The 41,514-nt window shown below is 73.2% G+C and carries 35 protein-coding genes and 1 pseudogene; 21 read left to right on the forward strand and 15 right to left on the reverse strand.

Annotated elements, in window-relative coordinates:
* Positions 1-127: 127 nt before the first annotated feature.
* Positions 128-2,107, reverse strand: a complete 1,980-nt coding sequence (locus tag ACIQ8B_RS31100) for an RICIN domain-containing protein (protein ID WP_403551450.1) — start codon at positions 2,105-2,107, stop codon at positions 128-130.
* A 504-nt stretch (positions 2,108-2,611) separates the two neighbouring features.
* Here ACIQ8B_RS31100 and ACIQ8B_RS31105 point away from each other — a divergent pair.
* The 3 genes and pseudogenes from ACIQ8B_RS31105 (at position 2,612) to ACIQ8B_RS31115 (ending at position 4,184) form a co-directional block, all read left to right on the forward strand.
* Positions 2,612-2,914: a hypothetical protein gene (locus ACIQ8B_RS31105; protein ID WP_403551452.1), complete on the forward strand. Its 303-nt coding sequence runs from the start codon at positions 2,612-2,614 to the stop codon at positions 2,912-2,914.
* An 18-nt stretch (positions 2,915-2,932) separates the two neighbouring features.
* Positions 2,933-3,205, forward strand: a pseudogene (locus ACIQ8B_RS31110) (hypothetical protein); the annotation flags it as partial.
* Between the two features lie 118 nt (positions 3,206-3,323).
* The gene (locus ACIQ8B_RS31115) at positions 3,324-4,184 is read left to right on the forward strand and encodes an endo-alpha-N-acetylgalactosaminidase family protein (RefSeq protein WP_403551454.1); all 861 of its coding nucleotides are present in this window, start codon (positions 3,324-3,326) and stop codon (positions 4,182-4,184) included.
* Here the strand turns inward: ACIQ8B_RS31115 and ACIQ8B_RS31120 are convergent.
* The 3 genes from ACIQ8B_RS31120 to ACIQ8B_RS31130 all read right to left on the reverse strand — a co-directional run bounded on the left by ACIQ8B_RS31120 (position 4,145) and on the right by ACIQ8B_RS31130 (position 8,210).
* The gene (locus tag ACIQ8B_RS31120; protein WP_403551456.1) at positions 4,145-4,486 is read right to left on the reverse strand and encodes a hypothetical protein; all 342 of its coding nucleotides are present in this window, start codon (positions 4,484-4,486) and stop codon (positions 4,145-4,147) included. The two genes, ACIQ8B_RS31115 and ACIQ8B_RS31120, sit on opposite strands and share 40 nt — an antisense overlap.
* 118 nt (positions 4,487-4,604) lie before the next feature.
* On the reverse strand, positions 4,605-6,431 hold the full coding sequence (locus tag ACIQ8B_RS31125) for a glycoside hydrolase family 3 protein (protein WP_403551458.1): 1,827 nt from the start codon (positions 6,429-6,431) through the stop codon (positions 4,605-4,607).
* A 105-nt stretch (positions 6,432-6,536) separates the two neighbouring features.
* Entirely contained in the window at positions 6,537-8,210 is a 1,674-nt protein-coding gene (locus ACIQ8B_RS31130) for a glycosyl hydrolase family 95 catalytic domain-containing protein (protein WP_403551460.1), read from the reverse strand.
* A gap of 251 nt (positions 8,211-8,461) precedes the next feature.
* On the opposite strand from ACIQ8B_RS31130, the gene ACIQ8B_RS31135 reads away from it, so the two are divergent.
* Positions 8,462-9,154, forward strand: coding sequence for a FadR/GntR family transcriptional regulator (locus tag ACIQ8B_RS31135; protein WP_106416132.1), 693 nt, complete (start codon positions 8,462-8,464; stop codon positions 9,152-9,154).
* A 93-nt stretch (positions 9,155-9,247) separates the two neighbouring features.
* On the opposite strand, the gene ACIQ8B_RS31140 is transcribed toward ACIQ8B_RS31135, so the two are convergent.
* Genes ACIQ8B_RS31140 through ACIQ8B_RS31180 form a run of 9 tightly spaced genes read right to left on the reverse strand, consistent with a single transcriptional unit; the run spans position 9,248 to position 17,357 of the window.
* Complete coding sequence (locus ACIQ8B_RS31140) at positions 9,248-10,162, reverse strand: amidohydrolase family protein (protein ID WP_403551462.1); 915 nt, start codon at positions 10,160-10,162, stop codon at positions 9,248-9,250.
* Positions 10,150-10,461: an L-rhamnose mutarotase gene (locus tag ACIQ8B_RS31145; RefSeq protein WP_106411240.1), complete on the reverse strand. Its 312-nt coding sequence runs from the start codon at positions 10,459-10,461 to the stop codon at positions 10,150-10,152. Before ACIQ8B_RS31145 ends, ACIQ8B_RS31140 begins: the two co-directional genes overlap by 13 nt.
* Positions 10,458-11,108 (reverse strand): lactate utilization protein C, encoded by a 651-nt coding sequence (locus ACIQ8B_RS31150; RefSeq protein WP_403551464.1) that lies wholly within the window; start codon positions 11,106-11,108, stop codon positions 10,458-10,460. Before ACIQ8B_RS31150 ends, ACIQ8B_RS31145 begins: the two co-directional genes overlap by 4 nt.
* Positions 11,105-12,619, reverse strand: a complete 1,515-nt coding sequence (locus tag ACIQ8B_RS31155; protein ID WP_403551466.1) for a LutB/LldF family L-lactate oxidation iron-sulfur protein — start codon at positions 12,617-12,619, stop codon at positions 11,105-11,107. Before ACIQ8B_RS31155 ends, ACIQ8B_RS31150 begins: the two co-directional genes overlap by 4 nt.
* Entirely contained in the window at positions 12,616-13,356 is a 741-nt protein-coding gene (locus tag ACIQ8B_RS31160; protein WP_403551468.1) for a (Fe-S)-binding protein, read from the reverse strand. The genes ACIQ8B_RS31155 and ACIQ8B_RS31160 overlap by 4 nt, the downstream gene beginning before the upstream one ends.
* A complete protein-coding gene (locus ACIQ8B_RS31165; protein ID WP_403551470.1) occupies positions 13,356-14,354 on the reverse strand; it encodes an aldo/keto reductase in 999 nt (332 codons plus the stop codon). The genes ACIQ8B_RS31160 and ACIQ8B_RS31165 overlap by 1 nt, the downstream gene beginning before the upstream one ends.
* The gene (locus ACIQ8B_RS31170; RefSeq protein ID WP_290011475.1) at positions 14,351-15,112 is read right to left on the reverse strand and encodes an SDR family NAD(P)-dependent oxidoreductase; all 762 of its coding nucleotides are present in this window, start codon (positions 15,110-15,112) and stop codon (positions 14,351-14,353) included. The genes ACIQ8B_RS31165 and ACIQ8B_RS31170 overlap by 4 nt, the downstream gene beginning before the upstream one ends.
* Positions 15,109-16,494 (reverse strand): L-fuconate dehydratase, encoded by a 1,386-nt coding sequence (locus tag ACIQ8B_RS31175; protein ID WP_403551472.1) that lies wholly within the window; start codon positions 16,492-16,494, stop codon positions 15,109-15,111. The genes ACIQ8B_RS31170 and ACIQ8B_RS31175 overlap by 4 nt, the downstream gene beginning before the upstream one ends.
* Positions 16,495-16,505: 11 nt before the next feature.
* Positions 16,506-17,357, reverse strand: coding sequence for a fumarylacetoacetate hydrolase family protein (locus ACIQ8B_RS31180; protein WP_290011472.1), 852 nt, complete (start codon positions 17,355-17,357; stop codon positions 16,506-16,508).
* A gap of 448 nt (positions 17,358-17,805) precedes the next feature.
* On the opposite strand from ACIQ8B_RS31180, the gene ACIQ8B_RS31185 reads away from it, so the two are divergent.
* The 3 genes from ACIQ8B_RS31185 (at position 17,806) to ACIQ8B_RS31195 (ending at position 21,533) form a co-directional block, all read left to right on the forward strand.
* Positions 17,806-18,852 carry a sugar ABC transporter substrate-binding protein gene (locus ACIQ8B_RS31185; protein ID WP_403551475.1) on the forward strand — a complete coding sequence of 349 codons (1,047 nt, stop codon included), beginning with the start codon at positions 17,806-17,808 and terminating at the stop codon, positions 18,850-18,852.
* Between the two features lie 109 nt (positions 18,853-18,961).
* On the forward strand, positions 18,962-20,518 hold the full coding sequence (locus tag ACIQ8B_RS31190) for a sugar ABC transporter ATP-binding protein (protein WP_403551477.1): 1,557 nt from the start codon (positions 18,962-18,964) through the stop codon (positions 20,516-20,518).
* Positions 20,502-21,533 carry an ABC transporter permease gene (locus ACIQ8B_RS31195; protein WP_106411230.1) on the forward strand — a complete coding sequence of 344 codons (1,032 nt, stop codon included), beginning with the start codon at positions 20,502-20,504 and terminating at the stop codon, positions 21,531-21,533. Before ACIQ8B_RS31190 ends, ACIQ8B_RS31195 begins: the two co-directional genes overlap by 17 nt.
* A 464-nt stretch (positions 21,534-21,997) precedes the next feature.
* Here the strand turns inward: ACIQ8B_RS31195 and ACIQ8B_RS31200 are convergent, their stop codons facing one another.
* Together ACIQ8B_RS31200 and ACIQ8B_RS31205 are read right to left on the reverse strand one after the other, a co-directional pair.
* Positions 21,998-22,381 carry a helix-turn-helix transcriptional regulator gene (locus ACIQ8B_RS31200; protein ID WP_290002815.1) on the reverse strand — a complete coding sequence of 128 codons (384 nt, stop codon included), beginning with the start codon at positions 22,379-22,381 and terminating at the stop codon, positions 21,998-22,000.
* 916 nt (positions 22,382-23,297) lie between these two features.
* Positions 23,298-24,497 carry a hypothetical protein gene (locus ACIQ8B_RS31205; RefSeq protein WP_403551480.1) on the reverse strand — a complete coding sequence of 400 codons (1,200 nt, stop codon included), beginning with the start codon at positions 24,495-24,497 and terminating at the stop codon, positions 23,298-23,300.
* 84 nt (positions 24,498-24,581) lie between these two features.
* Here ACIQ8B_RS31205 and ACIQ8B_RS31210 point away from each other — a divergent pair, with 84 nt between their 5' ends.
* The 14 genes from ACIQ8B_RS31210 (at position 24,582) to ACIQ8B_RS31275 (ending at position 41,417) form a co-directional block, all read left to right on the forward strand.
* Entirely contained in the window at positions 24,582-25,559 is a 978-nt protein-coding gene (locus tag ACIQ8B_RS31210) for an ABC transporter substrate-binding protein (protein ID WP_366252249.1), read from the forward strand.
* Between the two features lie 92 nt (positions 25,560-25,651).
* The gene (locus ACIQ8B_RS31215; protein WP_403551482.1) at positions 25,652-26,797 is read left to right on the forward strand and encodes a FecCD family ABC transporter permease; all 1,146 of its coding nucleotides are present in this window, start codon (positions 25,652-25,654) and stop codon (positions 26,795-26,797) included.
* The gene (locus tag ACIQ8B_RS31220) at positions 26,794-27,801 is read left to right on the forward strand and encodes an iron ABC transporter permease (protein ID WP_290002821.1); all 1,008 of its coding nucleotides are present in this window, start codon (positions 26,794-26,796) and stop codon (positions 27,799-27,801) included. Before ACIQ8B_RS31215 ends, ACIQ8B_RS31220 begins: the two co-directional genes overlap by 4 nt.
* A gap of 20 nt (positions 27,802-27,821) precedes the next feature.
* Complete coding sequence (locus ACIQ8B_RS31225; RefSeq protein ID WP_290002822.1) at positions 27,822-28,643, forward strand: ABC transporter ATP-binding protein; 822 nt, start codon at positions 27,822-27,824, stop codon at positions 28,641-28,643.
* A 56-nt stretch (positions 28,644-28,699) separates the two neighbouring features.
* The gene (amiA, locus tag ACIQ8B_RS31230; RefSeq protein ID WP_290002825.1) at positions 28,700-28,813 is read left to right on the forward strand and encodes a streptamidine family RiPP; all 114 of its coding nucleotides are present in this window, start codon (positions 28,700-28,702) and stop codon (positions 28,811-28,813) included.
* Between the two features lie 92 nt (positions 28,814-28,905).
* Positions 28,906-29,760: a hypothetical protein gene (locus ACIQ8B_RS31235; protein ID WP_290002828.1), complete on the forward strand. Its 855-nt coding sequence runs from the start codon at positions 28,906-28,908 to the stop codon at positions 29,758-29,760.
* The gene (locus ACIQ8B_RS31240; protein WP_403551486.1) at positions 29,757-31,238 is read left to right on the forward strand and encodes a CocE/NonD family hydrolase; all 1,482 of its coding nucleotides are present in this window, start codon (positions 29,757-29,759) and stop codon (positions 31,236-31,238) included. The genes ACIQ8B_RS31235 and ACIQ8B_RS31240 overlap by 4 nt, the downstream gene beginning before the upstream one ends.
* Positions 31,235-32,614, forward strand: a complete 1,380-nt coding sequence (locus tag ACIQ8B_RS31245; RefSeq protein WP_403551488.1) for a YcaO-like family protein — start codon at positions 31,235-31,237, stop codon at positions 32,612-32,614. Before ACIQ8B_RS31240 ends, ACIQ8B_RS31245 begins: the two co-directional genes overlap by 4 nt.
* A gap of 8 nt (positions 32,615-32,622) precedes the next feature.
* A complete protein-coding gene (locus ACIQ8B_RS31250) occupies positions 32,623-33,756 on the forward strand; it encodes a SagB/ThcOx family dehydrogenase (protein ID WP_403551490.1) in 1,134 nt (377 codons plus the stop codon).
* Positions 33,753-35,492 carry an ABC transporter ATP-binding protein/permease gene (locus ACIQ8B_RS31255; RefSeq protein ID WP_403551492.1) on the forward strand — a complete coding sequence of 580 codons (1,740 nt, stop codon included), beginning with the start codon at positions 33,753-33,755 and terminating at the stop codon, positions 35,490-35,492. Before ACIQ8B_RS31250 ends, ACIQ8B_RS31255 begins: the two co-directional genes overlap by 4 nt.
* Complete coding sequence (locus ACIQ8B_RS31260; RefSeq protein WP_403551495.1) at positions 35,489-37,282, forward strand: ABC transporter ATP-binding protein; 1,794 nt, start codon at positions 35,489-35,491, stop codon at positions 37,280-37,282. The genes ACIQ8B_RS31255 and ACIQ8B_RS31260 overlap by 4 nt, the downstream gene beginning before the upstream one ends.
* Before the next feature lie 84 nt (positions 37,283-37,366).
* Complete coding sequence (locus tag ACIQ8B_RS31265) at positions 37,367-38,863, forward strand: Y4yA family PLP-dependent enzyme (protein WP_403551497.1); 1,497 nt, start codon at positions 37,367-37,369, stop codon at positions 38,861-38,863.
* Positions 38,860-40,197, forward strand: a complete 1,338-nt coding sequence (locus ACIQ8B_RS31270) for a pyridoxal-phosphate dependent enzyme (protein ID WP_403551499.1) — start codon at positions 38,860-38,862, stop codon at positions 40,195-40,197. The genes ACIQ8B_RS31265 and ACIQ8B_RS31270 overlap by 4 nt, the downstream gene beginning before the upstream one ends.
* Positions 40,194-41,417: an aminotransferase class V-fold PLP-dependent enzyme gene (locus tag ACIQ8B_RS31275; RefSeq protein ID WP_403551501.1), complete on the forward strand. Its 1,224-nt coding sequence runs from the start codon at positions 40,194-40,196 to the stop codon at positions 41,415-41,417. Before ACIQ8B_RS31270 ends, ACIQ8B_RS31275 begins: the two co-directional genes overlap by 4 nt.
* Positions 41,418-41,514: the final 97 nt, after the last annotated feature.

The following is a 41,514-nucleotide window of genomic DNA, read 5'->3' on the forward strand; positions in this document are numbered from 1 at the left end:
ATCTGGTGTGGTCCGGCGGCCCACGCGGGCCGCTTGGGACGAGTCGTGCGGTGTCGGGTGTCGGGTGACACCGCCGGGGACGGCGCAATACCGCCGCCCCCGCCTGTGTCACAGCGCCCCTGCCGGTTCAGGGCTGCGGGACGAAGGTCCACGTCTGGATCGCGCCGGACGCGGCCGGCCGCTGGGAGAGCAGCCCCCCGTCGGCACCGGAGGCCAGGGTCAGCAGCAGGCCGCTGGACTTGGAGGTCAAGGTGTAACCGCCGTTCTTCCAGGTGGCGGTCCACCGCTGGTTCGCCGCCCCGCTGCACGGCCACTGGATGATGGCCGCCCCGGCCTGCTCGGAGTTGTCACGGACGTCCGCGCACAGACCCGAGTGCACGTTCCGCAGGGTGTAGGAGCCGTCCGCGGTGCGGGTGACCGTCCACTTCTGGTTGTTGCCGCCGTGCCACTTCCAGCCGTGCAACTGGGTGCCCCGCTCGGTGGAGTTGGCGGGCACGTCGATGGCCTGGCCGCCCGCGGAGATCTGGTGCACGCCGTTCGACGGCCCCGTGGGAGCGGTGCAGGCCGTCGTCGACTGGTGGGCGCCACGGTCGGGGACGCAGCCGGCCGTGACCGGGTTGCCGAAGTAGTCGCGGGCGCCGGGGGCGGCCAGGGGCCGGCCGTTGGCGAGCGCGGACGAACCGGTCCCGAGCCGGTAACCGTCCGCGTCGGCACGGGAGGTCGCGGTGCCCGGTGCGACGAGCTTCGGGTCGGCGGTCACCTTGTTCGGGTCGGCCGGCTCGCCGGCCGGGTGGTCGCCGTAGAAGACGTTCGAGTCGAAGGCCAGGCTGCCCGCGTTGATGTAGGAGGCCTCGGACGCGGCCACGTGGAAGATGTTGTTACTGAACACCGCGTTCGCGGCGCCCGACCCGTTGGCGTTGTTGATGATGTCGACCGGGCGGGAGAGGTAGAAGGTGTTGTTGTAGATCTGTGTGTTGCTGGTCTTGGCGCAGACCATGTCGAAGAGCTGTCCGCCGTCGTTCTGGCTGATGTTGTACCGCACGACGTTGTCGGCGGTGGTGGAGCCGGCGCCGTTGCACAGGAGGATGAAGCCACCCTCGTTGTCGTGGCTGTAGTTGTACTGGTAGACGGTGCCGATGTTGGCCTCGTCGATGTCCAGGCCCTGGCCGTCGCACTCGCTCTTGCCGCCGCTGACCTCGTTGAACTGGTACAGGGCACGGTTGGTGTTCCAGCCCCAGATGCCGGCCGCGCAATGGGCCGGTTCACGCTCGCGGAAGCCGTCGACCCTGTTGTGCTCGACGAGCGCGCCCTCGGTGTGGTGCGGCACGATCGCGTCACCGCCGATGTCGGTCACGGTGTTGCCGCGGATCACGACCCGGGTCTGCGGCGTCCAGGTGCCGCAGGTGGTGCCGCAGTTGGGGTTGTTCAGCTCCGGCCGGGTCATCCAGCGCGTCCAGAAGTGGATGCCGTAGCGGTCGACGGTCCGGACCGTGTTGTCCTCGACGACCACGTCGTCGAACCTGGTCGGCGTCGTGTGGCCGAGGACCTCGAAGAAGATGCCCGCGCTCGCGTCGTCGTCCTTCTTGGTCTGGTTGCCGTTCACGTCGTGCACGTCCAGCCCGCGGATCCGGTAGTACGTTCCCGTTCCGGAGTCGGTGCGGGTGATGTGGACGCCGCGCCGGGTCGCCGCGGTGTTCCCCTTGTTGGAGATGTCGAGGTCGGCGATCTCCCAGTACTCCTGGTCCGCGAGCCGGACCACGTCCGTCACCTGGCCGGCGCCCGCCAGCTTCGGCTTGGCGCCGTTGCCGTAGGCGCCGATCCGGATGGGGCTGCCGGGGGATCCCGAGCCCTTGGGGAAGAGCTGCTGCCCGGTGCAGGCGGAGCCGCGCTTGAGGAGGATCGCGTCACCGGGCTGGAACGTACGGGCGTTGACCGTGGACAGGGCGTTCCAGGGCCTGGCCTGGCTGCCGTCGCCGCCGGCGGCGGCACCGCAGTCCACGTGGAAGGTCTGGGCCTGCGCCGCCGCCTGGGCGGAGGGCGTGGCCCACACCGAGGTGAGGGGGAGTGACAGGACGGACAGGAGAAGAGTCAGTCTTCGGAGGCGCACGGTGTCTCCCTGCGGGGTCGCCGGACGAATGGGGAGCCGGGATGTGCTCGTGCACACCGGTCGGAGATGACAGAAGACGTCTGATGTCTTGACCACCGGACGGTAGGAGACGTGTCAGGACACAGTCAAGGGTGCGTGCCGCGCCTCTTTCCCGTGGTGCGGCCCATCCGTGCCGACACGGTTGGCATCGATAACAACGTCTGTCATAGTTCCCGTGGCGTGCTTCATGGGAGAGCCATGCCGCACCTCGGAGTCTCGTGTGTGACCCCGTGCTGATCACGGCACGCCCGGCTGCCGGACGCGGTGCAGCGGTTTCGGCGGAGGGAAGGGCTGGCCATGGCACCGATAACACCGGGGGATCGCAGTCCCGCCCGGAGGCCGCGCCTGGGCCGCTCCCGACCCGTTCGCTGCGGATTCCGGCGGGGTCCCCGCATCACTTCCGCGTCCATTCCGACCAGGCGGGCCGACCTGCCCGGGCGGGCCGCGGCCCCGGGCCTCACCGCCGTGGACCCGTACGTCCCGTGGAACGTCCACGAACCGCACCCGGGCCGCGACCGGTTCACGGTCCCGGAGCCGGCCGGCGGTTCCCTCACCCCGCCAGGGGCGGCCAAGGGGTTCGCGCGGGTCGACGGCCCCCTGCCCGGCCGTCACCGGGAGACCGGTCCCCGGCGCCCGCTCTGCCCGCCCGCACCGCTGCCGGGCGGGAACACCCTCACCCTGCTGGAACTCGAACGGCTGGGCGACCGGGTGGAAGTCCTCCGCCGGCCCGACCTCGGACCGGCCGAGGAGTACGCCGAAACCTCCTGACGAGCGAGAGGCGGAACCATGGCAACACCGTTATCCCGCCCATCCCGACGCAGACGTGTTCTGCGCCCCCGCGTGGCCGCCGCGGCACTGGTCCTCGGCCTGGCGGTGTCGGCGGGCACCGTCGTGCCCGCCGGCGCCGTGCTCTCCGTGTCCTCCGCGGCCGATGCGGTGACCGGCTCCGCGGCGACACCGGTGCGGCTGAGCCGGGGCGACCTGACCGTCACCGTGGCCGAGGAGTTCCCCCAGGCCATCTCCTACCGACTGGGCACGCGGACCCTCGGCGGCCGGGCGACCGCCCTGGACAGCTTCACTGTCAACGGCACCGCGCACCGCGCGACCACCACCATGAAGGCGGGAGGGAGCAGAGCCACCCACCTCCACCTTCGCGGACCTGCCCGGCCTCACTCTCGTGTCCACCCTCACGGTGACCGGGGACGCCACCGTCGTCTTCGCCGTGGAGAAGATCTCCGGCGAGGCCGCCCGGACGGTGCGCACCCTCGAGACACCCGGACACTCCCTCGTCTCCGTCGACTCCTCCGAACCGGGGGCCAACCTGGCCCGCACCAAGATCTCCGCGGACTCGACGACGACCGCCGACCGCTTCATCCGTCTCACCGGTGACACGGCCACGGACGAAGGACCCGTCGGCACGCCCTACGCGTTCGTGGGCAACGCACAGCTGTCCGCGGGCATCGTCACCAACGCGACCGAGGACTCGCCGCAGAACGACAACACCAACTGGAACACCCGACTGATCTCGCGGATCGTCGACACCGGGGACGGACGCCGCCGCGCCGAACTCTCCGCAGGCGTCCACACCCACGCGCCCCAGGGAGCCACCGACCCCCGCGTCGCCACCTACGAACTGCCCCGGGCGACCGTGGTCCTCGCTGCCGACGCCAACAGCGACGGCACGGTGGACTGGCAGGACGGGGCCATCGCCCACCGCGCGCACATGCGGCGTCCGCTCGGTGCGGACCGGGTGCCCGAGCGCGTGGTGCAGCGGATCCCCTTCAACTTCGCGAGCCAGGCCACGAACCCGTTCCTCAAGACGCTCGACCACACCAAGCGCGTCTCCATCGCCACCGACAACCTCGGGCAGTGGGTGCTGGAGAAGGGTTACGCCTCCGAGGGTCACGACTCAGCCCACCCCGACTACGGCGGCAACGAGAACGTCCGCGCGGGCGGCCGGCGTCCCACCCCACGGACGCCGGCCACCGCACACGCCGCTCAGCCCCTCATGTGCTGGGGCCTGACGAGGGTCGGATGACGCGGCTCGTCCCAGCGGCCGTCGTCCCCTCCGACGTCGGTCTTCAGGGCGCGGCAGGCCCACGGCGCGTCCGGGTACTCCGCCGTGCCGGGGGGACGGATCCCGTCGGAACGTGCCCGGTCCACGGCTTCCGCCGCCGATTCGGGCGCGAACGTCCACCACAGGGGACCGGGCCCGACGTGGATGTTCTCGTCCACCTCCCTCCGCCCCCGCCGCGCGTACCGGGCGATCTGGGCATCGGCCAGGCGGCGCACCCCGTCGAACGTCCACAGCAGATCCGTGGCCCGGGTCTGCGACGTCACCGCCTGCTCCAGCGGCGCAACCAGCGCCGGACCCGCGTCCGGTCGTGCCCGCTCCCGTCCCTCGCGCTCGGCTCGCCCGCCGGGTGAGGGACACGGCCGGCGGCGGGCTGCGGGAACGTCAGCGGTCGTACGACAGACCGTGTCCGGACGGGAAGAGGACCCGGGCCGGGTCGTCGGCGCGTTGGACGGGCACGGGAAGCGTGCCGCGGGGTCCGACCCGGCCGGCGATCACCCGGGCGGCGGCGCGCAGTTCGACCTCGGTCCAGCAGTAGGAGGCGAGGGAGGCGGGGACGCCGTCGAGGTGGGCGATGTCGTAGGGGTTGCGCACGGCGAGATGGACGACGGGAACGCCTGTCCCGAGCAGCCGGGACACCAGGGTGCGCTGGGTGCTGGCGGCGCCGACGTTGTCGGTGGTGACGATCACGGCGTCCCGCCCCCGTGCGGCGGCCACGGCCGCGTCGATCGTGGCCGTGTCGGGCGAGCGGCCGGTGGCGAGGTGGGCGGTGCTGTAGCCCAGCGCGTCGAAGGCCTTGGCCAGTTCCGGCACCGTGCTCCGGGTGCCGTCGGTGGGGAAGGCCGGGTCGGCGCCGACCACGAGCAGCTTCCGCTGCCGGCGGCGGAGCGGGAGCGTGCGGTTCTCGTTGACCAGCAGGGTGGTGGTGCGCTCGGCGATCCGGTCGGCGGCGAGGCGGTGCCGGCGGGCGCCGACGGTCCGGTCGACCTCCCGCGGGGAGGTGAGGGGGCTGCCGCTGAGGAGACCGGCCTTGTCCTTGACCCGGAGGATGCGCAGGACGGACTCGTCGAGCCGTTCCTCGGTGATCTCCCCGTCGCGGACGGCGGCCAGGACGCCGTGGTAGGCGACGTCGATGTCCGGCGGGAACAGCAACTGGTCGGCCCCGGCCTTGAGGGCGAGGACGGGCACGCGGTCGTCGCCGTACTTGGTGCGCACACCGGCCATGTTGAGGGCGTCGGTGACGATCACACCGTCGAACCCGAGCTCGCCGCGCAGCACGCCCTGCAGGATCGTGGGCGACAGGGTGGCCGGTTCGTTGCTCGGGTCGAGTGCGGGGACCTGGAGGTGGGCGGTCATGATCGAGTCGACGCCGGCGGCGATGGCGGCCCGGAAGGGCGGGGCGTCCACGCGCTCCCACTCCTCGCGCGTGTGGGTGATCACGGGCAGCTCGGTGTGGCTGTCCTGCCCCGTGTCCCCGTGGCCCGGAAAGTGCTTGGCGCAGGCCACGACGCCGGCTCCCTGGTAACCGGCCACCTGGGCCGCCACCATGCGGCCGACCTCACGGGCGTCGGCGCCGAAGGAGCGGATGTTGATGACGGGATTGGCCGGATTGACGTTGACGTCGGCGACCGGGGCGAAGTTCTGGTGGATGCCCAGGGCGGCGAGTTCGGTGCCCGAGATCCGTCCGGCGGTACGCGCGTCGGAGGGCGAGCGGCCCGCGCCGAGCGCCATCGCGCCCGGCAGCTGGGTGGCTCCGCTGCCGACGCGGACGTTGGCCCCGTGCTCCTGGTCGATCGAGATCAGGGAGGGGATGGGGGTGGGCAGGGCGAGCGAGGCCCGCTGCACACCGTTCGACAGCTCGGCCACCTGACGCGGGTCGTGGATGTTGTTCGTCCACCCCGAGAAGTAGATGACCCCGCCGAGGTGGTACTTGGCGATGAGCTCGGCCACGGTACGGACGCCGAGCTCCCGCAGATTGCGTTCCTGGTCGGCCTGGCTGGGAGAGGTCGCCGACGCGCCGTAGAAGTAGGGCACGAACAGCTGGCCGACCTTGGCCTCGACGCTCATCCTGGCGATGATCTTCTTCAAGCGCTTGTCACGCCCGTGTGCGGCGGCGGGGGCGGCTGTCACGCCCGCGAGACCCGTCGCGCCCGCGGCGACCACGGTCGCGGAGGCGAGGACGGAACGCCTGGACAGACTCCGGTCCTGCATGCGGACATGCTCCTTCCGGCCTCGGGGGCGCGGGAGTTGAGGGAAACACGAAGGGCTCCGAACAGCGGGCAACGTAGCCCGTGGAGGAGGAGGGGGACAAGAGGTCTAGACATAATTGGTCCAGACGAAGCGGAAGTCGCCTGCCTGTCTGCCTGCCTGCCACGTCCCCCGCCCTCCTGGTGGGCGCCCGTCCCTGCTGGTGTGCCCCGGAGCCGCCACTGCTGGTTGGTCGTGGTCGTCGATCAGCACCTCGCGGGTGCCGCCGGGCGCGTCCGGATCGGGGACCGTCGTGGTGATCAGGCGTGCCTCCCAGAACTGGCAGGCGCCCTTGAGCATCGGGTGGATCCGGCGCAGGTGCTCGGTGTCCCGGGTGTAGTCGTAGTGTTCGTACAGCGAGTTGCAGATCCACGCGTTGCCGGCCGGATGCCACCACCAGCCGTTGCCGCCCCAGACGTTGGTGGAGATCGCCACCGTCCAGCCGGCGACCTTCCCCGAGGTGTTGCGGAAGCCGTTGCGCGGGTCCTGGAAGAGGCGCTGCGTCGTGGCCGTCCAGCCCGGCAACTGCGCGAGGCAGTAGTCGGTGAAGGCGTCGAAGCACTCCGGCAGTCCCGCCCGGTCGGGCAGCCAGTAGTTCATCTGGACGTTGACGTCGGTGTGGTAGTCGGCCATCCAGTCCGGGTTGTTGCGGTCCACCCACAGGCCCTGCAGGTTGGTGGGCAGACTGCCGCGCGACCCGCGGATCGTCAGGTAACGGCCGAACTGCAGGTAGGCCGCCTCCAGCTCGGGGTCCGGCGTGGAGCCGGCGGCCCGGGCGGCGAGCCGTTCGGGGGTGTCCATGGCGTGCTGGGCCGGCGTCGACGCGCCGAGGTCGACGGTCATCCGCTCCTGCAGCCGCCGGTGGTCGGCGACGTGCGAGGCCAGGAGCGCGGTGCCCGCGACGGCCGCGGCGTCCTCGGCCTTCGTGCGGGCGACGGACAGGGGGACGACGCCGGCGTCCCGGTAGCCGGTGGCGTGGTCGGCCTTGTGGTCGGTGCCGCCGGAGACGACCAGCACGACCTCGGAGCAGCCGGTGAAGGTCACCTCGGCGCCGGAGGCCGAGAGCGTGCCGCCGGTGCCCGCCGCCTGGACCACGGCGGCGTAGCGGAGGGAGTTGGCGAGTCCGGCGGCGAAGGAGACCCTGGCGGCCCCCGCTTCGGCGGTGACGGACTCGCCGCGGGTGCCGGTCAGGGTCAGCGAACCGGTGTAGGAACCCCCGCCGCTCTGGGCGAGCCGGATCACCACCACGTCGTCCGGCACGCTCGCGTACACCTCGCGGGTGTACGTCGTGCCGCCCTGTGTGTACGAGGCGGTGACCAGGCCGTTGCTGAGGTCGAGCGTCCGGCGGTAGCCGCTGATCGCGCCGCTCGTGTGAGCCGGCAGATCCAGGTACGCCTTGGCCAGCAGTCCGAACGTACCGAAGGAGCCCGCGTCGTACGGGAACTGGCCCGCGGAGTCCAGTGCGGCGTTGGCGTGGCCCGTCCACAGGGTGGCGTCGGTCAGGTAGAACGCGTCGCGCGAGGAGCCGCCCGTCGTCAGGGCGCCGAGCCTGCCGTTGCCGACCGGCAGGCCCTGCTCGATGACCGAGCCCTCGGCGCCGGGCGAGGAGTACCGCAGCAGGACGGCCCGGTCCGCCGGCACCAGGGACAGCGGCGGCCGGGGCGCGGCCGCCGCGCGCGGAGTGAACTCGGGCAGCGCGGAGAGGGCGAGCAGCGCGCCTAACGCGGTCGCGCCGCGCAGCACGGCCCGACGGGTCGGCAGGGGAGGAGTGGTCGGCTGTTTCAGGCATGTGTCCGTCCCTGAAGGAGGGGCACCGGTCACGACGTGCTCGGTGACACATCGGATGAATGCTTGCCACGATAGAGAGAGGATGTACTCATGAACAAGGATGCGGCACTTCTACAGCCCACACATAGGATGTATCCGTCTGTCGGCGACTGAGAAGCACAGTCATTCATCCGATGTATAGTCGTCGCCCTGAGGAGGTGGTCACCGTGCCGGTCACCGATGAGGCGATCGAGAAGATCAAGGCGATGATCGTCGAGGGCGAGCTGCGCCCGGGGCAACGGCTGCCCAAGGAGGCCGACCTGGCCGGGCGGCTGGGGCTGTCGCGCAACTCCCTGCGCGAGGCGGTCAAGGCGCTCTCCCTGATCCGCGTGCTCGACGTGCGCCAGGGCGACGGGACGTACGTGACCAGCCTGGAGCCCGGCCTGCTGCTGGACGCGCTCGGCTTCGTCGTCGACTTCCACCACGACGACACGGTGCTGGACTTCCTCGAGGTCCGCCGCATCCTGGAGCCGGCCGCCGCCGCCATGGCCGCGCGGGCGATGCCGGAGAAGGACGTCGCCGAGCTGGAGAAGGTGCTCGACCGCCTCCCGCAGGAGGCGTCCCTGGAAGAACTCATCGCCAACGACCTGGAGTTCCACCGCCTGATCGCCTCCGGCGCCGGCAACCCGGTGCTCTGCTCGCTGATCGACGGGCTCTCCGGTCCGACCACCCGGGCGCGGATCTGGCGCGGGCTGACCGAGGAGGGCGCGGTGGGACGCACCCGGGACCAGCACCGGGCGATCTACGAGGCCGTCGCCGACCGGAACCCCGAGCTGGCCCGGTCCTGGATGACGGTCCACGTGGCGGGCGTCGAGCAGTGGCTGCGCGGCACCCTCGGGGGCGACCGGCCCGTGCTCTGACGGCACGTCGGCACGGCGCCCCCTCCCGGGTCCCCCCGGCTCCCGCCGGTTCTCTCCGGGGCCTGGGGGGAAAACAGGCGGGCGGGCCGGAAGTCAGGACGTCCGCGTCCCCGCACCGGGCGCACCCGCTTCGGACGGTCCGGCGCCCCGCAGCCCGTACAGGCGGACCGCGTTGTCGTGGAACACCGCGTCCCTCTCCGCGGGGGACAGCCCCGCCGTGAGCGTGTCCGCGGTCCGGACGACCGTCGCGTAGTCCGCCCGCAGGGTGCAGACCGGCCAGTCGGACCCGAACAGCAGCCGCTGGGGACCGAAGGCGTCGAGGGCGGTCCGCGCGTACGGTTCGAGGTCCTCGGTCCGCCACGCGCCGGGGGCGGCCTCGGTGACCAGGCCGGAGAGCTTGCCCACGGTGTTGGGCAGGGCGGCGAGGCGGCGCAGGCCGGCGGCCCAGGGTTCCAGCGCGCCCGTGGCGATCGGGGGCTTGCCGAGATGGTCGAGGACGAAGGTCAGCCCGGTGAGCCGGGCCGCGGCCTCCGCCGCGGCGGCCAGGTGACGGGGCTTGACGACGAGGTCGTAGACGAGCCCGGCCGCGGCGACGGCCGTCAGCCCGCGCTGGACGTCCGGGCGCAGCAGCCAGCGCGGGTCCGGCTCCTCCTGCACCTGGTGGCGGATGCCGACCAGCCGGTCGCCACCGGGCTGTTCACGCAGCGCGGCGATCGCGTCGGCGACGTCCGGTGCGGTGAGGTCGGTCCATCCGACGACCCCCGCGACCAGGCCGCTGCCGGCGGCGAGCGCCAGCAGCTCGGGCGTCTCCCCGGGCACGCAGACGGTCTGCACGACGACCGTGCCGGACACGCCCGCCGCCCGCGCCTCGGCGGCGAGGTCCCGGGCCGAGAAGGACCGGGCGAGCGGGGCGAGGGCATCGCCCGTGATCCACGGCTGCGGCCGGACCGCGAGGTCCCAGACGTGATGGTGCGCGTCGATGATCCGCCGGCCGGTCACAGCTCCCACACCACCGGGAGACCCGCGTCGGCGCCGCCCTCGGAGTAGTCGTGGACGACGTCGAGGAGATCGGCCATCCGCGCCTGCCAGGCCACGTTGACCGGGAGGTGTTCCAGTTCGGCGAGCAGCCGGGCGTAGTCCTCGCACTCCAGCAGGTGGAACAGTTCGCGGCCGCTGCGCCAGATGGTCCACGAGGTGACGCCCGCGGCCCGGATGGCGGCGGTGAGCTCGGCGGGCACCTCGCGGTGGGCGGCCTCGTACTGCGCGACGCGGTCCTCGCGTACGCGGGTGTGCAGGGCGATCCTCATGGCTGCTCCGGGTGGGTGGGGCCGACGACGACGACGTCCAGGGTCCGCGGTCCGTGCACGCCTTCGACCCGGTCGAGTTCGATGTCACTCGTGGCGGAGGGCCCGGAGATGAAGGTGAGCGGCCGGACGGGGTCGAGCCGGGACAGGGCGTCGGGAACGTCGGGGACGATCTGCCCGGCGTGCACGACGCACAGGTGGTAGTCGGGGACGAGGGTCAGGGCGCGCCGCCCCTGCCCGGGACCGGCGTCGAGGACGATGGTCCCGGTGACGGCGATGCCGCAGGCGGCGAGTGTGATCGTGCCGTCCAGGGCGTCCAGGGCGGGCACGTCCAGTGGTTCCGCGTGCCACGACCAGGGGCCGGCGGGCAGCATCGTGTCGGGGAAGAGGCGCGGCAGGGCCAGCTCCCGGACACCGCGGCGCGTGAGGACGCCGGCGAGGGTGCCGGTCAGTCCGGCCCGGTCGGTGCGGACGACGGTGGCACGGTAATCGGCGACCCGCTCGGCGAACAGGGAGACGACGTCCTGGTCCGGCGCGGTGTGACTGCGGCGGTAGTCCCGCGGGACGGGGACGTCGTCGGGGACCTCGGTGGCCGGTACGTCGGCCAGTGCGGCGCGGATGCGGCCGAGAACGGCCTCACGGCTGCTCAACGCTCCCCCTCCTTGCTCTCGTTCGTGTTCTCGCCGCTCTGGCCGTGTCCGCCGTTCTCGCGGTTCTCGCGCCACCACCGGCGGAAGGACTCCGCGGGCGGCGCGGGGGTGTCGCGGGTGGCGGACCAGCCGCGCAGCGGTCCGGGCAGCCGGCCGATGCGGCCCCGGCGGGCGACGGCGCGGCCGGCGGCGCCCGCCGCCCTCTGGACGGCGCCGAACAGACGGGGGGAGCCGAGGACGGCGGCGGCCGCCCTCATCGCCGCCGCCTCCGCCGTCGGGAGACGCTGGGCGGCCCGCCGGGCCTCGACGGCCTCGGCGCGCAGGTGGGCCAGCACCTCGGGAATGTCGATCTTCACCGGGCAGGCGTCGTAGCAGGCGCCGCACAGCGTCGAGGCGAACGGGAGGGACGCGGCGTTCTCGACGCCGACGAGCTGCGGGGTGAGCACGGCGCCGATCGGACCGGGGTAGACCGAGCCGTACGCGTGGCCGCCGGTCCGTTCGAAGACCGGGCACACGTTGAGACAGGCCGAGCAGCGGATGCAGGCGAGGGCCTGGCGGCCGACGGTGTCGGCGAGGGTGTCGGTACGGCCGTTGTCGAGGAGCACCAGGTGGAACGCGTGCGGTCCGTCGCCGTCGGTGGTGCCGGTCCAGGCGGAGGTGTAGGGATTCATCCGCTCGCCGGTGGACGAGCGGGGCAGCAGTTGGAGGAACACCTCCAGGTCGCCGAAGGTGGGCACGACCTTCTCGATGCCCATGACGGTGATCAGGGTCTGCGGCAGGGTCAGGCACATGCGGCCGTTGCCCTCGGACTCCACGACGACGACCGTGCCGGTGTCGGCCACGGCGAAGTTCGCGCCGGAGACGGCGACCTTCGCGGCCAGGAACTTCTGCCGCAGGTGGCGCCGGGCCGCCTCGGCGAGGTCGGCCGGGTCGTCCGTGAGGCCCTCCGGCGCCGGACGCCCCCAGCGGCCCATCTCGGCGGCGAACAGATCGCGGATCTCGGTGCGGTTCCTGTGGATCGCGGGGACGAGGATGTGCGAGGGGCGGTCGTCGCCGAGCTGGACGATGAGTTCGGCGAGGTCGGTCTCGTAGGCGGTGATCCCGGCCCGGGCGAGATGCTCGTTGAGACCGATTTCCTGGGTGGCCATCGACTTGATCTTGACGACCTCCCGCTCACCGGTGGCCCGCACCAGCTCCGTGACGACGCGGTTGGCGTCGGCGGCGTCGGCGGCCCAGTGGACGGTGCCGCCCGCCGCCGTGACGGACTCCTCCAGCCGCACCAGGTACCGGTCGAGATGGCGGGCGGTGCGTCGCTTGATCGCGGCGGCCGCGTCGCGCAGCGCCTCCCAGTCGTCCAGCTCGTCCGCGACGGCCTGCCGTTTGCCGCGGATCGTGGAGGTGGCCCGCTTCAGGTTGGCGCGCAGCCGGCCGTCCTCGAGCGCGCTCCTGGCGGCCTCGGGGAAGGAGGGAGAACCGAGCCAGACGACGCCGCGGTCCGTGGGGCCGTTCATCGGGGAACTCCTTCGCGGTGCGCGAGGATCTCGGCCAGGTGCAGGGTGCGTACGGCGCTGTCCCGGCGGGAGAGACCGCCGCCGATGTGCATCAGGCAGGAGTTGTCGGCGGCGCACAGCACCTCGGCGCCGCTGTCCAGGACCCCTTGCGCCTTGTCGGCGAGCATCGCGCCGGAGGTCCCGGCGTTCTTGACCGCGAAGGTGCCGCCGAAGCCGCAGCACGCGTCGGCGGCGGGGAGGTCGACCAGGTCGACGCCCTCGACGGCCCGCAGCAGGTCCAGCGGACGGTCGCCGAGCCGCAGTCCGCGCAGCGAGTGACAGGTCGGGTGGTACGCGACCCGGTACGGGAAACGCGCCCCCACGTCCGTGACGCCCAGGACGTCGGTGAGGAACTCGGTGAACTCGTGGACCCGGGGCGCCAGGCCGGCGACCCCCTCCTGGAGCGCGGCGGACCCGTGGTCCCGGGCGAGCACGGGGTGGCTGTCACGGATCATCCCGGCGCAGGAGGCGGACGGGGTGACCACGGCGTCGTACGCGGCGAAGGTCCGCGTGAAACGCTCCACCAGCGGGACGGCCTCCGGCCGGTAGCCGGTGTTGAAGTGCATCTGCCCGCAACAGGTCTGCTCCCACGGGAAGTCGACGGTGTGGCCGAGCCGCTCCAGGACACGGACCACGGCCCGGCCGGTGTCCGGGAACATGGTGTCGTTGAAGCAGGTGAGGAACAGGGCGATGCGCATCAGTCGGTGTCCTGGGGGGTGGGTACGTAGGCGGGGAGCAGCCCGCGTTCCTTGAGCTCCGCCCACAGCGCGTCCGGGACCGGGCGGCCGAGCAGGGCGGCGGCGTCCTGGACCTCCGCCGCGCTGCGGGCTCCGGTGAGGACGCTCGTGACGGCCGGGGACCCGAACGGGAAGTGCAGGGCGGCGGCGCGCAGCGGTACCCCGTGCCGCTCGCAGACCGTCTGGAGCTCCAGTGCCCGGGACAGCGTCCCGAGGCGTGCCGGGGCGTAGTCGAAGGTGGCGCCGGGACGCGGATCGGCGAGCAGGCCGGAGTTGAAGACGCCTCCGACGACGACGCCGACGCCCCGCTCGGCGGCGAGCGGCAGCAGGTCGACGAGCCCGGACTGGTCCAGGAGCGTGTAACGGCCCGCCAGCAGGACGGCGTCGACGCCGGTCTCGCGGACGAAACGGGCGAGCGGAGCGGCGTGGTTCATGCCGGCGCCGATCGCACCGACCAGTCCCTCGTCGCGCATCCGCTCCAGTTCCGGGTACGCCTCGTCGAGCGCCTGCTCCATGTGGTCGTCGGGATCGTGGAGGTAGGCGATGTCGATCCGGTCCAGACCGAGCCGCTCCAGGCTCTCCTCGACCGACCGGCGCACACCACGGGCGCTGAAGTCCCAGCGCCGGCGGTGGGTGGCGGGGACGGCGAAGCCGTGGGCGAGATCGTCGCCCGCGGCCGACGGGGCCGGCTCCAGGATGCGGCCGACCTTGGTGGACACGGCGTACGCGTGGCGCGGCCGTGCGCGCAGGGCCGCGCCCAGACGGCGCTCGGACAGCCCGAGACCGTAGTGCGGGGCGGTGTCGAAGTACCGGACGCCCGCCTCCCAGGCGGCGTCGACGGCGCGTGCGGCCTCCTCGTCGGTGACGGGGGTGAACAGGTTGCCGATGCCCGCCGCGCCGAAGGCCAGTGTGCTGATCCGTACGGCGCGGTTCCCGAGCCGGTGGTGACGCGGGGTCACGGCTGCGGCTCCGGTCGCAGCCGCAGGCCGGCCATGCCGCCGTCGACCGCGAGGGCGGTGCCGGTGGTGCTGCCGGCGGCGGGGGAGGCGAGGTGGACGATGGCGGCGGCCACCTCCTGCGCGGTCACCAGGCGCCCGGTGGGCTGGCGTGCGTCGAGCGCGGCGCGCTCGGCGGCCGGATCGGCGGCGGCGTCGAGCAGGCGGCCGACCCACGGGGTGTCGACGGTGCCGGGATTGACGCAGTTGACCCGGATGCCCGCACGGACGTGGTCGGCGGCCATGGCCAGGGTGAGGGACAGGACCGCGCCCTTGCTGGCCGAGTACAGGGCGCGCTGCGGCAGTCCCGCGGTGGCGGCGACGGAACAGGTGTTGACGACCGAGGCGGAGGAGGAGCGGCGCAGGTACGGCAGGGCGGCCCGGGTGGTGCGGACGATGCCGAGGACGTTGACGTCCAGCACGCGGTGCCACTCCTCGTCCGCGTTGTCCTCCACGGTTCCGACCGCCCCGACACCGGCGTTGTTGACCAGGATGTCGATCCCGCCGAGCGCCTCGGCGGCCCCCTCGACGGCGGCGCGGACGGCGCGGTCGTCGGTGACGTCGGCGGTGAAGCCGCGCAGGGGAGCGGGCACGCCGCTCGGGTCGCGGTCGAGGACGGCGACGTCCGCGCCGTGCTCGGCGAGCAGCCGCGCGGTGGCGAGGCCGATGCCGGAGGCGCCGCCGGTGACGACGGCGGTGAGTGAGGCGAGAGCGGTCGTCATGCGGGGACCTCCGTGTCCTGGCCGGGCACGCCGGCGGCCGTCGTACCGGCGCCCGCCGTGGCGGCCTCCGCGGCGTCGGTGACCCAGAACGTGCCGTGCGGATAGGTGTACATGTCGATGCTGGCCTGCTTCATGGCGGCCGAGAAGCCGGGCGAGGCGGGGGGCCGGTAGTGGCCGTCGGCGATCACCACCGGGTCGAGGAAGTGCTGGTGGAGGTGGTCGACGTACTCGATGACACGGTTCTCGGTGGTGCCGGTGAGTGCCACGTAGTCGAACATCGAGAGGTGCTGGACGAGTTCGCACAGACCGACGCCGCCGGCGTGCGGGCAGACCGGTACGCCGAACTTGGCGGCGAGCAGCAGGACGGCGAGGTTCTCGTTGACTCCGGCCACGCGTGCGGAGTCGAGCTGGAGGACGTCGACGGCGCCGGCCTGGAGGAGCTGCTTGAAGACGATGCGGTTCTGCACGTGCTCGCCGGTGGCGACCTTGACGGGGTGGACGCCGCGCCGGATGGCGGCGTGGCCGAGGATGTCGTCGGGGCTGGTGGGCTCCTCGATCCAGTACGGGTCGAACTCCGCGAGCGCCCGTGTCCACGCCACGGCCTCGTCGACGCCCCAGCGCTGGTTGGCGTCGATGGCCATCCGGAAGTCGGGACCCACGGCCTCGCGGGCGGCGCGGCAGCGGCGGATGTCGTCGTCGAGGTCGGCGCCGACCTTGAGCTTGATCTGGGTGAATCCCTCGGCGACGGCCTGCTGGGCGAGACGGGTGAGCTTCTCGTCGGAGTAGCCGAGCCAGCCCGGCGAGGTGGTGTAGGCGGGGTAGCCGCGGCGCAGCAGCTCGGCGGCCCGGTCGTCGGCGCCCTCCCTGCCCCGGCGCAGGAGCTCCAGGGCTTCGTCCGGGGTCAGGGCGTCGGTGAGGTAGCGGAAGTCGACCTGGGAGACGAGCCAGGCGGGGTCGGCGTCGGCGAGGAACCGCCACAGCGGCTTGCCCTCACGCTTGGCCGCCAGGTCCCAGACGGCGTTGACGACGGCGCCGATGGCCATGTGCATCACGCCCTTCTCCGGCCCCAGCCAGCGCAGCTGGCTGTCGCCGATCAGGTCGCGGTAGAGCGAGCCGGGGTCGGCGCACAGGTCGGCGACGGGCCGTCCGACGACGTGCTCGCGCAGCGCGTCGATGGCGGCGACCTGGACGTCGTTGCCGCGGCCGATGGTGAAGGTGAAGCCGTGGCCCTCGTGGCCGCCCTCCGTGGTGCGCAGGACCAGGTAGGCGGCGGAGTAGTCGGGGTCCGGATTCATCGCGTCGGACCCGTCCAGCTCCCGTGAGGTCGGGAAGCGGATGTCGTAGGTGTCGACGGCGGCGATCCGCGCGGGGGTTGCGGACAACTCGGTGCCTTTCACGCGTTGATGAACTTCTGCCGCTGGGTGCCGAGACCGTCGATGGACAGTTCGACGGTGTCGCCCGCGCGCAGATAGGGGGTGCCGGGCAGGCCGAGGGCCACGCCGGCCGGGGTGCCGGTGTTGATGACGTCGCCGGGGCGCAGCACCATGTACTGGCTGAGGTACCAGACGAGGTACGCGACGTCGAAGATCATGTTCTTGGTGCTGCCGTCCTGGCGGACCTCGCCGTTGACGGACAGGCGCAGGCCGAGTCGCTGCGGGTCGCCCACCTCGTCGGGGGTCACGAGCCAGGGGCCCAGCGGGTTGAAGGTCTCGCAGGACTTGCCGAGGTCCCACTGCGCGGAGTACTCGAGCTGGAACTCCCGCTCGGAGACGTCGTGACTGACCGCGTAGCCGGCGATGTGACCGGCCGCTTCGTCGGGGCCGGACAGATAGCGGGCCTCGGCGCCGATGACGACGGCGAGTTCGACCTCCCAGTCGGTCTTCACCGAGCCACGGGGGATGTGCACCGCGTCGCAGGGGCCCACGACGGTGGACGGGTCCTTCATGAAGACCACCGGCCGCTCGGGGACGGCCGCGCCGGTCTCCTCGGCGTGGTCACGGTAGTTGAGGCCGACGCACACGACCTTGCCCGGGCGGGCGACGGGGGCGCCGATCCGCCGGCCCGCCGTGTCCAGGCGCGGCAGGGATCCCCCGGCCAGTGCCCGCCCGGCCCGTTCGATCCCGCCGGAGGCGAGGAACGTCCCGTCGATGTCGGCGGTGACCTCCGCCAGCGAGAAGGCGACGCCGTCCTCGCCGAGGACCGCCGGCGTCTCCCGGCCCGGTTCCCCGACTCGCAACAGCTTCATGTTCTTCTCCTGTCGTCGCTTGTGGAGGCCCAGGTCCTCCGTCGATCAATACATCGGATGACTGGCCGGGCTCGACCATACGAGCGACCGGCGACCCTCCGCAAGGAGACATCCGACCTCTCTGTGTGCGCACCTGGTCGCCCCTGCGGCCGTATGGGCAGTTGAGCACCATTCGTTCACCCGTCCTGACGTGCATCCGCGACCCGTACGTCACGATTCAAATTCGTCTGACGTCTCCTCTTGCAGCCCAAGTTGCCGACTCGTAAGGTCCACGATGCCGCAAGCCATCCGATGACTCAGCAGCCGCGCTCCTTGGCAGACCTGCCGGGACGCCCCACCTCCCAGCCGTCGGCGGGGGAGCGCGCCACTCCCGCACGCCGGTCCGTCGACCCGGCTCCCACTCACCTCGGCCGAGGCACCGGCCGTCCCAGCCAAGGAGATCAGCACCATGAAGCCTCGCTCCTCCAGAATCGCGGCCGCGGCCGCCACCGTGGCCGTCCTGGCGGGGTTCACCACGGCCTGCAACCGCGACGGCGACTCCGCCTCCGCGAACGGCGGCACGGCGAAGATCGGCATCGACCTGCCCCGCGCCGACTCCGACTTCTGGAACTCCTACGCCCAGTACGTCGACCGGGAGACCGGCACCCAGAGCGTGAGCGCCCTGCCGGTGAGCAACTCCCAGAACGACGTGACCAAGCTGGTCGCCAACGTCAAGGTCTTCCAGAACACCGGCGCCAAGGCCGTCGTGATGGCCCCGCAGGACACCGGCGCCATCGCCTCCACCCTGGACCAGCTGGCCGCCGAGAAGATCCCGGTGATCAGCGTCGACACCCGCCCCGACAAGGGCGACGTCTACATGGTGGTCCGCGCGGACAACAAGGCGTACGGCACCAAGTCGTGCGAGTACCTCGGCGAGCAGCTCGGCGGCAAGGGCAAGGTGGCGGAACTCCAGGGCGCCCTCAGCTCCATCAACGGCCGTGACCGCTCCGAGGCGTTCGCCGCGTGCATGAAGGAGAAGTTCCCCGGGATCGAGGTGATCGAGCTGGCCACCGACTGGAAGGGTGACGTCGCCTCCGCCAAACTCCAGTCCACCCTGGCCGCCCACCCCGACCTGGACGGCATCTACATGCAGGCCGGTGGTGTCTTCCTGCAGCCCACCCTCTCCCTGCTCAAGCAGAAGGGCCTGCTCAAGCCCGCCGGCGAGCCCGGCCACATCACGATCATCTCCAACGACGGCATCCCGCAGGAGTTCGACGCGATCCGCCAGGGCCACATCGACGCCACGATCTCCCAGCCCGCCGACCTCTACGCGAAGTACGCGGTGTACTACGCGAAGGCCGCCGCCGAGGGCAAGACCTTCAAGCCCGGTCCCACCGACCACGGCTCGACCGTCATCGAGCTCCCCAACGGCCTCGAGGACCAGCTCCCCGCCCCGCTGGTGACCAAGAAGAACGTCGACGACAAGGCCCTGTGGGGCAACAACGTCAGCAAGTGACCCCCTGAGCACCTCCTGAACACCTCTGAGCGGTGGCCCCGGAAGCACCTCGTCCCACGCCTTCCGGGGCCACCGCCCACGAGCCCCTCCGCGGAAAGGACAACCCGCCATGGCGGACCCCAGCCCCATCCGGGGCCCCGTCGTCGAGGCCGACGGGATCAGCAAACACTTCGGCGCCACCGTCGCGCTCAGTGACGCCCGCCTCTCGGTCGCGCCCGGCGACGCACACGCCCTGGTCGGCCGCAACGGCGCGGGCAAGTCCACCCTCGTCTCGATCCTCACCGGCCTGCAGAGCCCCGACACCGGCACCCTGCGCTTCGACGGCGAGCCGGCCCCGGCGTTCGGCGACACCGAGGCATGGCGTTCCAAGGTCGCCTGCGTCTACCAGCACTCCACCGTCATCCCGTCCCTAACCGTCGCCGAAAACCTCTTCCTGGACCGGCAGAGCGCCGGCGCGCTGCGCCCGATCAGCTGGAAGCGGCTGCGCCTGCGCGCCGTCGAACTGCTCGCCGAGTACGGCGTGGACGTCGACCCGACCGCACGCGCCATGGACCTGAGCGTCGAGCAGCGCCAGTTCGTGGAGATCGCCCGAGCCCTGTCGTTCGGCGCCCGGTTCGTCATCCTCGACGAACCCACCGCCAAGCTCGACGCCCGCGGCATCGACCGGCTCTTCGGCAAACTGCGCGCCCTGCAACAGCAGGGCATCGCCTTCCTCTTCATCTCCCACCACCTGCAGGAGGTCTACGACCTCTGCACCACCGTCACGGTGTACCGCGACGCCCGGCACGTCGTCACCGCGCCGGTCGCCGAACTCGACCGGCACGCCCTGGTCGAGGCGATGACCGGGGAGAGCACGCGGAGCGTCGCGCCCGCCTGGTCCGTGACCGGCGCCGCGCGCTCCGGCGGCGAACCGCTGCTCGAGGTCTCCGGGCTGAGTCTGGACGGCGCCTACCAGGACGTCTCCGTGACCGCCCGCTCCGGTGAGGTGGTGGGGCTGGCCGGGGCCGCGGCCAGCGGCAACGTCCAGTTCGGCGAGACCCTCGCCGGCCTGCGCCGCCCCCGGGCCGGCACGGTCACCGTCGCGGGCCGGCGCCTCCGCACGGGCAAGGTCCCCGCCTCGCTCGCGGCCGGCATCGGGTTCGTTCCGGAGGACCGGCACATCCAGGGCCTCGTCCCGCACCGCAGCGTCGCCGAGAACGCCACGCTGACCGTCACCGATCAGCTCGGCCCGTTCGGCATGGTGCTCCCCTCACGGACCCGGGCCTTCGCCCAGCGGATGATCAACGACCTCGACATCAAGACCCCGGGCGCGACCACCCAGGTGTCCGCGCTGTCCGGCGGCAACCAGCAGAAGGTCGTCATCGCCCGCGCGCTCGCCACCGAGCCGCACGTCCTGGTCGCCGTCCGGCCGACCAACGGCGTCGACGTCAAGTCCAAGGAGTCCCTGCTCGGCACCGTCCGCGAGGTCGCCGACGCCGGCAGGACCGCTCTGATCGTGTCCGACGAACTCGACGACCTGCGGGTCTGCGACCGCGTCCTGGCCATGTTCCACGGCCGTGTCGTCGCCGAGTTCGGGCACGACTGGAGCGACGAACAACTGGTCGCCGCCATGGAGGGCATGGCCGACCCGACCGACACGAAGGACAGCCATGACCCCCACCACTGAGGTCGGCACCACACCGGCCGCTGCCGCCCCGGCGCCCACCGGGCGCCGCATCGAGTTCGCCCGTTTCCGCGACCTGTCGCTGGTGCCGGTCCTGCTCGTCCTGTGCGTCATCGGTTTCGTGGTCTCGCCCGCCTTCCTGACGTCCGACAACCTGCTCGGCGTCGGACAGCAGGCCACCGAGCTGAGTCTGCTGGTCCTGGCCCAGGCCCTGATTCTGATCTGCGGCCGGATGGACCTCTCACTGGAGTCCACGATCGGCGTCGCCCCGGTCATCGCCGTCTGGATGGTCCTGCCCGACGAGGGCGCCCGCTTCCTCGGCCTCGGGCTGTTCCCCGGCTGGGCGGCCATCCCGTTGTGCCTGCTGGTCGGCGCGCTGATCGGCGTGATCAACGGCTTCCTCATCCTCAAACTGCGGCTCAACGGCTTCATCGTCACCCTCGGCATGCTCACCCTGCTGCGCGGACTCCAGGTCGCCGTCTCCGAGGGCCAGTCGATCGTCAACCTGCCCGGTTCCTTCACCTACCTCGGCCGCGCCTCCTGGCTCGGGGCGCCCGCCGGCATCTGGATCTGCGCGCTGCTCTTCCTGATCGGCGGCAGCGCGCTCGCCTGGCTGCGCCACGGCCGCGCCCTGTACGCGATCGGCGGCAACGCCGAGGCGGCCCGGGCGGCCGGCATCCGGGTCGACCGGATCGTGTGGGTCGTCCTGATCGTCGGCAGCCTGCTCGCCGCCTTCGCCGGCATCCTCTACACCGGCCACTACGGCTCCATCTCCGCGGACCAGGGCAACGGCTGGATCTTCCAGGTCTTCGCCGCCACCGTCATCGGCGGCGTCAGTCTCAACGGCGGCCGCGGCACCCTGTTCGGCGCCCTCACCGGTGTGCTGACCCTCCAGCTCGTGGTCAACGTCATGACCCTGGCCGGCGTGCCGCCGCTGTGGAACCAGTTCCTCAACGGCGCGATCATCATCGTCGCACTGATCATCTCCCGCTTCGCCTCCGGCGAGAAGCAGGAGTGACGGGGGCTGCCGGGCGGGCGGGACGGGCGGGCGGGACGAGGCCCGGGCCCCGTCCCGCCCGCCCGTGGCGCACAGCAAGAGACCCGCGGGTGACCCCCTGTCGGGGACAGGCGTGTGACAGCGCCGGTGACGGGGCGAGAGACCTGCCCGGGGACATCCAGGCGGGGCCTCTGCCCGGCGTCATGAGGCCAAGCCCCACCGGAGCGCTCTGGTGAGGCTTCGCCGTGAGCTCGGCTGGGCTCGCACGCAAGACGCGTCCGGCTCCCCTCCCGTCCGGGTTCCTGCTCCGTGCGTGAGGACGTCGGATCTGCGGGCGCAGCCGCTCCCGGCATCGCAGCCGTGAGAGGGCGGTCCCCGCACCGTGACCAGGCCATGCGACGCGGGGATCAGTCCCGTTGAAGCAGGTGGTGGTGCGTTGCCGAGCGGTCCCCGCCGGGCGCCGCCCTCGTGCACCGGACGTTTGCTCAGATCCTCCCGCTCGCCGCCGCCGGGGCGGGTGCGTCCCGCAGGCCGAGGCGCTGGTGCTCGACGTGGTGGAGAGCCTGTTCCAGCAGTTCGGCGACGTGGTTGTCGTAGAGGGCGTAGATGACCGAGCGGCCCCGGCGTTCCCCGGTCACCAGGCCGAGGGTGCGCAGCAGGCGCAACTGGTGGGAGCAGGCCGACTGTTCCATGCCGACGGCATTGGCGAGCTCGGTGGCCGCGCACGGGCCTTCTTGCAGGCGGGCGAGGATGCGCAGCCGGGAGGGCGTGGCCAGTGCCTGGAGGGTCGCGGCCACATCGGCGGCGCCCACTGTCTCCAGGCGTTCGCGTGCGGTGGCAGTGGTTTCGGCGTCAGCTCCATGGCCCATGGGCTCCATCCTACGAACACGTTCCCATGAACACATGAACGACTTTTCATCTTTTTCTGTATGGTGAGGCGGAGCGGTGGCCGGGTGTCCGGACCGCCGCCGTTCCATCCTGCCGTCGTGAAGAACTGACCGCTCCGATGACCTCCGTGCTTGCCTCGCCCACGGCGGACCGGCCCGCGCGCCCGCGCACCGGCGAAGGCCCCAGGCGCAGGACGCGGGTCCTCGCCCTGCCCGAGGTGCGCTGGGCGGCGGCGGCCACGATCCTCTTCCTCCTTGCGCTGCCGCTCCAGACGGCAGGGGCGTCGACGCGGGTGCACACGGACCCCTCGCCGGCGAACCGGTGGCGCGGTTCGGCCGTATCGGCGCACTGGTGTGCGCTGCGCCGTGGGACACTCGGCCACCCCGCCCCGGCAGCGTCGACTACGCCGCCTCCGGCGAGGTCCACCGGGCCGGCCCCGCGGAGGCGGTGCGGGCATGCCGCCCATGGGCACGGGGTCATCACGCGTCCGAGAGCTGGAGCGCCGGAGCCGTCGCGCTGGTCGCCGGCCGGGCTGCCCGTACCCACCCCACCGAGGGTCGGGCCGGCGCTGTCTTCCCCGGGGGACCACACCGCTGCCTGGAGACCGCCTGCACGACATCGCGCAGTGAGCACCGGCTTCTCGACCGTCCCCCTGCCTTGGAACCGGCGGAGACCGGCGAGCCGGACGAGCGCGTGGTCATCCGCTGGACGCGGTGCGCCCGGGTCCGTGATCCGCCGGGTCGTGAAGGGGCGACCGCGCCGCGGAGCCGGACTCGGCGGCTGGCCACTGATCAGGAGAAACGTGCGTACGGACGTACGTGTGGCGCGGTGGCGGACCTTGCTCCCGCGGACGGCGGCTGTTCCGGACGCCTGGGGCGTGCCGGCCCGTACCGGCCGTCACCGCCCCACGGGATCGCCGTCGGCACCGTCGTTCCGGACGCGCAGTGTCATGTGGCCGCCGTGGTGCAGAGGTGTGCTCAGCCGCAGACGGGCCGCCTCGTGACCGGTCTCCGCGTCGACGATGTGCACCTCGCCGTGGCCGCCCCGGGTGACGGCGATCCAGTCGGAGCCCGGTGAGGCGGCCACCGCCCGGCGCTGGACGCCCTCCCAGGGGGTGCCACCGCGACGCGGAGCGCCGTCCATCGCGGGCAGGGGGCAGCGGCGGACGACATCGTCGGCGCCGAGAAGGATCAGCTCGTCGCCGTCGGGGTGGACACGGGTGAAGGCGGTGTGGTGCCGGGCGAGGGCCAGCCGGAAGACGAGTCCGGGGCCGAGTTCCGTGAGCAGCGTGCGGCCTGTCCCCAGGTCGTGGTGCCATGCCTGGTTGGTCCACTCCGGCCATCGCAGCGGGTTCGGGGCGCCGCCCCGCAAGGTGGTCCACAGCGCCTGCCGCCGGGTGTCGAGTCGGAGGTACCAGCCCCGGGCGGGCGATCTCCACGGAATGACCGCCTCGGCGGTGAGCGCGTCGCCTTCCCTCCGGGCCTGGTGCACTCCCTGTCCCGTGGCCGCGAACACGTGCTCCGAGCCGGGTGCCTGTGCGTCTCCGTGTCCGTCGTCCGGCAGCGGCAGGGATGCGTGAGGGGTGACCGGAGGGCAGCCCGGCGGCGCCGTGAGGAGGTCCGCGAACCGGTGGACGGCCAGTGCGCCGGGTTCCCGGTGGCGCAGCACGACCAGCGGGTCGGTCCCGCCCAGCACGGTTACGCCCGGTTCACCGACGCGCGTGCGGACCCGCGCGGCTTCCCCGGTGACCAGGTCCAGGACCGTCAGCAGGTCCGACCACGGTTCGCTGTTCTTGCCGAGGCCGGTCGTGACGGCCAGTCGGCGGCCGGACGGGTCGCAGGCGAGATGCTCGGCCGGCACGGCGACCGGGACCGTGCGCTCCACGAGCTTCTCGGCGAAGGGATCGAGCACCAGTAGTTCCCCGCGGCGGTCGTCGACGCAGGCCACCCGCCCTCCCGGAAGCGCCAGGAAGCCGGCGTGCTCGGAGAGGTGACGGCCGGTGAGGCGTCCTGTCAAGACGCCGTCCGGCACGGTCAGCAGGTGTACGGCTCCGGCCACATGGTCGGAGACGAGCAGGACGGGTGTGGCAGTGGGCACGAGTCCTCCAGAAACCGGTTTTGTGAAAACGATTATCATGTATCTTCAGTGCGTTCCCGGCACCTGAGAGAAACGAGGGCATCGATGCTGCGCTCACCGTCGAGATTCGTCCGCAGTTGGCTCACCGCAGCGGCGGTGGGTTCGCTCCTGGTCGGTTGCGGCTCGTCCGCCGAGGAACCCGCGAACGACAAGGCCGAGCCCCCGGCGAAGACGGAGGTGACCGTCGAACCCATCAAGGCGTCGACGGAGTTGACCGACACCAACGGCGCCAGGATCTCCCTGAAGAAGCAACCCGAGCGGATCGTCTGCCTGTTCGCCCTGTGCGACGACATCCTGACCGAGCTGGGCATCGTCCCGACGGCCACCAACAGCGCGCTGCTCGCCCACCCCGACTTCCTGGGGGAGGAGAGGGCCGAGGAGGTCGACGTCATCCCCGGCGGCTTCATCGCCCCGGAGGTCGAGGCGATCCTCTCCCACAAGCCCGATCTCGTGATCGGCCTCGGGGACACCCACGGCAAGCTCGCCCCGGCGCTCAAGGGCGCCACCACGTTCTGGGCCATGCAGCCCGAGACGTGGCAGGACAGCGTGGGCTACCTGCGCGACGTCGCCGCGCTCACCGGCCGCACCGCCCAGGGGGAGAAGGCGGAGAGGACCTTCCGGACGAAGCTCGCCGCGGCCGAGAAGGCGCCGAGCGACAGGACCGCGCTCGTCATCTACGGCAGTGACGAGAACTTCGGTGTCGCGACGCCCGAAGGGGACGTGGCCGCCAGCCTGTTCCCCAAGATCGCCGACTATCCGTGGAAGTCCCGTGGTGTGGAAGGCAGTTACTCCCTCGAAGAGATCCTCGCCCAGGACGTCGACGTACTCTTCGTCGAGACCCTGAGCTTCGGTGAGGCAGACGGCAAGCTGTCGGAGAAGCTGGCCGAGAACCCGCTCTGGGGCAAGATCCCGGCAGTGAGGAACGGTGACGTCCACGAGGTGAACTCAGAGGTGTGGGCCAAGGGGCGCGGCACTCGCTCGCTGGGCATCGTCCTCGACGAGGCCACGGCCGCGCTGCGGTGAGGCCGTCCCTCCCGGAGCCGGCGGCGGCCGATCGCGCCGCGGCGCACGGACAGCGGCCGTCGCGCGGTGCGCGCAGGTGGCAGTCGCTTCTGGTGGTCGTGTTGCTGGCCGTCTCCGCTTTCTGCGCGCTCAGCCTCGGCACCCCCTACGTCCCCCCGCACCGGCTGGCCGCCGCGGTGCTGGACGGGGACACCAGCCTGGCCGGGATCGTCGTGAATGAACTCCGCGTGCCCCGACTGCTGTTGGGGCTCATCGCCGGAGCCTGCCTGGGGGCGGCCGGACTGGTGCTCCAGGAGGCGCTGCGCAATCCTCTGGCGGTGCCGGAGATGCTGGGAGTGTCGTCCGGGGCCGCGCTGGGGGTGGCCGCGCCGCTGGTGCTGTCGCTGTCGCTGCCCGCCGCCGTTCAGCCTCTGTCGGCCATCGGCGGGGCCGCGCTCGGCGGCGGGCTCACGTTGCTCGTCGCCGGGCTCGGCCGCAGTCCGTCCGCGGTGCTGCTGACCGGCGCGGCGGTGGCGGCCGCGCTGCAAGCCGCGCTGCTTGTCCTGATGGTCATGGCCGACCAGTTGGACCTCCAGCTGATCTACCGCTACCTGCTCGGTTCCCTCTCCGCCCGGACCTGGGAGGACGTGACGGGCCTGTGGCCGTGGCTGCTCGTCGCGGTGCCCGCTCTCGTGCTGTGCGCGCCGGTGCTGTCGGTGCTGCGGCTGGGTGACGAGGACGCGCAGGCGCTGGGTGTGCGTGCCCAGCGCGCACGGCTGGCCGCTCTGGCCATCGCCGTGGTGCTGATCGCCCCGGTGACGGCAGTGTGCGGTCCCGTCGCGTGGGTGGGCTTCCTCGCCCCGCACCTGAGCCGCTGGTTCGATCCCGCGGCCGGGGCCGTGCGCTGGCTGCCGTGGTCCGCGGCCTGGGGTGCTGTCGTCGTGGTGGCCGCCGATGTCCCGGCCAGGCTGGCGCTGGCACCCGTGGAGACGCCGGCCGGCGCCTGGACCGCTCTGTTGGGGGTGCCGGCCGGCGTCGCGCTGATGCGGTCGGGCGGCCGCCGCCAGGCGGTCCGGCGGGGGCCGGCCGCTTCGGCCGGGGTGCGCGGGCAGCCGTCCGGGCCGCGGAAGGCGGCCTCGGGTGCGGCGGACGAAGGACCTTCCGCCGGGGCATCGCATCACGCTCACCGGGGCGGACCCGGGCCCGGCGGTCCGGCCTCGCCGTCTCCCGGGACGATCAGGACGGAGGACGTACGGTGACACGGCGTTTCACGGCCCTCGCGGCACTGGCCGTCGTGTGCGCCGCGGTGGAGGTGGTGGCCGGGCGGGGCATGTCCCCGGGTGTGGTCTGGGACGTCCTGAACGGGGGCGGTGACGCGACGGAGCGGCACATCCTGTTCCAGCTGCGCCTGCCGAGACTGCTGGTGGCCCTCGGCGCGGGCGCCTGTCTGGCCGTGGCGGGGCTGGTCCTGCAGTCCGCCCTGCGCAATCCCCTGGCCGGACCGGAGGTGACGGGCGTGACCCCGGGGGCGGTGCTCGGCGCCGTCACCGCGACCGCCCTGGGACTCGCCGGGTGGCATTCGCCTCTGGCCGTGGTCCTCGCCGCGTGCGGGGGCGGGTGCGCCGGAGCGGCGCTGTTGTGGCTGCTCGCCGGCCGCGGGCGCGGTGATCCCGCGCAGACCGCCGTGCACGGGGTGCTGGTGTCGGCGGTGCTCGGCGGGCTCACCGCCATGGTGCTGTTGGTGAAGCCCGGCGAACTCGGCAGCGTGGTGCAGTGGCTGGTCGGCACCACGGAGGGCCGGGTGTGGGAGCACTGGCACCTGCTCTGGCCGTGGGCGCTCGTCTGGGGGGCCGCGGCCTGGCTGCTGTCCGGGCCGTTGACCCTGCTGCGCTGCGGGGACGACATCGCCCTCGCCGCCGGGCTCTCCGCGCGCCGGGCCCGGACCCTGGCCCTGCTGTGCGCGGTGGCGCTGACGGCGGGTGCGGTGGCCGCCGTCGGGGCGCTGGGCTTCATCGGGCTGCTCGTCCCGCATCTGGCCGTGGCCGTCTTCGGCGCGGACCTGCGCCGGAGTCTTCCCGGCGCCGCCCTGACGGGCGCGGTCGTGGTGTGCGGGGCGGACGCGGCGGCGCAGCTGTCCTCGCGGCTGCTGGCGACGGCGTTCGACTCCGGACGGCTCACGTTGCCGGTCGGGGCGCTCACCGCCTGCCTCGGTGCCGCGCTGCTGTTGATCGTCGTGCGCCGCACGCCGAGCCGTACGTTCTGACGTCGAATCGAGGACAGAGCATGATCGAGTCCGTGGGGATCCACGTCGAGGGGGTCCACTTCGGCTACCCCGGACGGCCCGTGCTGCGGGGCGTCGACCTGACCGTCCGGCCGGGCGAACTGACCGCCCTGATCGGTCTGAACGGCTGCGGCAAGTCGACCCTGCTGCGGCTGGCCGCCGGGCTGCTGCAACCGGACGAGGGGAGCGTTCGGCTCGGCGGGGACGACCTCGCCCGGCTCTCGAGGCGTGCCACGGCCCGGAGAGTGGCGCTGCTGCACCAGTCCGCCCCGGCCGTCCCGGGCATGACGGTCAGTCATCTCGTCCGGCAGGGGCGGTACGCGGCACGCGGCCCGCTGGGCATGCTGCGCGAGGGCGACGACCCCGTCGTGCGCCGGGCGCTGCGTGACGTCGGGGTGGAGGAGTGGGCCGACCGTGACGTCGACGCGCTGTCCGGCGGCGAGCGGCAACGCGTCCGGCTGGCGATGGCGCTCGCTCAGGACACCCGGGTCCTGCTGCTCGACGAGCCGACCACGTACCTGGACCTGCACCACCAGCTCGACGTACTGCAGACCGTGGTGCGTCTGCGCGAGGAACGCGGGCTCACGGTGGTGATGGTGCTGCACGACCTGGCCCACGCGGCCCGGTTCGCCGAGCGGATCGTCGCCCTGCGGGAGGGCCGTGTGGTGGCCGACGGAGCGCCGAAACAGGTCGTCACGCCGGGGTTGCTGGCGGAGGTGCTGCAGGTGGCGGGCCGGGTCGGTGAGGATCCGGAAGGGGGGTGGCCCGTGTGTTACCCAGATCACCCCATCGCGGCACTAGAATATGAAAATCAGATTCATTAGAGTGAGGTGTGGCGCTCATCCGAACGCCGTATCTCCCTGCTGATGAAGGAGAGTTCATGGACAACGAGCAGATCTTCGAGCCGATCGCCGACCCGGGTCAGCTGGCTCACGACTCGGCCTCTCACTCCAACGCGCTCGTCGAGAACCCCTTCGAGGACACCGAGGAGTAAGCGAGGGCCTGGCCGCCCTCGACCGTGGGCCCGCCCGATGCCTTCCGGGCGGGCCCACACCCGTCCCAGGTCCCGCCGACAGGAGGAACGCCGTGTCCCGTAGCCGACTCGTACCCGGTGCCGAGGTCGTCGCCGTGCCCGGGCGAGGGCTCGCCGTCCGCACCCCCGCGGGAGAGTTCTTCAGCGTCAGGGCAGGAGACGTCGACGAGGACGCCTTGCTCTCCCTGCTCGCCGGGGGGACCGCAGCCCCGCTGGACGAGGGGCTGGAGCGCGTGGTCCGGGCGTTCGAAGAAGCCGGCTATCTGGCGGAAGGGCCGTCGGCCCCGGAGTGGCCCGCCGCTCGCCGGAACGTCAGCATCCTCGGCGACCCGGTACTGACCGAACCGCTCGCCGTGCACCTGGCCGCCCTGGGCGCGCGGCCCCGTACGGCTCCGGCCGTGACCGCCTCCGGCAGCTCGCCGGCGGGTGTGGAGGACCTGCTCGACGGAAACCCCTCCGCGGTCGTGTGGTGCCTGGACGGACCCGCGCCGGACGGCTTGTGGGACGCCGCCGACCGGCTGCCGGAGCACGGTGTCGCGTGGCTGCGCTGCCACCGCGAGGGCTGGCAGGCGTACGTCGAGCCGGTGGCCGCCGCTCCCGGAGACGTCACCTCGGCGCACGTCCGGTCCCGCCGGCTCGCCGCCACACCCGCCCACCGGGAACTGGCCGCGTACTGGAGCGGCCCCCGTACCGCGGGCACGCCCGTCCGGCTCCCCGTGCCCGCCGCCGCGCTGCTCGCGGCGCTGCTCGCGGACGATCTCAGCCGGTGGGCCACCGGCGCCCCCGACACGGCCGGCCTCCCGGCACGGCGCCGGCTCCGACGCGTGGACCTGCGCACGCTGACCGTCACCGAGCACGCCGTCCTCCCGGTGCCCGACGTCGCACCGACGCCGAGGAAGGGCGTATGACGGCGTTCGAGACGGCCGTGGGAGAACTCGCCACCGACGTCCGTCTCCCGGCCGGTGACGGTCCCTTCCCGGCCGTCCTGATCCGCACCCCCTACGACCGGACACGCCACCGGGCCGAGGCGCGTGGCTGGGCCCAGCGCGGGTTCGCCGCCGTCGTCCAGGACGTGCGGGGCCGCTTCGCGTCGCCAGGGAAGTGGCATCCGTACGCGAACGAGACCGCCGACGGAACAACAGCAGTCCGCTGGATCCGGCGGCAGCCGTGGAACGACGGGCGGCTGGTGGCCGCCGGCGCCTCCTACGCCGCCCACTGCGCCCTCGTCCTCGCCCTCGACGCCCCTGGGAACGCCCGGCCGGATGCCGTCATCGCGGCCGTGCCCGCCCTCGGCCCGGCGGAGACGGCCCGCGAGGCGTCCGGCGTGGAACGGCTGCTCTCCCGCGCCGGATGGTGGGCCGCCCACGGCGACCGGCGCGACTCCGACGAAAGCGCGCTGGACAAGGCCCTCGCCGAGGATCCCGGCCTGCTCGCCCACCTGCCGTTGACCGCCCTGCCCGAGCGGCTGGGACGCCCCCTGCCCTCGTGGGCGGGGCTGTGGCGCCACCACGACCGCGGACGCCTCGTGGCACGGGCGGCGCACGCCGGGCCGCCCCTGCTCGCGGTGGGCGGCCACCACGACCACTTCGCCGAGGAGACCGTCGCTCTGTGGCGCGCCTGGGGCGGATCCCCGGCACGCCTGCTGCTCGGCCCTTGGGGGCACTCCCTGACCGCTGCTCCGGGACCGGACGCGGGCCCCGCCCACCGGCTGAATCTCGGTGAGCTGTACGTGCGCTGGGCCCGCCGCGCCCTGACCGGCGACCTCGCCCCCGGCCGCCACGGCGCACTGGCGCTCGGCGGCGCCGGCCTGTGGCTGCCGGCCGGCGCCGAGGGAGAACCGCGCGCCCACCGCACGCGCCTGCTGCACGGCTCCGCCTTCATCGCCGACCCCGCACGGCCCGTTCGCTCCGACGACCTGACCGTCCCCGCGGACGGTCCGCCCGACCGCTGCCTGCTGGTCACACCGCCGTCGCCGCGTCCGCTCGACCTCGTCGGACCGTCCCGTGTGCGGCTGCGGGCCACCGCCCACACACCGTCCGCCGACTGGGTCGCCCGGCTCGTGGCGCTCCCACCGGACGGGACCGCCGAGCGGCTCGCCGTCGGCATCGTGCGGCGCGCCGAACCAGCGGGCCGGGAAGCCGCGTTCACCGTCGAGCTCGGCCGGCTCGCACGCCGGCTCCGGGCCGGTACACGGCTGCGCCTGGAGATCGCCGGACACCACTTTCCGGCCCACGCCCGCAACCCCCACACCGGGGACGACCCGATGACGGCCGAACGTCTGCTCGCCTCCCGGCGGCAGGTCGACCCGGACAGCGTGGTGCTGAACCTGCCCGTGCTCCCGCCCCGCCCCGCCCCCACCGCCCCTGCCGAGGAGATCCTGCGATGACGGCTCTGCCGTTGGAAGCGCTCGTCGACCCCGTCTGCGGCATCGTCCGCAAGGTCAAGCCCGTCGAGCACCCCGCGGGCGCCCCGCCCCGCTACACCGCGCTCACGGCCGAGATGTCCGACGCCCGCAGACTCGGGCTGTGGCCCGCCGACCGGGTGTCCCTCGGCACCACCTTCGGCGATCCGGAGCAGGCCCGCGTCGCCGCGATAGCCGAGGGGATGGAGCGCTACTGCGGCAACCGTGTGCCGCCGCCCGGCCACCCGGACGCACCCCTGCGCGCCACCGCCGCCGAACTGGCGGACAAGGGCCTGCGCCTGTACGGCCCGGCCGATCTGCCCGCCTACGCACCCTGGCAGTACGCCCGCGCGGAATTCCCCTACCGCCCGCTCACCGCCGACACCCCCGCGCTGTGGACACGAGGAACCGAACGACTGTCCGACGGGACCGCCGCCGAGGTCTGGGCACCCGTCTCGCTCACCCACCTCAACTGGCGCCAAGGCGGCCTGCGCGAACTGCCCCGCACCCACCACCTCAACTACGCCGGAATCGCCGCCGGACAGGGCCTCGACGACGCGATCGAGCGCGGCCTGCTGGAAATCGTCGAACGCGACGCCCTGGAACTGTGGTGGCACCTGGACGGCCCGGCCCGGGGCATCGACCCGGCGAGCGTGCCCGGCCTCACCGACGACCTCGCCGGTTCCGCGCTCGAGGTCCACCTCGTCGAGATGCACTCGGAGTTCGCCCCCTGCATGGCCGCGCTCGTCCACGACCCGCGCCTCGGCCTGTACGCCGCCGGGTTCGCCTGCAAGTACGACCCGGCCGAAGCAGCCCGCAAGGCTGTCCTCGAAGCCGTCCACACCTGGGTCTTCACCCAGGGGCTGACCGGCCCCGACGGCTGGGTGTTCCAGGCCGTCGAGGCCGGGCTGCTCGCCCGCGGGCTCTACCTGGACCACCGGGCCGACGGCCGCTACCTCGACGTGTGCGGCAAGCAGTTCGAGCACGTGCGGGACCTGGGAGCGCACGTGCAGGTGTGGCTGGACGAACGGATGGCGGCCGAGGCCCGGAGGTTCACCGAGCCTGCGCTCGGGACGGTATCCGTCGACGCGGTCGAGCCCGGAAGCCGGGAGCGGCTGGAGAGCACGCTGCGCGGCGGCGGCCACCGCGTCATGACCTTCGACCTCACCACCGAGGACGTGGCGGAGACCGCGCTGCGCGTCGCCCGGGTCCTCGTCTCCGGACTGCTGCCCAACGCGCCCGCCGCCTTCGGCTACTTCGGCTGCCCGCGCCTCGCCGAGGCCGCGGTCGCGCGCGGATGGCGCACCACCGCGCCGAGCGCGCCGGAGGACTTCACGCTGGCGCCTCCGCCGCACATGTGAGGACCGCCGTGGAACACCCCCGCGAGGACCGCCCGGTGGACCTCGCCGCCGCCCTCGCCCGCGCCCGCTCCCCGGAGCGCCCCGGCCCCGACACGCCCGCCGGCACAGCCGTCCGCCCCTGGCCGGGGCCACCGCGCCCGATCCCGGAGGCCGGCCCCGCGGACCTCGACCTGCGGACCCTGCTGCGTCTGTCCCTGGCGGCCTCGGACACCTCCGGACGCCTCAGGCCCACCCCCTCCGCCGGTGCGCTGCACCCGGTGGACACCGAACTGGTCGTGGGCGCCGGCTGCTCCCTGCCGCCCGGCCGCTACGGCTACGACCCGCTGCGCCACCGCGTCCACCACGTCGGCCCGCCCCTCGACGGCACGCCGCCGGGCGTGACCGCCGCGCTCTCCGTCACCGCACAGCGCACGGTGTCCCACTACGGCCACCGGGCCTGGCCCCTCCTGCTGCTGGACACCGGGCACGCCGCCGCGGCGCTGCTCCTGGCGGCCCGCGTCCTGGGCGCGGGCGAATGCGACGTACGGATGGACGGGCGCACCGAGAACCCCCTGGCCGTCGTACGCGTCCCACCGCCCGACGGGCGGAGTCCGAAGCGCCCCGCGGAGACTGAGGACCCGCCCACGCCGGCCGACCTGCTGGCGCGCCGCAGTACCCCACCACCGTTGCCGGGCCCCCCACCCCGCGATGCGCTGCGGGCAGTCCTGGCCACCGCCGAACGAGCCGGGGACGGTGGCCTGTTGCGCTGGTGCGCCGCGGTCGGACCGCCTCGGCCCGGCCTCATGGAACTGGCTCCCGAGGGCACGGCCCTGCGGCGCTACGCGTCCGGCGAGGCCCGTCCGACGCTCGCGGCCTGGGCGGCGGGCCAGGCGTGGCTCGCGGACGCCGGCGCCGTACTGCTCGCCCACGGCTGCCCCACGGACGCCGACACCGCGCACATCCGCCGCGCCCACCTGCGAGCCGGCTTCGCCGTCCACCTGGCCCATGTCGCAGCCCTGCGCCACGGGCTGGCGGCCCGGCCCGTCGGCTCCTGGCAGCAGGCGGATCTCGGCGCCGCCCTCGGCGCCGCGCCGGGCCGTGACTGGGTCGTGCACGCCCTGGCCCTCGGCACCCGCCACGCCGACGAGGAGAACTCCACATGATCGTCCACCTCGAGCTGCGCCGCGCCGCAACGCGCGCACGGCGTCCCCTGCTCGCGGCCACCCTCCTGCAGGGAGCCGTCACCCTCACGCACCTGGCACAGGCCGCGCTGCTGGCCCTCGCGCTCGCCGGCCTGGCCCGCGGGGACACCGGCCGGCTCCCGTGGCTGCTGGCCGCGGTGCTCGCCGTCGTCGCCGCCCGCGCCGGGCTCGCCCTGTGGCAGCGGCGCACCGCCACCCGCGCCGGGGCCCGGGCCAGGGTGGCACTGCGCGACGAACTCCTGGCCCACCTGGGCCGGCTGGGGCCCGCGTACCTGACCACAGCGCGGGCGGGAGCCGTCCGCACCACCCTGGTCGAGGGGGTGGAGGGCGTCGACGCCTACGTCTCCCGCTACCTGCCCCAGCTCCTGGTCACCCTCGCGGTACCCCCCCTGGTCCTCGCCCTCCTCGCCGTGGTCGAACCCCGGGCCCTCCTCGGACTCGTCCCCGCCCTGCTCCTGGCCCTGCTGGGGCCGCGCGCCTGGGATCGGCTCCTCGCCGCCCGCGGAAAGGAGCACTGGGACACCTACGAAGGGCTGGGCGCCGACTACCTGGAGGCCCTGCAGGGCATGCCCGCCCTGCGCGCCGCGGGCGCGGTCGGCCGCACCCGGGCGCGCCTGGAGGAGCGGTCCGCGGCCCTGCACCGGGCGACCGTCGCCAAGTTGCGGGTGTCCCTGGTCGACACCGGCATCACCGACCTCGCCGTCCAGGGCGGCACCGCCGCCGCAGCGCTCCTGGCGTGCTGGTCGGCCGTCACCGGATCCACCACTGCGGCCGGCACCTATCTGGTGCTGCTGCTGGCCTCCGAGTGCTTCCGCCCCGTCCGCGACCTCGCCCGGGAATGGCACGCCGGCTACCTGGGGGCGTCGGCCGCCGACGGGCTGGCGGCCCTGCGCACGGCCGCGCCGGCGGTCCCCGACACCGCAACGGCGCCCGCGCACTGGCCCACACCGCCCGAACTCCGCTTCCACGACGTCCGGTTCACCTACGACGGTGCTCCCGCACCCGCCCTGGACGGTGTCTCCTTCACGGCGCGGGCGGGACGGACCACCGCGATCGTCGGGCCGTCCGGCGCGGGCAAGTCGACCCTGCTGGCCCTGCTCCTGCGCCACCACGACCCGCAGGAAGGGCGGATCACCCTCGACGGGCGTCCCACGACCGAGTACGCGCTCGACTCGCTGCGGCAGGGCATCGCCGTGGTCTCGCAGGAGACGTACCTGTTCCACGCCACCATCGCCGACAACCTGCGCCTGGCCCGTCCGGATGCCACGGACGACGAGCTCACCCGGGCGGCGCGCACCGCCGGGATCCACGACGAGATCGCCGCCCTCCCGGACGGCTACGCCACGGTCCTCGGCGAACGGGGCGCCACGCTCTCCGGCGGGCAGCGACAGCGGCTCGCCCTCGCACGGGCCCTGCTGTCGGACGCCCCGGTCCTCGTCCTCGACGAGGCCACCAGCTCGGTCGACGAGCGCCGCGAGGCGGACATCGTCCGGGAGCTGCTGAAGGCGGTCGGCGGGCGGACCGTCCTGGTGGTCGCCCACCGGCTCGCGGCCGTCCGGTCCGCCGACCGGATCGTCGTCCTCGACGCGGGACGGGTGGACGCCGTCGGCGACCACACCGGCCTGGTCGAGGCCGGCGGCGTCTACACCCGGCTCGTCGAGGCCGGCCGCGCCCATCGGGGGGAACTCGCCGCATGAGCACCGTCACCGGTCCCACCGCCGCCGGGGCGGACGCCCCCGCACGGGGCGCGCTGCGCGCCCTGCTCCCCGCCCTCGCGGCACACCGCGCCATGACGGCCCGCACCTGTGCCGCCGCGCTCCTCGAACAAGGCTCCCTCGTCGCGCTGGTGACCCTGGCCGCGCACACCGTGGGCACCGCCGTCATCGAAGGGCGCGCTCCCACGGCCGGCACCGTCACCGCGCTCGTCGCCCTCGTTCTCGTACGCGCCCTGATGACCTGGCGGGAGATGGACCTCTCCCACGATCTCGCCTACCGGGTGCTGGCCGTACTGCGGGTCCGCGTTTTCGACGGACTGGCCCGCAGCGCGCCCGCCCGGGTCGCGGGCCGCCGCAGCGGCGATCTCGCCGCCACCGCCATGGCCGACGTGGAGGCGCTGGAGTTCTTCTACGCCCACACCACCGCCCAGCTGCTCGCGGCGGGAACGGTCCTCACCGGCGGCTCGGTACTTCTGGCCCTGGTGGAGCCGTGGCTGCTGGTGGCCGTGCTGCCGGTCGCTGCCCTGCTCGCCGCGGCGCCCTTCGCCGACGCAGGCGCACGCACGGTGCGCGGCGGCCGCACCCGCACAGCCGTGGCCGCGCTGTCGGCCGACACGGTCGAGACCGTCGACGGGCTGCGCGAACTGCTCGCCTTCGGCGCTCTGGCCGGACGCCGCCGCACGCTGGCGGAGCGGGGGCGGCAGGTGGGCGACGCCCAGCGTGCCGAGGCCACCTGGGAGGCCGTCGCCGCCGCCGTCCGCGACCTCCTCATCGTGGTCGCGGTCCTCGGCGTGGTCGCCGCGGCGGCACAGTCCGTGACCTCCGGACGGCTGCACGGCGCCTGGGCGCCGGCCGCGATGGCGCTGGCCCTGTCCGTCCTCGGCCCGGTCGCGGAGTCGGCCCGCGCCCTGAGCCAGGCCGTGGCCCTGCGCGCCGCCGCCGCCCGCGTCGACGCGGCCGTCAAGGCCCCCGCCCTCGCACCGCCGCCCGCCACGCCACGCCCCCTGCCTCCCGGACCACTGGGCGTCCGGTTGCGCCGAGTGAGGTTCGACTACGGCGGCACCCCCGTGCTGGACGGCGTCGACCTCACCGTCCGTCCCGGCCGGACACTCGCCCTCGTCGGCGCCTCCGGCGCCGGCAAGTCCACCTGCGCCCACCTGCTGGCCCGCTTCTGGGACCCGTCCGCCGGCGAGGTCCAGTTGCTGCCCGCCGACGGCGATCCCGTGGACGTGAGGGAGGTGGACGACGCGGAACTGCGGCGGGCGGTGGTCCTGGTGGGACAGGACACCCCCCTCTTCCACGGCACCCTCGCCGAGAACCTGCGGCTCGCCGCGCCCGAGGCCGACGACCGGGCGCTGGCCGAGGCGGCACGGCTGTGCGGCGTCGACCGGATCGCCCCCCTGGACACCCTCGTCGGCGAGCGGGGCGCCACGCTCTCCGGCGGTCAGCGGGCCCGCATCGCCCTGGCCCGCGCGCTGCTGGCCGGACCACGCGTCCTCGTGCTCGACGAGACCACCGCCCACCTGGACAACACCGGCGACGCCGAACTCGCCACCGCGCTGCGGCAGGAGAGCCGCACGACGGTCTTCATCGCCCACCGCCCGGCCACCATCCGCCGTGCCGACCGCATCGCAGTCCTGGAGGACGGCCTCATCACGGAAGAGGGAACCTGGGAGGACCTCACAAGCCGCCCCGGCAGCGCGCTCAACCGCATCCTCGGCGACACCGCCCTTCCTGGGCACGGCAGTTCGCCCCGGGAACCGGACCAGTGACGCTTAGGGACGGGTGTACCTGGAAACGACTACTCCCGAACGATCGTCGCGCCGGCGGTCGGCCGGCACCGGGAGGGGTCTCACGTGGACGCGCCCTTGTACTTGAGGCCCAGGGTGGAGCCGCCGCTCGCGGCACTGCTGACGGACGGGCCCTTCCTGCACTCGCTCGTCGACGCGCTGGGGTCGCCGCTCAACGTGCTGCTCCCCGAGGCCGTGGCCGCGAACACCGCCCGCTTCCGCGCCGTCTACCGCCGCCACCGTCTCACCGGGCGGGTGTACTTCGCGCACAAGGCGAACCGGTCCAGCGCCCTGCTGCGGCGACTGGCGGCGGAGGACCCGGCCGCCGTCGGCGTCGACGTCGCCTCCACGGAGGAGCTGAGGCACGCGCTGGGCTGTGGGTTCACCGGCGACCGCATCATGGCCACCGGCCCCAAGGACGCCGCGTTCCTCTGGCTGGCCGCGCGCGTCGGAGCCACGGTCAACCTGGACTCGCCCGGGGAACTGGAACGTCTCTCCGCACTGGTGCGCGCGCACGGGCTCGGCCGCGTCACCGTGCTGGTACGCCTGTCGGGGTTCGAGCACGCCACCGGCCACGGGGGAGCGGGCACCCGGCTGCTCTCCCGGCGCAGCCGCTTCGGCACTCCGGTCCGGGACGCGGAAGAGCTGCTGTCGGCGCTCGAACGCAGCACCGACACCGTGGAGTTCGCCGGCGCCGCCTACCACCTCGACACCACGGGCGTGGAGGAGAAGGCACGGGCGCTGGAGCAGTGTGTGCTGTTCATGGACGAATGCCGGGCGCGGGGACTCGCGCCGCGCGCCCTCGACATCGGGGGCGGATTCGGTGTCGGCTACGTCGCCGAGGCGGAGGACTGGGAGCGGTGGACCACCGCGCTGACCGAGGCGGTGCTCGGCGTCCGCCCGCCGTTGACCTGGCGCGGTCACGGATACGGGCTGCGCAACGAGGGCGGCACGGTGCGCGGTGCCGCCGCGCTGTACCCCGCGTACCGCCCCACCGCCGGCCCCGGTTACCTCGACGAGGTCCTCTCCCTGCCCGCGCCGGTGCTGGGCCGCCCGCCCGCCACCCTCCTGCTGGAGCACCTCCACGACCTGTACGTCGAACCCGGCCGTTCCCTGGTCGACCAGTGCGGACTGTCGCTCGCCCGCGTGCTGGACGTGCGGCCCGCGGACACGGACGCCGGGCAGTACCTGGTGCACCTCGCGATGAACGCGGGTGACATGAGCCTGGAGGAGCACGGGGTCCTGGTGGACCCCGTGCTGCTTCCGCGCGGCGAAGCGGCGTCGGGCGACGGGGAGCCGGTCGGCGTCTACCTCACCGGCAATCTGTGCCTGGAAGGCGATCTCATCACCCGCCGCCTGGTCTTCCTGCCCCGGTTGCCGCGGGCGGGGGATCTGCTGGCCTTCGCCAACACCGCCGGATACGCCATGGACTTCCACGCCCATCACGCGCAGCGGCAGCCCGTCGCGCGGACGGTGGCGGTGGAGCGGCGGGGCGACTCCTGGCACTGGTGCCCGGACGAGGACTACTGGCCGATCACACCTTTGGGGGGAACACCCGGATGAGGTACGACAGCATCACGGAAGCCATCGGCAACACACCGCTGGTGCGCATCGACCCCGCCGTGCACGGTCTGCGCAACATCGATCTCTACGCCAAGCTGGAGATGCTCAATCCGTTCGGGTCCGTCAAGGACCGGCCCGCCTGGCACATGGCCCGTCCCCACCTGGAGGCTGCCACCGGCCGCGACGGGACGGTCGTGGAGCTCTCCAGCGGCAACACCGCCAAGGCGCTGGCCCTGCTGGCCGGTATGCACGGAGCGAGGTTCAAGAGCGTCACCAACCGCATGCGCGTGCCCGAGATCAAGGATCTCCTGCTGCTCATCGGCGCCGAGATCGAGGAACTTCCCGGGCGCAGCGAGTGCCTCGACCCGACCGACACGGACGACCCGCTGACGCACTTCCACCGGGCGCTGTCCGACCCGGGGAGTACGTACCTGCACACCGACCAGTACTTCAACCCGCGCAACGTCGAGGCGCACGCGGAGGGTACCGGTCCCGAGATAGTGAAGGACCTGGACGGCCGGGTGCCGGACTGGTTCGTCGCCTGCGTGGGCACGGCCGGTTCGTCGACCGGTGTCGCCAGGGTCCTGCGTGAGCACGACCCGCGCGTACGGGTGCTCGGCCTGGTCGCCCACAAGTCGGACTTCATACCGGGCATCCGCACCATCGACGAGGTCCACCAGGTGGGCCTGTTCGACCCGGCGACGTACGACACCATCGAGTCGGTCACCTCCGACGAGGCCATCGACGGGATGCTCACCCTGATCCGCCGCTGCGGACTGCTGAGCGGACCGACCGGCGGCGCCGCCTACCAGGGGGCGGTGCGGCACCTGCGGTACGCGGACGCCGAGCTGGACGGGACGGGGCAGCGCCGGACGGCGGTGTTCATCGTGTGCGACCGGGCCGAGAGCTACCTCAGCTATGTGCGTCAGCGACGCCCCGAACTCCTGGGCCGGACGGCCCGCGGGCGCTCCGCGACGGCCGTCACCGACGCCGAGGCCCGTGCGGAGGCCCGCGTCATCGACGTGGACGACGCCCGTCGCTGGTCTGCCGAGGGCGACCCCCGGCCACTCGTCGTCGACCTGCGCAGTCCGCACGCCTATGCCGCCCTGCACATCGAAGGCTCGGTCAACATCGTCGACGAGGTGTTCGAGGACCTGCTGCGCGGCGGGCTCCCCTTCAGCAAGCGCACTCCCGTGCTGCTGGCCTGTCCCGTGGGCGAGAAGTCACTGCGCTTCGCCGCCGCGCTGACCCGGATGGGCCATCCGGACGTCCGCAGCCTGGCCGGCGGGATCGTCGCCTGGCGGGACGCGGGCGCACCGCTGGTGCGCGAGTGAGCGCGGCGCGCCCGCTTCCCGGCGCGGAGCCCGAAGGTCCGCTCTGGCAGCGGGAGGTGAGAGAACAGTTCCCCATCGTCACCGGGCATCCGGAGCTGGCGTACCTCGACAGCGCGGCCACGTCACAGAAGCCACGTGCCGTACTGGAGGCCGTCCAGACGTACCTCACGACGTCGAACGCCAACGCCGGCCGCGGCACCTACCCCTGGGCCAACCGGACCACGGACCTCGTGGAAACGACGCGAGAACGGGTCAAGGAGTTCCTCCACGACCCCGAACCGGGCCGCTCCGCCGTCCACTTCACCAGCGGCACCACCGAGGGTCTGCGTACGGTCGCCCGTGACTGGCTCGTGCCGTACCTCAGGGACGGGGACGAGATCCTCGTGCCGCACGCCGACCACCGGGCCAACCTCGACCCCTGGCTCGAGGCCCGCCGGCTGCTGGCCGAGCGCGGTGTCGAGGTCCGCGTACGGGCGCTGCCGTACCAGGCGGTCTCCGGCGACTACGACCACCGGGCCCTGGCCGAGGCCGTCGGCCCGCGGACCCGCTTCGTGGCCGCCACCCATGTCCACCACGTCTACGGCGGCGACATGAACGTGCACCGCATCCGCGAGGCGGTCGGCCCGGACGTGCCGATCTGCCTGGACGCGGCACAGAGCGTCGGCCACCTGCCCGTCCGTCTCGACGGTCCGTCGCTGGACGTGGACTTCGTGGTCTTCTCCGGGCACAAGGCGATGGCCCTGCCCGGATCGGGCGCGGTGTGGGCGCGCAACGCGCGGGGGCCCGTGTTCCGGCCGGGCGGCTGGCAGGGCACGCCCAACACGGTGGGCATCGTGTCGCTGCGGGCCGCGCTCGACTGGCTCGACGCGGCCGGCGTCGAGCGGATCGCGCGCTGGACGACCACACTCACCACCCGGCTGACGGACCGGCTCGTACGACTCGGCCCGTACGAGGTCCTCGGCTGCCCGGCGAGCCTGGCCGCCGGCTCCCCCCTGCCCGCGGCCCAGCGTCGCCACGGCATCGTCACCTTCCGCCACCGCGACATCCCGTCCGACGACCTCGGGTTCATCCTCTTCAGCCACGGTTTCATGGTGCGTGCCGACAGCCTCTGCCAGGCCGGCGCCGACGGGCGGGACGGATCCGTACGGGTGAGCCTGCACGTGTACAACACGGCGGAGGAGATCGACCGTCTGCTGTCGGTCCTCGCGTCGTTGACGTGAACGGCAACTGATAACCGTTTCCACCTGTAGATTCGTCCGTGCCCACGGACGGACGAGGGACGGATGAGGTGGCGCGGGCGATGGGCGTGAGCATGGG

Origin of the sequence: Streptomyces sp. NPDC096105 (assembly GCF_044763335.1) — a bacterium.
In the GTDB taxonomy this organism is placed as follows: Bacteria; Actinomycetota; Actinomycetes; order Streptomycetales; family Streptomycetaceae; genus Streptomyces.

Excerpts from the sequence above, each read along its gene's own strand:
- ACIQ8B_RS31125 (WP_403551458.1), bottom strand. The coding sequence starts at position 6,431 with ATGCAGGACCGGAGTCTGTCCAGGCGTTCCGTCCTCGCCTCCGCGACC.
- ACIQ8B_RS31145 (WP_106411240.1), bottom strand. The coding sequence starts at position 10,461 with ATGAGGATCGCCCTGCACACCCGCGTACGCGAGGACCGCGTCGCGCAG.
- ACIQ8B_RS31155 (WP_403551466.1), bottom strand. The coding sequence starts at position 12,619 with ATGAACGGCCCCACGGACCGCGGCGTCGTCTGGCTCGGTTCTCCCTCC.
- ACIQ8B_RS31160 (WP_403551468.1), bottom strand. The coding sequence starts at position 13,356 with ATGCGCATCGCCCTGTTCCTCACCTGCTTCAACGACACCATGTTCCCG.
- ACIQ8B_RS31170 (WP_290011475.1), bottom strand. The coding sequence starts at position 15,112 with ATGACGACCGCTCTCGCCTCACTCACCGCCGTCGTCACCGGCGGCGCC.
- ACIQ8B_RS31180 (WP_290011472.1), bottom strand. The coding sequence starts at position 17,357 with ATGAAGCTGTTGCGAGTCGGGGAACCGGGCCGGGAGACGCCGGCGGTC.
- ACIQ8B_RS31185 (WP_403551475.1), top strand. The coding sequence starts at position 17,806 with ATGAAGCCTCGCTCCTCCAGAATCGCGGCCGCGGCCGCCACCGTGGCC.
- ACIQ8B_RS31190 (WP_403551477.1), top strand. The coding sequence starts at position 18,962 with ATGGCGGACCCCAGCCCCATCCGGGGCCCCGTCGTCGAGGCCGACGGG.
- ACIQ8B_RS31195 (WP_106411230.1), top strand. The coding sequence starts at position 20,502 with ATGACCCCCACCACTGAGGTCGGCACCACACCGGCCGCTGCCGCCCCG.
- ACIQ8B_RS31200 (WP_290002815.1), bottom strand. The coding sequence starts at position 22,381 with ATGGGCCATGGAGCTGACGCCGAAACCACTGCCACCGCACGCGAACGC.
- ACIQ8B_RS31210 (WP_366252249.1), top strand. The coding sequence starts at position 24,582 with ATGCTGCGCTCACCGTCGAGATTCGTCCGCAGTTGGCTCACCGCAGCG.
- ACIQ8B_RS31225 (WP_290002822.1), top strand. The coding sequence starts at position 27,822 with ATGATCGAGTCCGTGGGGATCCACGTCGAGGGGGTCCACTTCGGCTAC.
- amiA (WP_290002825.1), top strand. The coding sequence starts at position 28,700 with ATGGACAACGAGCAGATCTTCGAGCCGATCGCCGACCCGGGTCAGCTG.
- ACIQ8B_RS31240 (WP_403551486.1), top strand. The coding sequence starts at position 29,757 with ATGACGGCGTTCGAGACGGCCGTGGGAGAACTCGCCACCGACGTCCGT.
- ACIQ8B_RS31245 (WP_403551488.1), top strand. The coding sequence starts at position 31,235 with ATGACGGCTCTGCCGTTGGAAGCGCTCGTCGACCCCGTCTGCGGCATC.
- ACIQ8B_RS31255 (WP_403551492.1), top strand. The coding sequence starts at position 33,753 with ATGATCGTCCACCTCGAGCTGCGCCGCGCCGCAACGCGCGCACGGCGT.
- ACIQ8B_RS31260 (WP_403551495.1), top strand. The coding sequence starts at position 35,489 with ATGAGCACCGTCACCGGTCCCACCGCCGCCGGGGCGGACGCCCCCGCA.
- ACIQ8B_RS31270 (WP_403551499.1), top strand. The coding sequence starts at position 38,860 with ATGAGGTACGACAGCATCACGGAAGCCATCGGCAACACACCGCTGGTG.